Here is a 56,149-nt window from a genome sequence, read left to right on the forward strand (position 1 = left end):
GACCTCGGTCTTCTGGCCCTCCGCCTGGCCGAGGAAGCGGGTGCCGTCGAAGAGCGGACCGGCGCAGCTGAGCGTCTTCGCGCCGGCCCGGACGCCGTTGCCGATTCCGTCGCCGCGTCCGCTGGACACCGCGAGCAGGCGTGGCAGCCGGGGCCAGTCACCGACCCGCTGGAGCTGCTCCTTGAACTCGGTCCGCAGCGGGCTCTCCCTGGGTGTGCCGTTCACGCCGTCCACGTGGCGCCAGAGCATCTGCTGTGCGGCCGGGCTGCTGATCTGCCGCACGAAGGTGTCGTCGTGCGGGGCGAGGTGGTGCGCGAAGGCCTGGAGGCCGATCGGGATCCAGGCACCCCGGTGCGGGCTGTCGAACGACAGATGCACGCCGACCCGGTGGTCCATGCCCTGCGTCTCCATCTTGGCCAGCGCGTAGCGGGTGACCAGTCCGCCCATGCTGAACCCGCCCACGAGCAGCCGGGCGCCGCCCAGTTGCTCCGCGATGGTCCGCAGGACGGCGGCGATCACCGTCTCGGCGTTCCGCGGGATCGACTCGCTGCGCTCGTCGAAGCCGACGAGGACCAGGGTGCGCCCCCGGCGCCGCAGTTCGCTGACGAACGGGAGCCGGCCGTTCTCCAGCCCGTCCCAGAGCCAGTCGAAGTCGGTCGGCCCGAGGTTGAACCCGTCGGCCAGGACGACCGGCCTGCTCACGCCCTGCCGGCCCTGCCCGTAGTACACCCGGGCGGTGCCGCCCGGCAGCTGCCACTGCTCGTCGGCCGAGGGCGCCTGCGCGGTCGGCCGCGCGCCCGCCGGGGTCACCAGTCCGATGGACCCGGCGGCCCGCTTCGCCTTCTCGACCCTGCTGTCTGCCACGGTCATCCCTTTCCACACTGCCGGAAGCACTTCCGCGGAGATCTTCGGCAACTGAAACCGGCATTACGCGCTTAGGTGATGTTTTCACCAACACGCGTTAAATGGTGCGATTTGCTGCCGGGTGGCGTCCTGAAGGGCAGACCGGAGGGCAACTTCCCGCACGGGGGCGGGATTCGGTCATCCGCCGGGCGTACCGGTCCTATGCTGACCGCGTCTTCGGGGGCAAGTGGCGCGGGAGGGATCGTGGCAGCTCTGGAGCCGGGCGATCCGCGCTCCGTCGGGGAGTACCAGCTGCTGAGGCGGCTCGGCGCGGGCGGGATGGGCCGGGTCTACCTGGGGCGCTCGCCGGGTGGCCGGGCCGTCGCGGTCAAGGTCGTGCACGCCGAACTGGTCGCGGGACACCCGGAGTTCCGGTCCCGTTTCCGGCGTGAGGTGGCGGCCGCGCGCAAGGTCAGCGGTGCGTTCACGGCACCGGTCGTGGACGCCGACCCGGACGCCCCGCTGCCGTGGCTGGTCACCAGCTACATCGCCGGACCCTCGTTGCAGGAGGCGGTGGCCGAGCGGGGGCCGCTGCCCGCCGCGGACGTGCTCGCGCTCGCCGCCGGGCTGGCCGAGGCGCTCACCTCCGTCCACGCGGCCGGGCTGGTGCACCGGGACCTCAAGCCGTCGAACGTGCTGCTCGCCGAGGACGGGCCGCGGGTCATCGACTTCGGCATCGCCCGCAGCGTCGAGTCGGTCACCATCACGCGGGCCGGGCTGATGGTCGGCTCGCCCGGGTTCATGTCGCCGGAACAGGTGGCGGGCGGGGAGGTGACCGGCGCGAGCGACGTGTTCGCACTGGGCGCGGTCCTCATGTTCGCGGCCACCGGCGGCAACCCCTTCGGCGCCGGACCGACCCCCGCCCTGCTCTACCGGGTCGTGCACGACGAACCCGACCTCAGCGCCGTCACCGACCCGGCCCTCGCCGGCCTCATCGCCGACTGCCTGGCCAAGGACCCGGACCACCGGCCCACCCCGCGCGAGATCCTGACCCGGATCGCCCCCGCCGCCGACACCACCGCCCTTCTCGCCCGGCCGGCCGCGGACCCCCGGACCGGCCTGGCGGAGCCCCGGACCGGCCTCGCGAACCACGCGCCCGCCCCCGTGCCCGCGCCCGCCGCCACCCGCCCGGTCACCCGGCTGGACCACCCGGCACCGGCGCCGGAGAAGGCGCCGCCGGAAGGTGTGCGCCGCCGCACGCTGCTCGTCTCCGGGGGAGTCCTCGCGGTCGCCGCGCTCGGGGCCGTACCGGTCGCGCACCTCCTTGGCCGGGCCGGGAACAAGAACGCGGTGCGGCGCACCACCGGCGCCGTCTCCGTGCCCTCCCCGCTCGCCGCCTGGCCGCTGGAGGAGACCTCCGGCACGGTCGCCGCCGACGACACGGGCCGTTACGACGCCGTCGCGACCGCGGTCGGCTGGGGCCGGGGCAAGGACGGCTCCGCCCTGTTCGACGGCGTCTCCAGCCAGGTCGTGACGCGCGGGCAGGTGCTGCGCACCGGCAGGGGCCGCAGCTTCACCGTCTCGGCGTGGGTGTGCCTGAACGGCAGACCGGCGTCCTTCGCCACCGCCGTCGCCCAGGACGCGGGGGACGCCAGCGGCTTCTACCTCCAGTACTCGCCCGCCGAGAACCGCTGGGCCTTCGCCCGCCCCGGTCTGCGCGCCCTGTCCTACAGCGTCCCCGAGCCCGGGGCCTGGACCCACCTCGTCGGCGTCTACGAGGGGCCGCGCAACCAGCTCCTGCTGTACGTCGGCGGCACCCAGGAGGCCGGCATCAACGACACCGGCCCCGTCGCGGCCGACGGCCCCCTGACCATCGGCCGCGCCACCGGCCCCGCCGGTCCCACCGACTGGTTCCCCGGCTCGATCAAGCAGGCCCAGGTGTTCCAGCGGGCGCTGACGGCGACCCAGGTGAAGGCGCTGTTCTAGCGGTGCGCGCCGCCAGCCGGTCAGTCGGTGCGTGGATCCTCCGGCTTCAGGGACTTCAGGAACTCCGGGTTGTCGTCCGGTGCGACCCACCGCTCGCGCGGCTGCCGGGTCCGGCCCGCGATCAGCCAGGCCACCGGGCCGACCAGGACCTCGCCGAAGAGCAGGATGACGAACACCCACGCCAGCTTCGGCAGGGCGCGGACCTCGTCCTCGGGGGTGTTCAGGCAGTCCACGAAGGCGTAGATCCACAGCGCGAGGACCAGCAAGTACGGCAGATACCTGAGCATGGCGGCCAGAGTAGCGGGTGGGTGCGGACACCCATCGGCGGCCGGGCGGCATCATGGCTCTCCGCGCGGGGGGAGGGAGATCGGCGGTGGTCGTGGGTGTGAGCGGCCGGCCTCGCGGCAGGCGGACGGCGGCCGCGCTGGCCGTGGCGGGACTGCTGGCCGGTGCCGGGCTGGTGGCCGGGGAACTGGACTCGCCGGTGTTCGGGCTGGCGCAGGGGCCGTTCGCGGAGGATCCGGGGTGCGGCCGGCTGGCCGGCCGGTACCCCGACCGGCTCGCGGGCGCCACGCGGGACAGGGTCACCTTCGCCGGGCTCGCGGTCTGGGGGCACGGGACGGTGGAACTGCGCTGCGGAGTGAACCCGCCGGGACCGACCACGGACGCCTGCGTCAGCGTGGACGGTGTCGACTGGGTGTGGCGCGGGACGGCGGAGGACGGCCGCAGGAAACTGGTCACCTATGGCCGCAGTCCCGCCGTGGAGATCTCGGTCTCCGGCCCCGCGGCGGGTGTGGACACGGTGCTGGTGGACCTGAGCCGCCTGGTGGCGCCGATCCCGGAAGGCGCCAGGTGCCTTGCCGCAGCGCCGCATTAGGGGCGCGGGGAACTGCGCGACGAGCCACGAACCGCCGGCAGCCGCCGTCGCCCGGAACCACCCCGCCCCTCGGGCGCGCTACTCCGCCAGCAGCGGGCGGGTCACGGCGCGGACCTCGGCCTCCGTCAGGGCGCTCAGGTACTTCGCCGCGATCCTCCCGTCCCGGTCGATGAAGAGGGTGAACGGCAGCGCCTGCGGCAGGTACCCCTTCGGCAGCCGGACGAGCTCGCGGCTGCCGGGGTCGTGCAGGCTCGGGTAGGACAGGGCGTGCTGCTCCTGGAACGCGCGCCCGTTGTCCCGCCGCGCGTCCGTGTCCACCCCGAGCACCTGGACCCCCTCGGCCGCCAGGTCCCGCTGCGCCCTGGACAGTTCGGGCGCCTCGGCACGGCAGGGCCCGCACCAGGACGCCCAGACGTTCAGGACGACGACCTTGCCCCGGTAGCCGGCCAGGCTGACCGCCCTGCCGTCCAGACCGCTGCCGCTGAGGTCGGGCGCCGCCTTCCGGTCGGCGGCCGGCACCCGGGTCAGCGGGGAGACGGGCGACGCGCCGGCCTCCCGCGCCGGCGCGCAGGCCACGGCGAGCAGGAACAGGGGAACGAGCAGCGGTAACCGGCGATGACGTCTCACGGCCGACGAGTATGCAGGGGGCGGTGACCGGGCCCCGACCCCGGGTGGCCGATACTGGGGCACATGGCTTACGACGATCTTCGCTCCCTGCTCCGGGCACTGGAGCGCGAGGGAGACCTCAAGCGTGTGAAGGCCGAGGTCGACCCGTATCTGGAGGTCGGGGAGATCGTCGACCGGGTGCAGAAGGCCGGCGGACCGGCGCTGCTCTTCGAGAACGTGAAGGGGTCGGACATGCCCCTCGCGATGAACGTGTTCGGCACCGACCGGCGGCTGCTGAAGGCCCTGGACCTGAAGTCGTACGGCGAGATCTCCGAGAGGATCGGCGGGCTGCTGCGCCCCGAGCTGCCGCACGGCTTCGTCGGGGTGCGCGAGGCGTTCGGGAAGCTCGGCGCGATGACGCACGTGCCGCCGAAGAAGGTGAAGCCCGGGGACGCCCCGGTCCAGGAGACCGTCCTGACCGGCGACGACGTCGACCTCGACCGGCTCCCGGCCCTCTTCACCTGGCCGCAGGACGGCGGCTCCTTCTTCAACCTGGGGCTGACCCACACCAAGGACCCGGAGACCGGCATCCGGAACCTGGGCCTCTACCGGCTCCAGCGCCACGACAAGCGCACCATCGGCATGCACTGGCAGATCCACAAGGACAGCCGCAACCACTACCAGGTGGCGGCACGGAAGGGAGAGCGGCTCCCGGTCGCGATCGCCTTCGGCTGTCCGCCCGCCGTCACCTACGCCTCCACCGCCCCGCTCCCCGGTGACATCGACGAGTACCTGTTCGCCGGGTTCATCGCGGGCAAGCGGATCGAGATGGTCGACTGCAGGACCGTCCCGCTCCAGGTCCCGGCCAACGCCGAGGTCGTCCTGGAGGGCTGGCTGGAACCGGGCGAGATGCTGCCCGAGGGACCGTTCGGCGACCACACCGGCTTCTACACCCCGCAGGAGCCCTTCCCGGCGCTGACCATCGACTGCGTGACGATGCGCAAGCGCCCGCTGCTCCAGTCGATCGTCGTCGGCCGCCCTCCGACGGAGGACGGCCCCCTCGGCCGCGCCACCGAACGCTTCTTCCTGCCCCTTCTGAAGATCATCGTCCCGGACATCGTGGACTACCACCTCCCCGAGGCCGGCGGCTTCCACAACTGCGCGATCGTCTCGATCGACAAGAAGTACCCGAAGCACGCGCAGAAGGTCATGCACGCCGTCTGGGGCGCGCACATGATGTCCCTGACCAAGCTGATCGTGGTCGTCGACTCCGACTGCGACGTCCACGACCTGCACGAGGTCGCCTGGCGGGCCCTCGGCAACACCGACTACGCCCGTGACCTCAGCATCGTGGAAGGCCCCGTCGACCACCTCGACCACGCCTCCTACCAGCAGTTCTGGGGCGGCAAGGCGGGCATCGACGCGACGAGGAAGTGGCCCGAGGAGGGCTACACCAGGGACGGGGGCTGGCCGGAGATGGTCCTGTCGGACCCGGACACGGCCGAACGGGTGACGCGGCGATGGAAGGAATACGGACTGTGAAGGCCACGGCGATGATGGTGCGCGGCAGCGCGGCGGCGGGGCTTCTCCGCCGCGGCGGAGGTGGTCCGGTCGATCGCCGGTGGACGGAGTTCGGCCTGTGAGCGCCTCCGCCGCCGCGGTGCCCCGGCCCGGGAGGGCCCGCGCCTTCCTGCGCCTGGTGATGATCGAGCACTCGGTGTTCGCGCTGCCCTTCGCGTACATCGCCGCGCTGAGCGCGATGTTCGAGCTGGACCGGAACATCCACTGGGGCCGGCTGCTCCTCGTCACGATCTGCATGGTGGGCCTGCGCACCTTCGCCATGGCCGTGAACCGGATCATCGACCGCGAGATCGACGCCCGCAACCCGCGCACCGCCCAGCGCGAGCTGGTCACCGGTGCGATGAGCGTGAAGCACGCCTGGACCGGCGCGCTGATCGCGGTGGCGGTCTTCCTGGGCTCGGCGGCCCTGCTGAACCCGCTGTGCCTGGCACTCGCCCCCATCGCCGTGATCCCGATGGTGGTCTACCCCTACGGCAAGCGGTTCACGAACTTCCCCCAGGCCATCCTCGGCCTCGCCCAGGCCATGGGCCCGATCGGCGGCTGGCTGGCGGTCACCGGCGAGTGGTCCTGGGACGCGGTGATCCTCGGCCTCGCCGTCGGCATCTGGATCGGCGGCTTCGACCTGATCTACGCCTGCCAGGACGTCGAGACCGACCGCGAGATCGGTGTCATGTCGGTCCCGGCCCGCTTCGGCATCCCGGCGGCGGTCTGGGGCGCCCGGGTCTGCCACACGCTGACCACGGCCCTGTTCGTCTGGTACGCGCTCGCCACCGACGCCGGCGCGTTCTTCTGGCTGGGGCTGGTGATCGTGGCGGGCGCCTTCGTGTACGAGCACAACATCGTCCGCCCCCACGACCTGTCCCGGCTCAACCGCGCGTTCTTCTCCACGAACGGTTTCATCGGCATCAGCCTCTTCGTCTGCGCCCTGATCGACCTGCTGATGCGAGGGCTCTCGGTATAGCCCCTTCGAGTGGCGGCGATCGGACGGCCGGTCGCGGGGTCCTCGACGGGCCACGTTGTCCGAGGTCCCCGCCGCGGCGGGGATGATCCGAGGGCGATTCCCGTGAATCCGTTCACGGTCAGGTGCTCCCCGCCTGCGCGGGGATCGTCCCCAGGCTGCGGCCCCGTCCTGAACACGATGGGGCGCGCCGGTACGCTCGTGGTGTGAACGCAGGAGAAACGCAGCGCGTGCCTTGGATCGTGGGGGTGTCCGGGGCGTCCGGAACGCCGTATGCCGCTGCGGTGCTGCGTGCCCTGCTGGACGCCGGGGAGAGCGTCGACCTGGTGGTCAGCCGGGCCTCGCGGCTCACCCTGCTGGACGAGACCGGGATCTCCTTCCGGGACGCGCACTGGACGGAGGACCTGGGGGAATGGCTCGGACGGGGGGCCGACGGCAAGCCGGGGACCTTCCGGACGGACCTCGCGCGGGTGCGGTACTGGAGCGCCGGGGACCTGGCCGCCGGGCCGTCCTCCGGGTCGTACCCGACGAAGGGCATGCTGATCGTGCCGGCGTCCACCGCCGCCGTCGCCGGGGTCGCCCTCGGCCTCTCCAAGGACCTGCTCCAGCGGGCGGCCAGTGTCACCCTGAAGGAGCGCCGGCCCCTCGTCGTCGCCGTCCGCGAGACCCCGCTGAACGGCCAGACCCTGCGCCACCTGGTCACCCTGGACGACCTGGGGGCGGCCGTCGTCCCCACCTCACCCGCCTTCTACGCGGGCGCGACCCACATCCAGGACCTGGTGGACTTCGTCGCCGGGCGGGTGCTGGACGCGGCAGGCGTCGGGCACCGGCTCTACCGCCGCTGGGAAGGGGATCTCGGCGGCGCGAGCAAGTAGCACCACCCGCACCACCTCTCATCTACTTCGGGAATCTTCACCGGAAGGCTTCGATCGCATGGACGCCGTGGACAGGCAGCTCATCCAGGCCCTGAGGGAGAACGGCCGGGCCTCGTACGCTGAGCTGGGCCGTCTCGTCGGACTGTCGGGACCCAGCGTCACCGACCGCATCAACCGGCTGGAGGCGGCCGGGGTCATCACCGGCTATCGCGCCACCGTCGACGCGGCCTCGCTCGGCCTCGGCGTCATCGCCCTCATCGGCATCTCCCTCTCCGACGCGGCCGACCACGAGGACGTGGCCCAGCGGCTGCGGGACCTGCCGGAGATCGAGGACTGCTGGTTCATCGCCGGCGACGACTCCTTCATGCTCAAGGTGCGCTCCACCGACGTGGACGGCCTGGAGAAGACCATCCGGCGGCTGTCCGGGACGAAGGGCGTCTCCCGGACCCGTACCACGATCGTGCTGTCCACGAAGTGGGAGAACCGGGTCGGGGAACTGCCCGAAGAGGTCTAGCCGTACGGTGGGTGGTCGTGTCGTGGTCGTGGTCGTGAGGAAAGGTGTGGGCATGGACGTCGGGCTCAAGCGTGAGCTGGAGGAGAAGGTCAGGGCCGGTGAGCGGCTGACCCGCGAGGACGGCATCGCGCTGTACGAGTCGGACGACCTGGCGTGGCTCGGCGGCCTCGCCCACGAGGTGCGGACGCGGAAGAACGGCGACGTCGTCCACTTCAACGTCAACCGCCACCTCAACATGACGAACGTGTGCACCGCGTCCTGCGCGTACTGCTCGTTCCAGCGCAAGCCGGGCGAGAAGGACGCGTACACGATGCGCATCGAGGAGGCGGTGAAGCTCGCCAGGGCGATGGAGGGCGAGAACCTCACCGAGCTCCACATCGTCAACGGCCTGCACCCGAACCTGCCGTGGCGCTACTACCCGCGGTCGCTGCGCGAGCTGAAGGCGGCCCTCCCGAACGTCTCCCTGAAGGCCTTCACGGCCACCGAGATCCACCACTTCGAGACCATCTCCGGCCTCTCGGCCTCCGAGATCCTCGACGAGCTGATCGACGCGGGCCTGGAGTCCCTGACCGGCGGTGGCGCGGAGATCTTCGACTGGGAGGTCCGCCGGCACATCGTGGACCACCGCACGCACTGGGAGGACTGGTCCCGGATCCACCGCCTGGCACACGAGAAGGGCCTCAGGACGCCCTGCACGATGCTCTACGGCCACATCGAGGAACCGCGGCACCGCGTCGACCACGTCCTGCGGCTGCGTGAACTCCAGGACGAGACGAACGGCTTCCAGGTCTTCATCCCGCTGCGCTACCAGCACGACTTCGTGGACATGAAGGACGGGAAGGTCAGGAACCGGCTCCAGGCCCGGACCCAGATGGCGACGGGCGCGGAGGCCCTCAAGACCTTCGCCGTCTCCCGTCTGCTCTTCGACAACGTCCCGCACGTGAAGGTCTTCTGGGTCATGCACGGCGTGCAGACCGCCCAGCTGGCCCTCCAGCACGGCGCCGACGACATGGACGGGTCGGTGGTCGAGTACAAGATCACCCACGACGCGGACAACTACGGCACGCCGAACAAGCTGACCCGCGAGGACCTCCTCGACCTCATCCGCGACGCGGGCTTCCGCCCGGTGGAACGGAACACGCGCTACGAGATCATCCGCGAGTACGACGGCCCGGACCCGGCCCGCAGGGAGTCGCCGCAGGCGATGCGGGTGTGAGGGGGCCGACGGTGCGTTGCCGGGTGCGGGTGCGTGGGGGCTGTTCGCGCAGTTCCCCGCGCCCCTGAAAGCGTGCGCCCCTTCAGGGGCGCGGGGAACTGCGCGACAAGCCCCCACCGGCCCGCACCCGGCAACGCACCCGGTCCCGTACGGCGAGAGGTCTCTCCACAACCCTCTCCGTAATGGATACGATCCGGCCATGCCCCTTACCTTCACCCTCGACCCCGCCGTCACCCCCGCCCTCCGCGACGGTGTCCTCGGGCTGTGGACGGACGTGTCGAACGCCGGCGGCGCCGTCGGGTTCGTCGCCCCCGTGACCCGCGAGGACATCCGGCCGGAGCTGGTCAGGCACCTGGTCGCGATGGCCGAGGGCCGCCACCGCCTCCTCGTCGGGTACGACGCGGCCGGCGAGGTCGCCGCCACCGCGTTCTTCTCCTTCAACACGCACCGACTGATGAAGCACTGGGTGTGGCTGTACACGGTGATGGTGCACCCGAGGCAGCAGGGCCGGGGACACGGCCGCGACCTGCTCGCGGCCGCCGCCGACGCCGCCCGCGGCTTCGACGGCATCGACGCGATACGGCTCGGCTGCCGCGGCGGCCACGGCCTGGAGGACTTCTACGGCTCCTGCGGATACAAGGAGGTCGGCCGGGTCCCCGCCGCGGTCCGCGTCGCACCCGGCGACGACCGCGACGACATCACCATGCTGCTCCCGCTCACCTGACGGCCGACCGGACCCCGGTGCAAGACCGGCCCGGCGGCGTGCTTCACTGGTCGGTGCCCCTTTTCGTCGTCGGAAGACAGGAATGAGATGCTCCGCTACACGCTGATGCGCCTCGGTATCTTCGCGGGCTGCCTTCTCGTCGTCTGGGGCCTCGTCTACGCCGGCGCGTTCCCGCGTGGCTTCGGCGACTCCAACCTCCTGTGGGTCCTGCTGCTCTCCCTCGTCCTGTCGGCGCCGATCAGCTTCGTCGTGCTGCGCAAGGAGCGGGACCGCGCCTCCGTACAGGTCTCGCAGCGGGTCGACCGGATGAAGGCCAACATCGAGGCCAGCCGCAGCCAGGAGGACGAGGCGGTCGACGAGGCGGCACAGTCCCAGGGGCAGGCCCGGACCTCCTCCTGAGCGGCACCCTGCGCTCCGGCCCCAACTAGGCTTTGCCCCATGGGGACCGTGAAGACCAAGCGGATGCCGCGCGCGGTACGTGAGCAGCAGATGCTGGACGCCGCCGTGCGGACCTTCGGCCAGCGCGGCTACATGGCCGCGTCGATGGACGAGATCGCCGAACTCGCCGGTGTCTCGAAGCCGTTGGTGTACCTGTACCTCAACTCGAAGGAAGACCTGTTCGCGGCGTGCATCCGCCGCGAGGCCGGCGCCCTGACCGAGGCGGTCCGGGCCGGCGTCGACCGTGAACTGCCCGCCGACCGGCAGCTCTGGGACGGACTGCGGGCGTTCTTCACGTACACCGCGGAACATCCCGACGGCTGGTCGGTGCTGCACATCCAGGCCCGCACCCACGGCGAGCGGTTCGCCTCGGAGGTCGCGGCGATGCGCGAGGAGATCGTCGCGTTCGTGACCCAGCTCATCGTCGCCGCCGCCCGCGCGGCGCACCGCGATCCCGACCTGGCGGAGGGCGAGGTGGCGGGCCTCGCCGAGGCCCTGGTGGGCGCCGCCGAGTCCCTCGCCGCCTGGGCCAACGCCACCCCGGGAGTGACGGCACGCCAGGCGGCGGCGACCCTGATGAACTTCTCCTGGGCGGGCCTGGCCAACCTGATGGAGGGCCGGCCGTGGTCCGCGCCGTGACCGGCCCGCCCCGTCGGAGGGAACTCCGTCAGACGGAACTCCAGCGGCGCAGCGCGGGCGCGAGACGTCGGCGGCCCACGTGGTACAGCTTGCCGGCGCCCCGCCCGGCGACCGTGCGGACGGCCTTCCGTACCCGCCCCCGCCCGGCGCCCGGCGACACGGGCAGCGGGCGGCCCTGTTCGTCGAAGCCGTTGTTGCGGAGGATGCCGTCCAGGTAGATGCCGGCGTTCTGCGGTGTGTAGTACGGGCGCAGCGGCGGCAGCGGGTCGGCGGCGCGCAGCTCGGCGATGCGGGTGCGGGCCGCGATGTACGGGTCGGTCTTGCCGATGCCCTGGGCCGCGGCCCATTCCGGGTCGGGCTGCGGAAGCGCGCCGGCGTCGATGTCGTCCCAGGAGGCCAGGCAGCCGGAGTGCACGAAGTAGTGGTTGCCGTGGGCCTCGCGGACCCCGAAGTCGGTGAGGATCGCGGTGGGTATCCGCCGGTGCATCGCCTCCAGCGCGGCCGTCGAGCTCACCGTGACCAGCAGGTCGGTGCGGTCCAGCACCTCGGCCATGTTGCCGTAGACGAGCTGGAGGTTCGCGGGCACGGGTTCCGTGAGGGTCTCGACCAGCTGCTGGTACGGGTCCCGCTCCTCGTGGGTGGTCTGCTCGCCGGGCCGGCTGCGCAGCTTGACCAGCACGAGCCGCTCCGGCTGGAGGCGCGCGTGGGCGGCGGCGCGCTCCAGGAGCCTGAGCCGGGACGCGCGGTCCTTGGGGACCGACGGCTGGGCGGCGAAGGTGACGGTGAACGGCCGGTCGGCGGAGGGCCGGTAGGGGTCGCCGCCGAGGAAGGGCAGGGCGCACTCGACCACCGAGTCCGGGTCGACGTCGACGCTCGCGAAGACGGAACGGAAGCGCTGCGTGTCGTGGCCGGAGTTGGCGAGCACGAGATCCGTGCCGGCGCGGGTCATGAGACCGTCGACCATCTTCTCGTAGACCACGCCGACGTACCCGCTGACCGTGACCGGCCGGTGCAGCCGGCCCGCCCAGGCGATCCCCAGGCTGTGGACGAGCGCCAGCACCGTGCCGCCGAGGACCGCCAGCACGACGATGTCGGCGTTGGCCAGGTCCTCGTCGTCGACCAGGGCGGCGGCGGGCACCTCACGCCGGGTGTCGGGTTCGATGCCGACCTCGGCGAGCTGCCGTTCGGTGGGCGTGGACCGGCCCCGCAGGAAGTACGCGTCCAGCGCGTGCTCGGGGGCGATCTGCCGGGCCACCGACGCGCCCCACTTCCAGCGGGTGTCCGAGTCGGCGATTACTGCGACGCGTCTGGGAGGCATGCTCGGTGCCCTTCGTGCAATGGATCATAAAAGTGAGCAGAGAGTAAGGAACCTTTCTGGGGGCAGCATTAGGGATTCCTGCGCGGATCCTTGGACAGTCTGGGCGTTCCGTGTGAGGACGGCTTCGGCCGCCCCAGTCACCTGCGGATTCGCGGCGGCATGACAGGAGCCGCACAGAAAGAGGAAACGCAGTCTTGGTGATTCCCCGGCAGGTCAGCGGCCGAGGAGAGGGCCGACGCGGCCCTCCACATGCACCCGGTCTCCGCTCCGCAGCTGAAAGCGGCCGTCCGCGGCGGCGTACTCGACCGTCGCGGGCAGCAGTACCGGGGCCCGGAACTCCGCGCGTACCTCGGCCCGCTCCGGCACCCCGTGCGCGGCGAGACACCGGGCCACGGTCCACATGCCGTGCGCGATGGCCCGGGGGAACCCGAAGAGGCGGGCGGTGAGCGGGTGCAGGTGGATCGGGTTGCGGTCCCCGGAGGCGGCCCCGTACCGCCGGCCGACGTCCCCGGCGATCCGCCACTGCTCGACGACGGGCAGCGGCTCGGGCGGTTCGCTCCCGGCCGTCCCGCCGGTGTGCCGCGTGCGATGCCGTGCCAGATAGGTGCTCCGCGACTCCCATACGACGTCCTCGCCGACCCGCACCCCGGTCACGACGGTGGCCTCGGTGCCCCGGCGGTGCGGGCTCAGCCTCTCCACGTGGACGGTCATGTCGTACGTCCCGTCCCCGGGCAGTTCGGCGTACCGCTCGATCGTGATGGAGGTGTGCACCAGCCCCAGCAGCGGCAGCGGGAAGTCCCGCGCGCTCATCAGCCGCATGGCCAGCGGGAAGCCGAGCACCTGCGGATAGGTGACGGGCAGTCCGTCGTCCCCGGTGGCGAACCCGCAGACGCGCTCGTAGGCGGCGACCTTTTCGAGGTCGGGGCGGATGCCGGGGAGGAGGAGACCGGTGCGGGGGAAGTCGGCGTCCGGGGTGGGGTGTCTGAACGGTGACCGCAGTGCGCCGAGGGCGAGCAGGGGCCCGAGGGAGGGGGTGCTGTCGAGGACAATCACGAGGTTCGCCTTTCCGCGCCGGCGGTGGACGGGGCGGGGGCGCGGCCGGGGACGGCGGCTGCGGTGGCGGCGAAGCCCGGACGGCGGTCCGTCATTTCCGTCCCCCATGTCGCCCGATTCCTGACTCTGGAGTAAGGTTACCGTAGGTAAGTCTATGTCACAGCTGTCAAGTACCGGGAAACGGGCCGAACGTGAAGGACCCTCACGTAACCTCCGGGATTGCACAGCCCCGTCCCCGGACGACCTCCGAAAACCCACAAGCCCGCCACAGCGGCCCCGTACGATCTCCAGCCTGAACCGCCGGTAACCCCTTTCCGAGGGCCGGTGCCGGTGAACGCCTCGGTGCGCGAGGCACGTACGTCATGCAGCAAGCAGTTCACCGCTGCACGCCCGAGGAGCCGCCCCGTGTCCACGTCCTCTTATCCGAACGCCGCCCCCGTCTCCCCGGGCGTGGCGATCCAGGCCACGGACTACGACGGCAACCCGATCCTGATCGAGCCCCTCGTCCAGCGGCTGGACGGCGTGGTGCGGGAGGCGTACGTACCGCCGTTCGCGCCGCCGGTCCGGCACGGGTCGCTCGCCGACCTGCCGTTCGAGAACGCCGAGGCGGAGCCGGGTGCCGTGGTGCTCAGCCGCAAGTCCGCCGCGGACGAAGGTCGTTGGGAGCACGTGACGGCGGCCGAGTTCGCCGCGCAGGTGCTGGCGGTGGCGAAGGGCCTGATCGCGGAGGGGCTGATGCCGGGCGACCGGATCGCGATCATGGCCCGCACCACGTACGAGTGGACGCTCCTCGACTTCGGCGCCTGGGCGGCCGGCCTGGTGACCGTGCCGGTCTACCCGACCTCCTCGGTCTTCCAGACCCGCTGGATCATGCACGACTCGGGTGCCGTCGCCCTGGTCACCGAGACCGCCGCGCAGGCCGCCGCGCTCGGCCCCGAACTCGACCGGCTGCCCGACCTCAGGCACCTGTGGGTGATGGAGAAGGGCCACGTGGACCGGCTCGCGGAGGCCGGTGCGCAGGTACCGGAGGCCGAGGTGGGCGTCCGGCGCGGCATGCTGGGCCCCGACACCCTCGCCACCCTCATCTACACCTCGGGCACCACCGGCCGCCCCAAGGGCTGCGCCCTCTCGCACGGCAACTTCTTCGCCGAGGTCGACAACGCGATCGAGCTCCTCTACCCGATCTTCAAGGCGCGCAACGACGAGGAGGTCTCCATCCTCCTCTTCCTGCCCATGTCCCACGTCTTCGGCCGGATGGTGGCGATCGCCTGCGTCCGCGCCGGGGTCCGCCTCGGCCACGCCCCCAGCCTCAAGGCCGAGGACCTGCTCCCGGACCTGGCCGGCTTCCGGCCGACCTGTCTCCTCACCATCCCCTACATGCTGGAGAAGGTCTTCAACACCGCACGGGCGAAGGCGGAGGCGGGCGGCCGGGTCTCGGTCTTCGACCGGGCCACCGGGATCGCCCAGCGCTACGGCGAGGCCCTGGAGGCCAGACAGACCGGCACCGGCGGCGGGCCCGGCCGGGCCCTGAAGACGGCCCGCTCCTTCTACGACCCGCTCGTCTACCGCCGTATCCGCACCGCCATGGGCGGCAAGGTCCGGCACATCATCTGCGGCGGCTCCCCGCTGGGCCGCCGGCTCGCCGCGTTCTACGCCGGGGCGGGCATCGAGATCTACGAGGGCTACGGCCTGACCGAGACCACCGCCGCCGCCACCTGCACCCCGCCCCTCAAACCCCGCCTCGGCACGGTGGGCTGGCCGATGCCCGGCACCAAGGTCCGGATCGCCGCCGACGGGGAGATCCTGATCGCCGGCGACCACGTGCTGCGCGGCTACTGGGACCCGGCGGCCGGCGGGGTCGTCCCGGCCACCCGGGACGGCTGGCTGGCCACCGGCGACCTCGGCGAACTCGACGACGAGGGCTACCTCACCATCACCGGCCGCAAGAAGGAGATGCTGATCACGGCCGGCGGCAAGTCGGTGGCCCCGGCCCCGCTGGAGAACTGGCTGCGCTCGCACCCGCTCATCTCCCAGGTGATGCTGGTCGGCGACGGGCTGCCGTACGTCAGCGCCCTCGTCACCCTGGACCGCGACGGCCTCACGCACTGGCGCCAGATGAACGGCAAGCACCCGGTGCCGCCGGAACTCCTCCTGGACGACATCGAGTTGCGGGCCGTCCTGCAGCGCGCCGTCGACGAGGCCAACAAGCTGGTCTCCCGCCCCGAGTCCATCCGCCGCTTCGAGATGCTCCCCGTCGACTTCACCGAGGAGGCCGGGCACCTGACCCCCTCGATGAAGCTGCGCCGCGAGGTGATCATGAAGGAGTTCGCGACGGAGATCGAGGGCCTGTACGCGAACTGACCGGCGGCCGGCCCGTGCGCAGGGACGGTGGTTTGCGTTAGCCCACGTGGCCTCACCTGCGTGATTCCGTCGCGCCAGGAGGTACACCATGGCTGACGACCGGCAGGGTGCGGCCCACCGATGAAGGAGAAGAACGTGCAGGCGGTCAACTGCCCCTTCGGCTTCAGCAAGTCCCTCGACTTCGACCCGGCCCTGGCCGGCTTCATGACGCGTGACTCCCTCGGCACGATCCGGCTGCCGTACGGCGAGTCGGACGCCTGGCTGGTCACCAGGTTCGAGTCGGTGCAGCAGGTGACCACGGACCCCCGGTTCAGCCGGGCCGAGATCATCGAGCACGACTATCCGCGCCTGACGGCCGAGCCGATCGTCTCCCCCGAGTCGATCAACGTGATGGACCCGCCGCACAGCAGCCGGATCCGGCACCTGGCCACCCAGGCCTTCACCGAGCGCCACGTGGACCGCATGCGGGGCCGGATCACCCTGCTCACGGACCGGCTGCTGGACGAGATGGAGGCCGAGGGCCCGCCCGCCGACCTGGTCCGGCACCTGTCCAACACGCTGCCCCAGCACACCATCCTGGACCTGCTGGGCATCGAGCGCGCCGAGTGGCCGCGGATGGAGGAGGAGGTCCACCGGCTGCTGGTGCTCGGCGCGGGCAACCGGGAGGTCGCCCGCGCGGCCAAGGAGGACCTGACGGCCTACTTCACCGAGCTCGTCGCCGAACGCCGGAACAACCCCGGTACGGACATCATCAGCGTGCTCGCCGAGGCACGGGACGGCGAGGACCAGCTCGACGACCGGGAACTGGCCGTCCTGGCCCTGACCTTCACGCTCAGCGGCCAGGACACGGCGACCTGCCAGATCAGCGACATCGCCTATCTGCTGCTGACCCGCCCGGAGCTCTGGGAGTACGCCCGCGAGCACCGCAAGGACCTGACGGACTTCCTCCACGAACTGCTCCGGTACATCCCCTTCCGCAAGGGCGTGGGCATCCCCCGGGTGGCGCTGGAGGACGTCGAGATGGACGGGGTGGTCATCCGGCGCGGCGACTTCGTGCACGTCTCGTACCTGACGGCCAACCGCGACCCGGAGCGCTACCCGGACCCGCACGAGATCGTGCCCGACCGTTCCGTCGCTCCCCACATGACCTTCGGCTGGGGCGGCCACCGGTGTGTCGCGGTTCCCCTGGCGATGGCCGAACTGGAGGTCGCCGTGGGCCGCCTCCTGGACCGGTTCCCCGACCTCCGCCTCGCGGTACGCCCGGAGGACGTCCGCTGGGACACCGAGACCATCCGCCGCTTCCCCCTGGAACTGCCGGTGGCCTGGTAGGCCGACCCGGTCAGCTGAGGGGCAGGGCCCTCACCCCCGACAGGAGCGGGATCGGGTCGTAGCCGGCCGCGCCGGGACCGCAGACGGGCGCCGTGTCCGCGGTCCCGGAGACGTTCGACCCGGCGGAGTACGAACCGCCTCCGCCGAGGTACTTGGTGTCGTGGTCGGTGTGCTCCGCCGAATAGAACAGGCACTGGTGCACGTTCAGGAACTTCCCCGAGGTGAGGTCCAGGCTCCTGGTGTACGACTCTGAGGGGACGAGTACGTAGTTGCCGTCGCCCGAGCCGCAGACGGCGTCGTTGGGCGGGTCCTGGGTGTCGGAGACGTTGGTCCCCGCCTTGAACCTGTTGTCCTGGCTCCCCCCGACCGTGGTGAAGTAGTCGAAGGCCGACGGCGAGAAGTACGTGCACTGCTGGAGGTTCAGGTAGCGGCCGGACCGCAGGTCCAGAGCGGTGACGCCGGACAGGATGGGGACCGGGGCGAAGTTCCCGTCCCCGGCCCCGCAGGCGGGCGCCGTGTCCTTGGTGTCGGAGACGTTCGTCCCGGCCTTGAAGCGGCCGTCGCTGCTCGGGGTCACGGTGGTGAAGTGGTCGGCGGCCGGGCCCCAGTAGTACATGCACTGCTGGAGGTTCAGATACCGGGCGGGCGCCGCGCCGGCGGCCGGACCGGGCGCGAACGCCCACGCGGTGAGGCCGACGACGGCGGCGAGAAGCCATTTCCTGGTACGCACTCTTGCGGGTCCCTTTGTTCGGAGTCGGGACTCCAGGACAGCACGGTCAGCTGCTGGCAAAAGGTTCCTAAAGCCCTAAACCGACCCTGGGAGTGGTTCCGGAGCGCGCGGCCTCGGCGGGCCTGAGCGAAAGCTCCGCCCAGACCGTCTTGCCCACGGCGCGCTCCGCGACACCCCAGGTCCGCGCCAGCAGCGACACGAGTACCAACCCGCGTCCGCCCTCGGCCTCCGCCTCCGTCACGAACCGCACCGGCCGGTCGTCCCGTGCGTCGCTCACCTCGATACGGAGGATGCGGCCGGCGGCGAGCAGGAGCAGCCGTACCTCGAAGTCCCGGCCGGGGACGCGACCGTGGGTGACCGCGTTCGCGGCGAGTTCCGCGGTGAGCTGCTGGGCCGTGTGGTTCAGGTCGCCGTCATGGGGGTGTCCCCAGACGGCCAGCTGGTGGGCGACGAGCCGCCGGGCCAGCCGGGCGCCGCGCGGGGTGGCGCTCAGCCGCTGGGTCAGTTCGGCGGCGGGGGTGGAGATTTCGGCGTTCACGTGACCGAGCGTGGCCGGTTCTCCGTACCCTGACCAGGGGCGATCGCGCGACTCACGGTAGCCGTACGGGTGTGTCGGGTGAGGAGTACGGGTCGTCGGCCGTGACCACGACGACGTGAGGGCGGAGGCGTACGTGACGGACGTACAGCAGGAGCGGAGGCCGGAGACACCGGCGGAGGCCGAGGGCACGACGGGCCTGTTCAGCGCGCTGGGCAAGCAGCTGAAGCTGCTGCGGGAGCGGAAGGGGCTCACCCAGAAGGAGTTCGGGGCGCTGGTGGGGTACGGGCCGGACGCGATCTCGGCGATGGAGAGGGGGGTGCGGGTCCCCCAGCCGGACATGCTGCTGAAGGCGGACGAGTTGCTGGAGGCCGGGGGTCTGCTGGCGGCGGCGGTCCCGGAGCTGAAGGAGGCGATGAAGAAGGCGCGGACTCGGCATCCCGAGTGGTATCGGAGTTACGCGGGGTTGGAGGCGGAGGCGGTCGAGCTGCACTTCTACGCCAACCAGGGTGTCCCGGGCCTGTTGCAGACCGAGGACTATGCGCGGGCGGTGTTCTCCCGCAGGCGCCCCCTTCTCGATGAGGAGACGATCGAGAGGCGTGTCGCCGACCGGCTCGCCCGCCAGCAGGTCTTCGACAAGTGGCCTGCGCCGATGTGCAGTTATGTGCTTGAGGAGGTCCTGCTGGATCGCCCGATCGGGGGCCGTACGGTCCGCCGGGGGCAACTGGAGCAGTTGCTGCGCATCGGCGGACTGCGGAACGTGGAGATCCAGGTGATGCCGACCGGCATCGAGGATCACCCCAACATGGATGGCGCGTTCAACCTGCTTACCCCTCAGAGGCACCCGCAGGTGGGGTACACGGAAGTGCAGGGGTTTCCGCGGCTGATCACCGACCCCGAGGAGGTCCGGAGGATCGCCGACCGCTATGGGATCATGCGGGCGATGGCTCTCCCGCCCACGGAATCCCGGGCGTTGATCGAGAAGAAGCTGGAGGAGCTGTGAACAGCCAGCAACTCGCTTGGTTCAAATCCAGCTACAGCGACGGCGAGGGCGGCGATTGCGTCGAAGCCGCCTACACCTGGCGCAAGTCGTCGTACAGCGGCGGCGAGGGCGGTGAATGCCTCGAAGTCGGTTACCCCTGGCGCAAGTCCAGCCACAGCGACGGCGAAGGCGGCGAGTGCCTCGAAGTCCGTGCCGCACCCTCCGTCATCCACATCCGTGACTCGAAGTGCGCCGACGCATCCCGCCTCACCCTCTCGCCCTCCTCCTGGTCGGCGTTTCTCAGAGAGGTCGCCGACCCGGGCGCGGCTCCACCCCGCTGACAGCGGGCTCCGCACGGCCCTTGACTTCACAAGACCCTCGCGGGACCTTCCCTCCCCAATCCTCATGTTTGTGTCAGGTCTGGAGGGAACGGTCATGTCGGTGAGCGCGAGACCCACCCGGAGACAGGTGCTGGGCACCACGGCGGCGACGGGGCTCGCCCTCGCCGCCGGGGCGCACGGCGTGGCGGCCGGTGCCGATCTGCCGGTGCTCGGCACGTACGACGTCGTGGTCGTCGGCGCGGGGGCCGCCGGCATGACCGCCGCGCTCACCGCCGCCACGCAGGGGCTCAGCTGCGTGGTGGTGGAGAAGGCGCCGACCTTCGGCGGCTCGGCGGCCCGGTCCGGCTCCGGGATCTGGATCCCCAACAACTCCGTCATCCTGGCCGCCGGGGTGCCCGACACCCCCGCCAAGGCCGCCGCCTACCTCGCCGCGGTGGTCGGCTCCGACGTCCCCGCCGCCCGGCAGCAGGCGTTCCTCGCGCACGGCCCGGCCATGCTGACGCAGGTCATGGCGGCCAGCCCGCTGCGCTTCCGCTGGATGGAGGGGTACAGCGACTACTACCCCGAACTGCCCGGCGGCCTCCCGAACGGCCGCTCCATCGAACCCGCCCAGTTCGACGGCAACCTGCTCGGCGCCGAACTGGCCCACCTGAACCCGCCGTACCTCCAGGTCCCGTCCGGAATGGTCGTGTTCAGCGCCGACTACAAGTGGCTGGCGCTGGCGGCCGTCAGTGTCAAGGGCGCCGCCGTCGCCACCGAGTGCCTGGCCCGCGGGACCCAGGCCGCGCTGCTCGGGCAGACTCCGCTCACCATGGGGCAGTCGCTGGCGGCCGGGCTGCGCAAGGGGCTGCTGGACGCGGGGGTGCCGGTGTGGCTGAACACCCCGCTGACCGGCCTCTACCAGGAGAGCGGGGCCGTGACCGGGGCGGTGGTGACCCAGGGCGGCACCGCCGGGCTGGTGCGGGCCCGGCGCGGGGTGGTCGTCGGGTCCGGCGGCTTCGAGCACAACGCGGCCATGCGGGCGCAGTACCAGCGGCAGCCGATCGGCACCGACTGGACCGTCGGCGCGAAGGAGAACACCGGGGACGGGATCCGGGCCGGGGCGGCGGCCGGCGGCGCGCTCGCGCTGATGGACGACGCCTGGTGGGGCCCGGCGATCCCGCTCCCCGGCGACCCGTACTTCTGCCTCGCCGAACGCACTCTCCCCGGCGGCCTGATGATCAATGCTGCGGGCCGGAGGTTCGTCGACGAGGCGGCCCCCTACAGCGACGTCGTCCACGTCATGTACGACCGGAACCCGACCGACCCCGACATCCCGGCGTGGCTGGTCGTCGACCAGAACTACCGCAACCGGTACCTGTTCCGGGACGTCGCCCCGACCTTCGTGCTCCCCGACGCCTGGTACGCCTCCGGCGCCGTCTGCAAGGCCTGGACCTGGGACGCCCTCGCCGCCGCCGTCGGCGTCCCGGCCGCCGCCCTGCGCACCACCGTCGACCGCTTCAACTCCCTGGCGGCGACCGGGAAGGACACCGACTTCAAGCGCGGCGACAGCGCCTACGACCACTACTACACGGACCCGTCCGTACTCCCCGACTCCTGCCTGGCCCCCCTGTGGCTGCCGCCGTACTACGCCTTCCGGATCGTGCCGGGCGACCTGGGGACGAAGGGCGGACTGGTGACCGACGAACGGGCGCGGGTGCTGCGGGGTGACGGGTCCGTGATCAGCGGGCTGTACGCGGCCGGGAACGCGAGTGCCGCGGTGATGGGGCACAGTTATGCGGGCGCCGGGTCGACCATCGGCCCCGCCATGACGTTCGGGTACATCGCGGCGATGGATCTCGCCGGGGCGTTCCCGGCGTGACCCGCTACCCGGCCACCGGTGAGGCCGCGGGGCGGCGGGCCGCCAGGAGGAAGGCCTGCGGGCTCGTCTCCCCGAGCGCCTCGTCCCGTTCCCGGACCGTCGTGGAGCGGAGGGCGAAGCCCGCGTCCCCAAGCAGCTCCGCCATCCGCTCCGGCCGCCGCCGCAGGAAGTCCAGCGTCACCGGATGCCCCCACGGCTCCTCCAGCCGCCGGGCCACGTCCCCCACCTGGAACGCGAGGAGCAGATGGCCCCCCGGCCGCAGCACCCTCGCGAACTCCCCGAACAGCTCCGGCAGCCGGTCGTCCGGCGTGTGGATGGACGAGTACCAGCACACCACCCCGGCCAAGGCCTCGTCCGGCAGGTCCAGTTCCAGCATCGAGCCCGGCACGAAGCGCAGGTCCGGGTTCTCGCGGCGGGCCACGGCGAGCATCGACTCCGACAGGTCCAGGCCGAACACGGACAGGCCCAGGGCGGCGAGGCGGGCGGTGGTCCGGCCGGGGCCGCAGCCCAGGTCGGCCACCTCGCCGCCGGCGCCGACCAGCTCGGCGTAGGTGGCCAGCAGGGCGCGCTCCAGGGGCCGGTGGGTGAGCTCGGCGCGGAAGTGGTCGGCGTAGTCGTCGGCGATCGTGTCGTAGAAGGTACGGGTGGCGGCGAGGAAGTCGGCGGTCATGCCCGCGGACCCTAACGTCCGGCACTGACAACGCCCGCCCGATGCGGCGGTCGCCGAGCGTGGCGCCGGGTGTGCCGTCGGTGACCGGCGGGGCGGTTCCCCGGTGATCCGGGCAGGGGAGGGGCTTGTGGGTCCGGGCCGCGCATTCGGGGGACGGCTGCGCATCTCGCCGTAAGCGGCGGAAGGGTTAAGGCGGGGCCAAGGGGATAAACCGTCGAACTGAACCCCCGGGGGCCGCCTGGCGTATCGCGGGGGTGTTCCGCACTTCTGCGGGGCGCGGCTGTCCCGCACCACGTTCGTGCTGGTCGTGAAGCACATTCGGGCGGCAGCGCAAAGGCAGGAGCCCCGTCGCCGGATGGCGCGGGGCTCCTTGGGTACTGCACTCAGTCTGCGATCAGACTTGGTTTGTCTGGGATCAGACGGGGGTGACGTTCTCCGCCTGCGGACCCTTCGGGCCCTGCGTGACGTCGAAGCTCACCTGCTGGTTCTCCTCGAGGGAGCGGAACCCGCTGGCGTTGATCGCGGAGTAGTGGACGAAGACGTCGGGGCCGCCGCCTTCCTGGGCGATGAAGCCAAAGCCCTTTTCGGCGTTGAACCACTTCACGGTTCCGGTAGCCATAAGCCCTCCTTGGGCTCAAAAGGGTCGCCCTGCTCCAGAACCTGCAAGTGTGAAAACAAACTAAGTGCCGCACAACTGCATATGTCTGAAAACGACGAGAGCCCGCGGTTACATGCTCCGCAGGCTCTGTACTGCAAGGGAAACCAAACTGCAACTTGCGGCGAGCCTAGCATGTGGGCAGCGGAAAGCAACAGAGGCCAAGATCACGTCACCCGGACGTTTGAATGCCCCCGGGGGTGCGTTGACCGTACGGATGGTCGAGGCACCAAGGGAGGGGGCGGTCCCAGCACGGTACCCCATGGGGTCTAGTCTCGCGATGTGGACAATTCTCGCACCCGGCCGCGCGTCGGCCACATCCAGTTCCTGAACTGCCTGCCCCTCTACTGGGGGCTCGCGAGAACCGGCACCCTCCTCGACTTCGAGCTGACCAAGGACACCCCTGAGAAGCTGAGCGAGCAGCTGGTGCGCGGTGACCTCGACATCGGGCCCATCACCCTCGTCGAGTTCCTGCGCAACGCCGACGACCTGGTCGCCTTCCCGGACATCGCCGTCGGCTGCGACGGCCCCGTGATGTCCTGCGTGATCGTCTCGCAGGTGCCGCTGGACCAGCTGGACGGCCGCCGGGTCGCCCTCGGCTCCACCTCGCGCACCTCGGTCCGGCTGGCCCAGCTGCTGCTCGCCGACCGCTACGGCGTCCGGCCCGACTACTACACCTGCCCGCCCGACCTCAGCCTGATGATGCAGGAGGCGGACGCGGCGGTACTCATCGGCGACGCGGCCCTGCGCGCCAACCTGCTGGACGGCCCGCGCTACGGCCTGGAGGTCCACGACCTCGGCGCGCTGTGGAAGGAGTGGACGGGCCTGCCGTTCGTCTTCGCGGTGTGGGCGGCGCGCCGGGACTACCTGGAGCGCGAACCGCACATCACCCGCGAGGTGCACAGCGCCTTCCTGGACTCCCGCAACCTCTCCCTGGAGGAGGTCGCCAAGGTCGCCGAACAGGCCGCCCGCTGGGAGGCCTTCGACGAGGCGACCCTGGCCCAGTACTTCACCACCCTCGACTTCAGCTTCGGCGCGCCCCAGCTGGCGGCGGTGACGGAGTTCGCCCGCCGGGTGGGCCCGACGACGGGCTTCGCGGCGGACGTGAGGGTCGACCTGCTGAGCGCCCCGTAAGGGGCGCGGGGAACTGCGCGACCAGCCCCCACCGGCCCGCGGCGGACGAACTGCCGGACTCCCGGAGCGAATAGGCTGCGGCTGAACTCTCTGGGGGTGGGGGCGCATGCAGAAGCTCGCGGGTGACGAACCGGCGGCCGTCGGACCGTACCGGCTGCTCGGCCGGCTCGGCTCCGGCGGCATGGGCCGCGTCTATCTCGGCCGTTCGGCCGGCGGCCGCACCGTCGCCGTGAAGATCGTGCACCCGCACCTCGCGCTGGACGAGGAGTTCCGCGCCCGCTTCCGCCGCGAGGTGGCGGCGGCCCGGCGGGTCGGCGGCGCCTGGACGGCCCCCGTCCTGGACGCCGACCCGGACGCGCCCGTGCCCTGGGTCGCCACCGCCTACGCGGCCGGTCCCTCCCTGACCGCCGCCGTGACCGACGGCGGCCCGCTGCCCGCGCACACGGTACGGGCGCTGGGCGCGGGGCTGGCCGAGGCGCTGGCGGCGGTGCACGAACTGGGCCTGGTGCACCGGGACGTGAAGCCGTCGAACGTCCTGCTGACCCTGGACGGCCCGCTGCTCATCGACTTCGGCATCGCGCGGGCCACGGACGGCACCGCCTCGCTGACGTCGTCGGGGGTCTCGATCGGGTCGCCGGGGTACATGTCGCCCGAGCAGATCCTGGGCAAGGGTGTCACGGGCGCCGCGGACGTGTTCTCGCTGGGCGCGGTGCTGGCGTACGCGGCGAACGGGGAGCCGCCGTTCCCGGGCGACTCCTCGGCCGCGCTGCTCTACAAGGTCGTCCACGAGGAGCCGGAACTCGGCTCGCTGAGCGGTGAGTTGCGAGAGGTCGCCGAGGCGTGCCTGGCCAAGGAGGCGGGGCGGCGGCCCGGCCCGGCACAGGTGGCGCGGCGGCTGGCTCCGCAGGGGGCCGCGCGGCTGGTGACGGGCGGGTGGCTGCCGGGGGCGCTGGTGGAGCGGGTGAGCCGGAGCGCGGTGGAGGTGCTGAACCTGGAGGTGACGGAGGCCGCGGGGGTGGGGGCGCCGCCGGGGGCTCCGCCCGAGCCGGGGTCGGGGCCGGGGTCGGGGCCGGTGTCAGGGCCGGTGGAGTTCACTGCCTCGTCCGTGGGCGGGGAGTTCGGTCCGGCGCCCGCGGTGCCGCCCGCGGTCGTGCCGCAGCTGCCGACGGTGCCGCCCACGGCCGTACCGGACCTGCCCGCGGTGCCGCCCACGGTCGTACCGGAGCCGCGGGATGCCGTGCCGTCGGGGCCCGGGAAGCTGTCCGTGAGCGTCGCCGCGACCGCCGTACCGGCGGGGGAGGGCGGGCGTGGGCGCCGGGTGAGCTGCACGGTCGCGCTCGCGGTGGCCGGGGCGCTGGCGGTGGTCACCGTCGGGGTGGGGTTCCTGGTGAAACCGCTCCTCGGGTCCGGAGGCGACGCGGCGAGCAACGACGCGGGCTCCGCAGCCAAGTCGCCGTCGGCGTCCGCGTCGTCCACGTCGCCGGCCTCGTCCGCGTCCGGCGGCGGGGTGATCCCGGCCGCCTACCTCGGCACCTGGCAGGGCACGGCCACCGCCCTGTCCGGCAACCTGCCCATCGGCACCTTCCGGGTCACCGTCGAGCAGGCGGCCGTCGGCAGGGAACTGGGCCGGCTGCGGCAGACCGACCAGCTGGGCGGGGTCTGCACGGACATCCTGACCCTCAGATCGGTGACGGCCGCCAAGCTCGTCGCCTCCTCGACCGGCGCCGAGGGCAACCACGACGGCTGCGACCCCGGCACCAACACGGTCTACCTGACCCCGAGCCACGGCGACCTCGTCTACACGTCGGACAGCTCGGCCGAGGGGAACCCGGTGGCGGTGATGTCGAAGGCGGGGGGCTGAGGACTCCCGGGTCCCCCGGCCTCCCCCGCCACTGCGGGCCGCTACTGCGGGGTCGTCACCGTGACGTGCTCCCCGCTGCCCAGGTGCAGCATGCCCTTGCCGGGCTGGATCGGCCCGCCCACCATGGCCCGGGTGGTCCGGATGCCGATCAGCTCGCCGGAGCCGGACTCCTGCGGGGAGAGCAGGATGCCGCGGCGGGCCTTCTTGGCGTCGACCTGCCAGCCGGAGAAGCCGTCGCAGATCTCGTCCTCGTCACCGGCGATGACGACGGCCAGCCCCTCCTCGGCGCCGCGCTCCACGATCCGCTTGAAGACCCCCTCGGCGTCGCAGTCGTCCAGCACCTCGGCGTCGTCGACGAGCACGACGACCGGATCCGCCGGGGTGGCGGTGTTCACGAGCTCCTCCAGCTCGTCCTCGTCCACGTCCCGCCCGGTGAAGACCTTCAACACGCCTTCCCGGCCCTCTAGTTCCCGCAGCGGCGACTGCCGGGGCGCGGCGACGACGATCCGTACGCCGTTGGCCAGGTAGGAGCGGGCGAAGCCCAACAGGGTCGTGGAGCGCCCGGACTTGGCGGGACCACCGATCACGAAGGCGGGCACGCCCTGCGCCAGGTCGGGTCCGAAGGCGGTCAGTTCGTCGCCGCCGACACCCACCAGGGCCCACAGCGGGGCGGCCGCCGCGGCCGGGTCGCGCATCGCCCAGGCGTCCTCGAAGGAGATCCGGCCGGGCAGCACGTCGACCCGGAACGGCCGCCGGGAACGCGGCACCTGGGCGTCCCGGACGTCCGCCGCCTCACCGATCGCGGCGATCGCCGCGGCCTGCCCCTGACCGGTGGTGTCCGCGGAGAGCAGCGCGAACTGCGTCTCGGCGGCCGTCTCCGCGCGGAAGGCCCGGCCGGGCGGGATCTCCTCGGGCACCTTGCGGGAGTTGATGTCCAGCATGGAGAAGTCGGCACGGTCGGCGAGCCGCAGACCGTACTTGTCCTCGGTGAGGGAGGAGATCCGGCCGGCCAGGATCTGCCGGTCACCGGTGAGGACGAGATGGATGCCGACGCTCGCGCCCTCCCGCATCATCACCATGATCCGGTCGGTGAGGTCACCGTGGTTGATCTCGCCGAGGGTGGGCAGCCAGCCCTCCCAGCGGTCCAGGAGCAGCACGATGTGGGGCAGCCGCTCCGTCTCCGGCACGGCCGCCCGCTGCTCGCCGATGTCCGCGAAACCCCGGTCGGCCAACAGCTCCTGACGCCGGGACAGTTCACCCGTCAGCCGGGCCATGAGCCGTTCCACCCGCTCGGTCTGGTTGCGGCCGACGACGGCACCGCAGTGCGGCAACCGGGCCAGCGCGTTCAGCGCGCCGTTGCCGCAGTCGATGCCGTAGAGGTGCACGTCCGCACAGGAGTTGGTGCGGGCCAGCGAACCGGCGATGGTGCGCAGCACCTGGGACCGTCCGGTGCGCGGGGCACCGGCGACGATCAGATGCCCGAAGGTCGCGAAGTCGACGGCGACCGCACGGCGGGCCTGGTCGGCGGGCAGGTCCTCGACGCCGTAGGCCGCGGCGGGCAGCGTGCCCTGTGCCCGGACGGCCGGTACGTCGTCGAGCAGCAGCATGTCGTCGAGGGCGGGCAGCCACGGCGAGTGCTGGGCCGGGATGGCGAGCGCGGTGTTGGCCTCGCGCACGGCGTCGACGAGCACCTTCAGGTCGGTGATCTCGTCGTCCTCCTTGGTCTCGGACCTCGGCTTGCGCAGCGCGGCCCGCCCGAGGTCCTGCCAGGACAGCGCCCCGGCCCAGGGCGCGAGCGTGGCCGGGTCCGCGGCCCCCGGCCGCCTGCCCCCCACCCGCCCCGACTGGAACGGGACCAGCGAGGCGTGCCCCAGCCGGACGTACGCCCGGCCCGGAGTGCTCTTCGCGATGTGCCCGGCGTCGGGCGCGTCGATGACGTCGGTCGACTCACCGGCGTCGGTCACACGCAGCGCGATCCGGAGGTTGGTGTTGGCGCGGATCTCTGGGGACACGACGCCGGAGGGCCGCTGGGTGGCGAGCAGCAGATGGATGCCGAGCGACCGCCCGCGCTGGGCGATGTTGACGAGTCCCGTGACGAAGTCGGGCAGATCGCGCACCATCGAGGCGAACTCGTCGATGACGATGAGCAGTCGGGGCACCGGCGCCCGGGACGGATCCCTCCTGACCAGGTCCTGGTAGTCCTCGATGTCCTTGGCGTCGGCGGCGGCGAGGATGTGCTCGCGCCGCTTGAGCTCGGCCCCCAGCGACTCCAGGGCCCGCTCCACGAGGTGGGCGTCGAGGTCGGTGACCATGCCCACCGTGTGCGGCAGCTTGACGCAGTCCTTGAACGCCGAGCCGCCCTTGTAGTCGACCAGGACGAAGGTCATGTTCTCCGGGGTGTTCGCCACCGCCAGCGCGGCCACGATGGTCTGGAGCAGCTCGGACTTGCCGGAACCGGTGGTACCGGCGATGAGCCCGTGCGGCCCGTCGCGCCGCAGGTCGATGCCGAACGGGCCGTCGTACGACTCCCCGATGACCGCCGTCGTCGACTGCCCGCCCATCCGCCACCGCGCGGCGATCGCGTCCCGGGTGGGCGGCTCCAGCTGGAGCACGTCGAGCAGCCGGCTGGCGGCGGGCAGTGCGGAGTCCTCGCTCTCGCCGCTGATGTCCCGCAGCGGGGAGAGCGAGCGGGCGAGCCGCCCGCACCAGGCGGCGGAGACGAGGTCGGGCCGTACGTTCAGCTTGCGCAGCGCCCCGCTCTGCTCGACGCGCAGCCGCAACTCCAGCTCCTGCGGCCCCTGTTCCTCGCCGGCGCCGCCGGACCGGGGATGCCAGGCCTGGAAGGAGGGAAAGCCGCCGACGGCCTGCTGGACGACGGGAGTCGCCGGGGCGGCCGCCTCCTTCCCGGCCCGTGGCTCGGCGACCACGACGCCCTGGCACTCGCCGGGCAGGAAGCGCTCCTCCTCGTCGAGGCAGAGGGAGCGGATGGCGACGCCCGGCCCTTCCTTCAGCAGCCGTACGACACCGGGCAGGGACCGCAGCCGCCGCGACCCGTCCCACACCACGACGATGTCCGGGTCGGAGAAGGCGGGCCCGTCGACCTTGCCGCGTCCGCCCTGCTGCAGGGCCTTCTGCCGGCCGTCGAGGAACTGGGTGAGCTCGCCGACGCGGGCGCCGACGGTCTCGGAGTCGGTGCCGATGAGGACGTTCACGTCCTGGCCGCCGCCCGGTCGGGCGTGCGGCAGCCAGCGCACCCAGTCCCAGCGGGCGCCGGCGTCGTTGTCGGTGAGGACGTAGAACTGCACGTCCATGGGGCTGTGCAGGACCGCGGTCTGGGCCACGGCCCAACGCCCCAGCGCATGCGCGGAGTCACCCGGCCCGGCGACCCCGATCACCCCGAGGTCGCGCAGCGAGAGCCCGACCGGGGCGTCCTCGATGTACCAGCGGACCTTGCGCTTGTGCTCGTCCTGCTCGGGGTCGTCCAGCTCGACCTCGGAGGGGACGCGCCCGGTGCCGAACCGGATCAGCAGATGGTCGGCGTCGGTGCGCCGCCGCTCCCAGAGCCGCGTCCGCGGCCCGGTCCCGTACGTCAGCACGGCCGCCGGATCCGGCACCGCGCCCCGCCGCTCGGACCGTTCGGCAACCAGCGCCTCCTGCGCCTCCTCCTCGATCCGCGCCTTGTGCTCCTTGTACTCCTTGAGCTGCTTGGCGTGGGACTTTCGGCCGTGTTTCTTGTCCATGAAGTAGTTGCCGAAGAGCATGACCGGGCTCATCACGGCCATGATCAGGTAGTACCAGCGATGGAACATGAAGACGGAGACGACCGCGCCGACCAGCGGCAGCACCGCCATCAGCCAGGGCAGCGGCCGGGCCTCGTAGTCGCCGGGCGGGTTGGGCAGCGAGAAGTGAGTCTGCCGGTCGGCGGGGCGCAGTCGCGGGGGCCGGTTGTAGTCGAGCCCGGCACCGTCGTCGGACCACTTGAGCGCGGCGTTCGGCGGGGCGTACCCGGTGATCTCCAACAGGGTGTTCCCGAGCCCGAGTTGCCCGCCGAGCGGCCAGTCCCCGTCCCCTTCGAACGCCTCCCCGTCCAACCGCACGTCGGCCATGTGGGTCCGCACTTTGCAGGTGCCGTCGATGGCGATGGTCAAGGTGGCGGCGCGGGCGGGGAGTTCGGGGTCCTCGACGCGGAGGTGGGAGGCGGCTCCGGTGCCGATGTCGTACCGGCCGACACCGAGCCGGTGCACGGCGCCGGCGGCGGGACCGCCGGCGACCCGGAACTCCACGACACCGGTGGGCTCGCCCAGCAGGCACCCGGCGGGGTCGTGCAGGGAGACGACGACGCCGTCCCGCAGGGGCGAGCCGACGACGCTGGCGGCGGGATCGAGGGCGTATCCGTCGACGTAGGCGTGCGGTCCGGCGGTCTGGACGGGGCCGGTGCCCCGGGGGGCGCCGATGGGTATGACCTGGGCCCCGCCCTGGCTCTCGGAATATCCCACCCCGACCTGCCGGGCCAGCTCCCGGGCCACGTCACCGACCGTCGACTCGGGATCCGCGTCGAGCACCACGTCGGCGGTGGCACCGCCGACCGGATCGACGACGGTCAGACTCAGACGCACGTTCGTCCTCCTCGCAGGCCCGGCACATTCGGAGTGACCTTAGCCGGACCATAGCCGGACGGGCTTTCCCGGATGCAACGGGCGCTGCACGGTTCACGATTCCGCCGCACAAGCACCGTGCGGTCGCACGCGTCACCCCCGTAGGATCTTTGCTCGTGCGGACGGTCATGTCATGGCCACGCATCCGCGCGAACGGCGCCACGGGGGAAGGCCCTGCGGCCACAAGAACGGGAGGGGGCCGTCATGGCCAGCAAAGACACGGACCTCACATATGCCGAGATGGAGAAGGTCGCGGGCGACCTGATCAAGGACATGCACGACCTGGAAGACAAGATCAAGAACGTCGAGAAGCGCGTCTCCGCGCTGGTGGAGAACGGCTTCACCACCCAGAAGGCCTCCGGAGCGTACGACGACTCCATGAAGGACTTCACGAAGGGCGCGACGAAGACGATCCAGGGCCTGCACGGCCTCTCGGACTTCCTGAAGAAGGCCAAGGAGGCCTACGAGCAGCTGGACGAGCAGCTGGCGAAGCAGGCCAAGGGTTAGTAAAGTCCTAGGTCGCCGAACGCCCGGGTGCGACGGAGCATGTGATGTCCTCCGTCGCACCCGGCCGTCAGGCGTCAGCGGCCCCGGGCCTCGTCCGGCTGCTGATGGCTCCTCAAGTACCTGTGGAGCTCCCCGCGCCACTCCTCGGTCTCCAGTTTGAGCCACGACCCGTCCTTGAAGCGTAGGAGCACCTTTCCGGTCTCGTGGCCGGGAGGGGGTCGGCGAGGACGGCGTCCCCGACGGGGATCTCGGTGACGACCCGCATGAGGGCGTCCCGGCGGATGGACACGCGCTTGGGCGGAGCGGCCAGCAGGATCCGGTTTCCGGCAAGCGCGACCAGGCGTTGGTGGTGGGAGGAATGTCCGTACCGCTGAAGGAGGAGGCGGCCGGCCGCCCCGTTCCAGTCACCGTCGAAGGTGCGGTCCAGGCCGAGTTCGACGACGGCCTCGTCCCGCCGCTTCTCGTCGCGTTTCCTGGCGCGGTGACGCTCTTGTTCCTCCGTGGTCGACAGCGCGCTTGAGGGCTTCTTCGCCCGCAGCGAGGAGACCGAACAACTTGCCGATGAACAGCAGGGGTCCTGCCAGGGCGAGGCCGAACATGCCGGGCGGCCTGATGAAGGCGGGACGCAGCGGAGCCGATCCTGCGGCCCGGTGCACGTCGGCGGGCGGCTCGGGAATCTTCCCGATCGTGCACCAGGCCGCCGCATCGGGCGTGACGCCGAGTCGGTCCCGTATGGTGCGCTCGGTGCTCGTGGACAAACCCGTTCCAACTTCCGAGTCGTTTGCCGAAGGAATTCTCGCACCGGCGGCGTGGCCCGGCCCGTTCACGTCCGTACTCTTCTCGGGTCGCGGGCGAAGAGCGTGCCAGTCTGTGGACCCTCAGTTCTCCAGGGGCGGCTCGTCGGTTCCGCCACGGCCCTGACCTGCTGAGCCCATAACGCTTTCAGGAGCGGAGAATGACACCGTCCGTAGGATCGCCACCATTCCGTCGCAGAACTCGTTCCAGTATTCGGTGGAAGCCGTGTGAAGCGTGAACACGGCGGTGTAGGGGCCCGTCGAGAACGGGACATGCACCTGAATCTGCCCGGTCAGGAGTTGTTTCTCCGTGTGATCGGCGGTGAGTTCCGGCGAGAGCGTCACCTCGCGCATGGTCACGCAGGAGACCGCTGGGCCGCAGGGGAGATCCATCCAACGTGCGTCGTGGTGCGGATCACGGGACAGGGCGACCAGGATCCCGTGCGCCGCCGTTTCCGGGTCCGAATGATCGGTTTCGACAGCGGCCACGGTGAAGGCGCACTGTGCGACACCGCCGCTGTCGGTGGAGAAGAGACCCAAGGCCGAGTACGAAAGACCGCTCAGCGCCAGTTGTTCGGCCAGGGCGGCATAGAACGGGGCGGCCGGAGTCCACAGCGATTCGTCACCGCGTGAGTAGAGATCTCGTACGAAGGCGTCCGACAGTGTGGCTCGGTCCCCGGGCTTTGCAGCCAGGGGAAGGGTGAAGAAGCTTTCGGGGACGTCGAACGTCAGGGGTGGGACATCCGCTTCGACCGTTATGAGAGGGGTGGGCACTGGTTTCCGCTTCCAATCCGGTTCAGAGGTCGCCCTCTTGGAACGGAACATTTTCGCCGTCGGCGCCCATCAGACAGAAGTCGCTGCTGATTCCGTAGTCGGGATCGATCGTGCTGGTTCTCAGATACTCGGCGAGGAAGTGGCCGCTCGGCCGCCGACTGATCACGAGATCGCCGGGTCCCTTCTGGCGCCCCTGCAAGTCCGCGACGGTCCGCTGCTGCCCCGATGTGAGCGCGTCGTCGGCCACCAGTTCAGGAGTGGTGGCCAGGGGCCGGGTGACATCGTCACGACAGTTTGTGTTCCAGCCTGCGAGGCGACTCCATGATCCGTCGGTGAACACGAGTTTGAAGTCCACCTTGTGCTGGCTGAACCTCATCCGTTTCACGGTGCTGATGTCGGACCGTTCCGTCTCCCACAGGACCTCGTCATGGGGAGCGTTCTCGTCATCCAGCAGTCCGAGGACAAGGATCCTCCGGGTCGTGACCACCAGATGGGTTCGATCCGTGTCGGGACGGCGCCCGGGGTCGAGCTGCCACGGGAGGGTACGGGCTTGGGTCCCGGGAGCCGCCCACATGACGGGGAAGTCCTCGACCTCGTTCTCCGGCTCCTCGGGTTGTCCGAGCCGCGAGACGCTACCTGTGCTGCCCGATCCGGCCAGCGATTCAAGAACGCCGATGGTCGCCACGAGCAGGAAGCGAGCACCGAACTTGCCCCCCTCACGCAGGCGGCTCTCGTTCTTTGTACGAGCGGTGAATTCCGGCCCCGCCGGCCAGCCCGGCAACTCGTTCTGGATGTCCCGTCGTGTCGTGTCCCTGAACCAGCGCATCCCGGATACGGGTGTGGCGACCCCGGTCGCGAAACTCACTCCGCAGCGCGCGAGCAGGGTCTCGTCGGGGTCAGGCTGCCATCTCGTCATCTTCTCGTGCCTCAATGTGCTGTGGCGGACTGCTGGAGGCTGTCTCCCGGATTGGTCGAGTCACCGCTGTGTAGGCCGATGCTGATTCCCTTGGGAAGCACCTTGCCTGCCACGTCGATCCCTCTGCCCAGTCTGCTCAACGGATCGACCGTGAACTTCTCGCCCGCGAGCGCCAGCCCCTTGGTGCCGAGCCACTGGCCTTGGTGATACCCCGCCTCGGCGAGCCCGGCAAGGCGGCTCATCCCACCGCTCTCGTGGGACAGCAGTCCGAGGTTCTTCCCCGCACCGCCCAGGACGATCCGCCTGCCCAACAGGCCGATACCGCCCTCGACCGATTTTGCCATGTCGCCGGTTGCGATCACGTTGAAGGCGCGCTCGATACCGGACACCTTGAATCCACTGCCGAATTCCGCGATCCGCTCGGCTGCTGCTGCCTTGCTGGCGACCTTGGCGCCCTTTCCGAGGAGGCCGATACCCGGCAGCAGTCCCAGTGCGTCCGTGCCCATGGTGAGCCAACTGACGTCAGCACCGCTTGCCTTGGCGACCGAATGTGCCAGCAGAGCCATTCCACTCGTGAGAACGGCCGCAGCACCGAAGATCGCGCCGAGAGGTTCGAAGGGCAGGGTAATGATGGCCAGCACGCCGAGGATCGCGGTGACGTCGCTGAGGACGTCGCCGATTTCCTTGATCAGGTCGGCGTGATCCTTGAGCCAGTCGCCCGTGGCGTCCCACGCGTCTGTGATCCCGTGCCCGAGCTTGTCCCAGAAGCCGGGCTCATCCGGGGCGATGTCACCGGCCTTGTCCAGTTCCTTGCTGACCTGACGGGCGGCCGCCCGGTAGTCCTCCTCCAGCTCGTGGACCTGCCGGATCACCCCGTCCACCGCGCTGGACGCCTTGCCCAGGTCCATGCTGCCGTCGCTGCCGGCCTTGGCCTGGGCGTCTGCTTTGGCGTCGAGTTTCTCCCCGGCGCTCTTCTCCAGCCTGTCCGCCCTGACCTGGAAGTCCTGGAGGTCGTCGGCCCAGCGGTGGAGTGCACGCGAGGCCTTGTCGAAGGAGTCGTGGCTCTTGCGGATGAGCGGGGTGACGTCCTTGCCGATGTAATCGGTGAACGCGATGGCGGTCTTGCCCTTCCAGGCCCCGCACTCGATGCGCTCCAGCTCTCCGAGGGCGGTACCCAGTTCACCGGCGAGCTTGCCGAGTTGCTTGGCGAGGTCCCTGGTGTCCTCCACGCTGCCTGGCGTGGGATCCCAGCCTATGTGGGGGAAGGCAGGCCGTTGCCCAGCCATGTCACTTGCCCTTCTGCTGCGGAGCCTTGAGGGACTCGGCCAGGTCCAGGTCGAGCTTGCCGAAGCTCTCCCCGATCTTGTTGATCATCTTTACGGCACCCTGCGTGTGCTTGCCGAGCTGCTTGATGCCGTAGCCCCAGTCGTCGGCGAAGTCCTGCACGTCTTCGACGAGTTGCCTCTCGCCGACGGCCGAGGCATCCGCGCTGCGGAGCGTGCGGCGGGTGGTCTCCATGCGGTCGCTGATGGACGAGAAGGTCTTCTTCAGGTCCTGGAAGATCGTGTCTTCGAGGCGTAGGTCACTCATGTCGGATTCCGGTCTCCTCAGGCGGCCGGTAGGGCGGACAACGTCGGCTGACCGTACTGATCAGCGGTGGCCCCCCGGGATTTCGTCCTCGGTCGCGTTCTGCACGTGGGTGGACAGGCGGTTGGGGCGGGCCGGCTGCTGGGGTGCTCAGCCGGGCCTTGGAGCCGGTCCAGCAGTTCAACGGTTCACGGCCTGGGCTTCCTGGACTTTGATGTCCTGGGTCGTTCCGAAGGTGCCGTCGGGCAGGTCGCCGCCGGCGCCCCCGGTGCCCGACCAGCTGATCTGCCAGGTGATGGTGGCTTTCAGGTGGTACGTTCCGTCGCCGGACGAACGCAGGTACCTGATGCCGCACGGCGGCGTCTGGTCGGCCTTGCCCTTGGCGTATGGCTCGCCGATCGAGTGGTCGGCGTTCAAGGTGCACACGCCGGAAGCCGGAATGGTCTCGGCGTCACCGGTGCCCGGTTCGAGTTTCAGGGAGACGGGCTTCGCCGTGGTGGTCGCCTGGATGTTGAGGCCGCCGGCGTTGAGTGACGCGGTGACCGAGACCGGCTTGAACTCGGCCTTGTCCAGCCACGCCCAGGTGGCGAGGTTGACCTTGGTGATGTCCGCCGGGGCGAGGGTCACCCTGGTGTCGGGGAGCTGAATCGCGTCGTAGGCGGCTTCGGCCAGGATCTTCGGGGTGACGGCCTGCGGGACTCCCGGGTCCTGGTTGTTCGCCACCCAGAAGGGGAGGTCGCTGCACTCCCAGCTGGCCGGGTCGTCCATGCGGTCGGGGTTCTGGACCGCGACCCACCAGTTCCCCTCGTCGGCCTCGTCCTCGTTGTAGTTCTTGTACTTGCCGTCCTTGTAGATGTCACGGAACTGACCGACCGCGGTCTTGGCGTAGTTGGCCTGGCCGGGGGCGTTGATCGTGTCCGTGTACATCGTCTCGACGTAGTCCTTGAACTCCGCCACCGAACGCGGTTCGTACCAGCACGCGGGCGGGGTCCAGTCGGTCACCGGCTGTACGGCGGTACCGCTGCTCTTCGAGCGCACCGAACCGGAATAGGTCACCCTGGAGACGAGTGTGCCGGCGTTGGAGCTGCCGCTCTGCTTCGTGTTGCCCTGGGAGCCCTCGCTCGGCGGCCAGGTCGCGGACGCGGATCCCGCGGCGATGAGGACAAGAACCCCCGAAAGCAGCCCCGCCACGGCGAATCGGCTGCTGGACGTCATGGCGTGCAAGACTTGCTCCCCCTCTGCGAAGTGAGCTTCGTCGTCTGCCATACGCCTTGCTTGTTCTTTTCCAGCCGCGTCGTGTAGACGACGTACGAGTCGTTGTTCACCGCGGTCTTGATGACCTTGCCCGACTTGCGGACCTTCGCGAACGCCTTGCTCTGGTCCTCGCAGTACACGACTCCGGCCGAGGCGGAGTCGAAGACGTCGATCTTGGCGTTGTAGTAGCGGTTGACGCCTGTGATCGAGTAACCGTCCTTCGCGATGGACTCGACCCAGTCCATGGCGTCCGGCAGTGCGCCACCGCTGTAGTAGAAGCTCAGCGCGGGCAGCTCGGGGTCGCCTTGCGCGATGGCGTAGTTGGTCGCATCGATCCGCCGGGCCACGTCCCCGAGGACCGCGTCCTTGGTCGTGTCGCCGGTCTTCCAGCTCTCGAAGGTGTCGGACAGGTCGCCAGGCAGTGTGATCCTGGGCCTGCCGGCGGCGCTCTCGGTCGGCGACGCGGAGGCTTTCGTACTGCCGCTGTCGGCCCCGGCAATCTTGTCGTTGGCTTTCGAACCCGAGTCCCCGCCTCCGCACGCCGTCAGCAGCAGGGCTGCGGTCGCGGCGAGCGCGGTGGCGGCGGGCATGGTGCGGCGCTTCACTGTGGACTCCCCCGTGAGACAGATGTATGCCAAGGACACAGACGCTATCTGCGAGGCCCCCGGTTCGCCAGCGTGAACTTCCCTGTCGGCTTGGATGGACCGTGGCAAATGGGGCACTGTGAGAAAGGTCCGATTCCCCGCCGCGCCCAAGTGGGCCGGAGGCTGGGCGCATTCGCCGGGTGGGGGCGCCGTGCCGGTTCTGGTGCCGGCGCCGGGAGTCCGTCGAATCGTCGGCCGCTCGTGGGGATGGCGCGGGGATTGTGTGGATTCGGAGCGGGCGGGTGATATGGCCGGCTCGACGGGACCCCTCTTTTGGGCTCCCTTTGCAGTTCGTTGGTTGCAGGGTGAAATCCCTCGACCCACAGTGACCGTGGCCGTCTGCGTCCTGCGGGGCGGTCGGCAGGCAGGCGTTCACGGGGGTCAGTGGTGGCGGAACACGTCAGGGTGTCCACAAGCGAGTTGCGGGAGATCAGCCGGTCTGTCGCGAAGTTGAAGTCCAACTTTGAACATGCGAAGGATCTGGTCGACTCGTACGGCTCCGAGATCGGATCCGGTGATGTGGCCGACGCGCTCGGCGACTTCGCGGACGACTGGAAGAAGAAGCGCCGACAGCTCTGCGACGGGCTGGAGTTTCTCGGGAAGACCGCGGGCGAGGCGGCGAAGGCCTACGACGGGGTCGACCAGCATCTCGCCGACGCGCTGCTCAAGGCTCAGCCGGGGGACAAGTGAGCGATCACGACTTCTCCGGGGTCGACTGGCAGACGGCCCGGTACGACGACAAGGAGTTCGCCCCCGGTGACCCGTACGAGGTCGCCCGGCTCGGCAAGCGGATCTCCGACACCGCCAGGCTGATCGAGGAGCAGGCCGGCAGGCTGAACAACCTCGTCGACGGGAACGGGTGGGACTCCGATGCGGGCAGGGAGTTCACCAGGAGGACCGGCGACACCGTGAAGCTGCTCGGCCAGTCGCATCAGCGGTACGCGGCGGCCGGGGCGGCGCTCGGCTCCTCCGTGCCGTACGAGCCGATCGCCGACCAGGTGCGGGAGAACTGGGCCACCGCTCTCAACCACGCCCAGAACCGGGTTCGTTCCGCTCTGCTGAAGGCCGCGGCCGCGGACGCCGACAGCGGCAACTACCAGAAGCAGATCGATCAGCATCCGTCCGGCGACGACAACCACCCCGACAAACAGAAGCTGAAGCGGCAGAAGGAAGCCTCCGACGGGGAACTCGACGCCGCGAAGCGGGAGATCCGGGCCGCGCTCGACTACCGCGACACGCAGGGCGGGTACGCGGCCAAGGCGATACGGGACGCCATCGACCACGACGGGTTGAAGGACCCCAAGCACCACTGGTGGGACAACTGGAAGGACTGGGTCGCCGACATCGGGCACTGGGCGGGAGCGATCGCCGGCGTGCTCTGTCTTCTCGCGCTGGTGCTGAGCTGGGTCCCTATCCTCGGCGAGGTGCTCGGGGCACTGGCCCTGATCGCCTCCGTGGTCGCCCTCGTCTGCGACACCGTCTCCGCCCTGGACGGCAAGGGCACCTGGCTGGACGTCGCCATCGACGTGGTCGGCGTGCTGTCCTTCGGTGCCGGCCGGGTTCTCGGTACGACCTTCAAGGAGGCGGCCACCGCGGCGCGAGGATCGTCGGCGCTCAGGGAGTTCCTGAACCTGCGGGGACTGGGCGTGGGCGAGAAACTGGCCGGGGAGATCGCCCAGGCGAACTCGGGAGTCAAGGCGGGCAAGATCGCCGAAGCCCTGGCGAAGGGACCGGACAGCGTCCTGCCCAGGATGAAGTCGATCGTCAAGGAGTCCGTCAACTTCAAGGCCTACTTCACCGATATCCGCACGGCCGTCGCCGAACGAGGAGCCGAGGACCCGATCCTCACCAAGGACCTGCCCAAGTGGCGCGGTCTCTCCGACTCGGTGTTCAAGGGCAAGGCGTGGTCGGCCGGCGGCCTGTACGCCGCGAGCCAGGTGCTGCCGCTGGGCACGGGCATCGTGAACCTGGCGCCCTCGGCGGGCTGGGAACCGGCCTTCATCGAACGCAACCAGTTCGACGGCCTCAAGCACACCGCCCCCCTCGGGTCGAGCGGCGTTCCCTTCTACAACTGGAACTGGAAGGTCGCCGGCGGCTGAGGGCGTCCGCGGCACCGAATCACGGCGAGGCCCGCGAGGGCGAGGAGAGAACGAGGAAAGTGGCACTTGGAGACGGTCAGACCGTCGACGAACAGTTCGCCCGGCTCCCGAGAAGCAGACAGCGCGAACTCGAGGAGAAAGGGCTCGGTCTGCCGAGACTGCGCGACATCGCCCTTGAGGAGGGCGGTGAGCTGGCCGTGCGGCACATCCTCGCGGAACACTCCCGGCCCACCAGCCGGTGGGATTTCGACGGCGACCGGCGCGCGGACGAGAACAGGGCGGTGTGGCCGTGGATACGGCTGCTCCTGGCCGCCGTCATCGGCGTGGTCCTGTGCCTGCTCTCCACGTACGTCCTCCGCTCCTCGGCGCTCTTCGTCGGCGCGGCCTGTGGTGCATTCGTGGCCTGGGCGGGGTTCAGGACCCGCAGGTCCCTCGGAGGGCTCGTCGCCTGCGGCCTCGTCGCGGTCGCCTATGTCGCCCTGATCTGGACGGGTTCGTACGCCGCCGACGAGTGGTACCTGCATGTGCGCGGGCAGGAGACCACGGTCACCTACGCCAAGCCCCTGCACGAGCAGGCGTCGCACGGCGTTCGCGTCACGTACTGCCGTGTCACGCTCCCGGACGGTACGGTCCGCAGGGTGTTCTTGAACGACAAGCGGTGTACGGACGAGAACATGGTCGGCACCAGGACTCCTGCGGTGATCGACCCGTCGGACCACTACCGGCCGGTTCTCGGGGACAAGTCCGCCATCGGCGGGACTGCCGCGGCATACGTCTGCCTCGGTGCCGCCGCCGTCCTCGTCCTCGCCCCGGTGAGCGCCGCTGTGATGAGCCGGGCGAACGAGCGGCGGGGCCGGCAGGGCGAGCCAGGCGGCCGGGTGGGCGGGGCGGACGTATGACCGACCGCACCGGATCCCGAGTCGCGACAGCTCCCGTCCCGCCCCCGTCCGACTACCGCCTCGCCGTCCCCGAGGGCTGGGAGCGGATCGTGCTGGACAGTCCGGAGCGCTGGACACACCGCATCGACAAGCTGGTCAAGCGGGGGCTGCGGCGTACGGAGGCCACCCCGCAGCTGGAGGCCGCGCTCGCCGAGCGGATGCGGGCGCAGGCCGAGGCCGCGCAGGCCAACGGCGGCCTGGAGATGTACGTCGTCCAGCAGGTCCCGGGTCAGGTCCCCGTCTCCGCCGGCCTGGTCGTGACCGTCCTGCGGCCGTCACCCGGCTCCGAACCCGGCGACCTCGCCGACATCGCCCGCTCCCTCGCCCTCCGCGCTGCCGGCAGCGACGACGTCACCCTCGTCGACCTCCCGGCGGGCCCCGCCGTACGCCACCGCTACCTCCGCCGGCCCGCACCCGACGACCTCGACGGCAACAAGCTCGCCGCCGCCCACCTGGACGTCTACCTCTCCGTCCCGCACAGCGACCAGCGGCTGCTGCTCTCCTTCTCCACACCGACGGCACCGCCGCTGGAGCCGCTGGTGGAGGCCCTGGTCACGCTGTTCGACTCCGTCGCCCGCACCCTGCAATGGATGGCCTGATGCCCGAGTTCGCCGCCGCCACGGTTCATCTGCGGACGCCGCAGGACGCCGTCGCGCTGCCCGTGCGGACGTCCGTGGACCCGGCGGCCTGGGCCGCGGCGGCCGCCCGCCGGCTCGTCGGCCCGGACGACGACGAACCGAAGCTGCTCGACGCCCTCGCCACCGAACTCCGCGAGGCCGCCGCCGACTCCCGCGAGCGCGGCCCGATCACCGCGCTGTCGTACGTCCCCGAGCCGCGCCTGGGCGAACTCGCCCGGATCGAGCTGTCCGCGCTGGTCGCCGACGACACGTACCCGACCATGACCGTCGACCTGCTCCAGCGGTACCTCGCCGCCCCCACCCCGGTCTCCTACCGCCCGCCCGAGGCCGAGCTCCGTACCCTTCCCGCCGGACCGGCGGTGCGGGTACGGCACGCCTACGTCCAGGACGTCGGACGGGACGGACTGGGCACGGTGACGGAGACCTGCGCGTACGGTATCCGCGCCGACGAGAAGTGGGCGCTCGTCCTGCTCGCGTCCTGGCAGGCGCAGGCCCGCACGGACGCCCTGTGCGAGCTGACCGACGAGCTGGCGGAGACCGTCCGGGTCACGGTCTAGCCGCGTCCTCTTCAGGCCGCCGCCAGGCCGCGAAGCAGGGACTCACCCTCCTGTGACGTCAGACGGCACCAGGAGCCGTCCGTGAAAGTGATCCCGAAGTCCCGTCCGCCGTCGCTGAACGGGCGCCGTCCGATCGCGGCGACCGTGTCCCGGTCCGTCTCCCAGAGGACCTCCTCCCAGGGGTTCCTGGGATCCTTCAGTCCTTCGACGAACAGCAGCCGACGGTCGGTCAGGACCAGCTCCGTCACATCCGTGTCGGGACGGCGGGCCGGGTCCAGTTGCCAGGGCAGCGTGCGGGCGATGGTGCCGGGGGCCGCCCACAGCACCGGGAAGTCCATCTCCTCGTTCTCCGGGTCCTCGCTCCTGCCGAGTCCCTCGGACCGGCCGGGGCTTCCTCCGAGGAGCCCGAAGACGAGGGTGAGCAGGAGGACGAGCACTTCCATCACGCCGTCCCCTACGAACCGTTCGAACCGGGAGCGCGGGCGATACGACGGCCCCGTCGGCCACCCCGCCAACTCTCCTTGGATGTCCCGACGTTCCGGATCCCGGAACCAACGCCGCCCCGCGACCCGCCCCGCGGCCCCGGTCGCGAAGGACACCCGGCCGCGCGTCACGAGCTCCTCGCCCTCAGGAGGCTTCCAGTACTGGCGGTACGACGGCTCGATCACGGTCTGGCGTCCCCCCGCGTCATTCACGGCAGTGAACCTTCACTCGGGCGGGTGATCCTACTATGCAGGCGCCTCCGGTGGCCGCCGTGGCGCCGGCGACCGCTACGGCGCGGGCGGCGTGAACACTTCGTGCAGGCCTCATGGGCGCCTCGTGACGGCCGCGGCTGCGGGCCGTGCCCGAACAAGGAGTTCCGGATTCGCCGCCGCGCAGTCCGGCTCGCATCCGTGTTCCGGTATCCCCAACCACCCCGCGGCACACCGCCGTTGCAGATCGCAACGACGATTTCGGTGAGGTCAAGGAGTCCGGGCGTGCCTTGAGGGGCTTATGTGCGGCTGATACGGTGCGATCGCTTGACACTCACCCCGCGGCCGAGTATTTGGCCGGGTCGGGGTGATTCGTGTGGAGTGTCCGCTTCTGCTGTGCCGGTGGGTATCGCACAGGCGTTGACGGGTTTTCAGAGTTCTTGACAGAGACTGTCTTGGGTGTAACGGGGAGCGGTTGCGTGAAGATCCAGGAGCGTACGGGGGCGGGCGCCGGTCGTTCCGCCGGCCCGGCTCAGCCTTCGGTCGGTGACCGGCTTCCCACCGCGCCGCGCGAGCGCAAGCCCGCGCTCGCCGCACTCGCGGTCCTGCTGATCCTGCTCGGTGCGCTCGGCGCCACCATGCTGGTGCTCCAGGCCGGCGACCGGATCGAGGTCATCAAGGTGACCGCCGACATCCCGGCCGGCGAGTCCGTCACCAGCAGCAACGTGACCTCCGTACTGGTCGCCGCCGACGACGGCATCAACTACGTCAAGTGGTCCCAGCTGGACTCCCTGAAGACCTACAAGGCCAGGTCCACCATCTACAAGGGCACGGTCGTCATCGGCGAGATGTTCGCCAAGGGCGGCAGCAGCCTCCCGGACGGCAAGGCCTCCGTCGGCGTCGCCCTCAAGGAGGGCCAGTACCCGGCGGACATCAAGCCCGGTGACGTCGTCGCCGTCTACAACGTGGGTACGAGCAGCAACTCCGGTTCCGGCAGCACCGGTTCGACCTCCGCCTCCGCCGGCGGACTCATCGTCGGCAACGCCAAGGTCGACACCGAGTCCGACGACAGCGACGCCACCGTGAACACCGGCAACCTCTCGCTCACGCTGCTCGTCGACCAGGGCGACGCCGCCGCCGTGGCGAAGGCCGCGTCCGCCGGCGCGGTCGCCATCGTGCACGTATCCGGCAACGGCAACTAGAAGGCGGCCCCACCCCATGGCGCTCATCGCAATCGCCGCCGACAAGGGTTCCCCCGGCGTCACCACCGCGGCCGTCGCGCTGGCCGCGGTCTGGCCGCGCCGGGTCCTGCTCGCCGAGGCCGACCCGGCCGGCGGCGACCTGGTCTACCGCAGTGCCGCCGCGCACGGCGGACCCCTCAACCCCAACACCGGCATGCTGTCCATAGCCGCCACGGCGAGACGAGGGCTCGTACCGGATCAACTCTGGGATCACGTACAGCCGTTGAGCGGCGGGCTCGAAGTGCTCGTCGGGCTCGGGGTCGCCGAGCACGCCGCCGGACTCGCCGGGCTGTGGCCCACCCTCGGGCACACCTTCGCCGCCCTCGCCGACTCCCCGAACGCGCCCGCCGACGTCATCGCCGACTGCGGCCGGATCAGCGGCGACACCCCGGCCGTCGAGCTCTTCCCGCACGCCGCGCTCGTGCTGCTCGTCGCGCGCACCGAACCCGAGGCCATCGCCCGCGTCCGGGACCGCGCGGCCGTGCTCGCGCAGAAGCTGCACGGCGGCCCGCGCGGCGCCGCCGCCCTCGCCACCCCGCTGATCGGCGTCGTCCTGATCGCCGACCCGGCCGGCTCCGGCAAGCTGGTCAACCAGGTCAACGACATGCTCGTCCACGCCCAGACCGGCGCCCGGGTGGTCGGCACCATCGCCGACGACCCGGCCGGCGCCGACCAGTTGGCCGGCCGCAAGCGCGGGCGCCTCGACAAGTCCCTGCTCATCCGCTCGGCCCGCAAGGTCACCGCCGACCTCCACCAGCAGTACGGCGCCGCCTGGGCCGTACCGACGCAGGCGCCCCATGCGGGGGCCGGCCGATGACCGCTGTCGACCACCAGTTGGTCAAGCGGTTCCGGCAGGACGCCGGCGACCGGATCGCCGAGCAGCGCCGCCAGGACCAGGCGTCCGGCGTGACGCCGATGTCCACCGAGGACGAACGGCAGTACGCCCGCGCGGTCATAGCCCAGATCCTGGAGGAGTACGCCCGCGCGGAGATCAACGCCGGACGCACCCCGCTGGACGCGGAGACCGAGGAGCAGTACGCGGCCGCCGTGCACGCCGCGCTGTTCGGGGTCGGGCGGCTCCAGCCGCTGCTCGACGACCCGGACGTCGAGAACATCGACATCAACGGGTGCGACCAGGTCTTCGTCGGCTACAGCGACGGCCGGGAGGCCGTCGGGGAGCCCGTCGCGGAGACCGACGAGGAACTCGTCGAGCTGATCCAGGTGCTCGGCGCGTACTCCGGTCTGTCGTCCCGTCCCTTCGACTCGGCCAACCCGCAGCTCGACCTGCGGCTGCCCGACGGTTCCCGGCTCTCCGCGGTCATGGACGTCACCCGGCGGCCCGCGCTGTCCATCCGCCGCGCCCGCATGGGCAAGGTCTTCATCTCCGACCTGGTCGGCAACGGCACGCTGACCCCCGAGGTCGCGCACTTCATGGCCTGCGCGGTCCGGGCTCGCAAGAACATCATGATCGCGGGGGCCACCAACGCGGGCAAGACGACCCTGTTGCGCGCCCTCGCCAATGAAATCCCGCCGCACGAACGGCTCATCACCGTCGAGCGCGCGCTGGAGCTCGGGCTCGACACCTTCCACGACCTGCACCCGAACGTCGTCGCGTTCGAGGAGCGGCTGCCCAACTCCGAGGGCCAGGGCACCATTTCGATGGCCGAACTGGTCCGCCGGTCGCTGCGTATGAACCCGTCCCGGGTCATCGTCGGCGAGGTCCTCGGCGACGAGATCGTCACCATGCTCAACGCCATGTCCCAGGGCAACGACGGTTCGCTCTCCACCATCCACGCGAACAGCTCCAGCGAAGTCTTCAACCGCATCTCGACCTACGCGCTCCAGGCCTCCGAGCGGCTGCCCATCGAGGCCAGCCAGATGCTGATCGCGGGCGCGGTGAACTTCGTCGTCTTCATCCAGCGGCGCAACAACTACCAGACCGGCGGCCGCCTCCAGCGCATGGTCACCTCGGTCCGTGAGGTCAACGGCGTGGACGGCCGGGTGCTGTCCAGCGAGGTGTTCGCGGAGGCCCCCGACGGCCGGATCGTCCCGCACGCGCCCATAGCCTGCCTGGAGGACCTGATGGCCTACGGCTACCAGCCGCACGGGGCGTGGGGGTGACGTGACATGAACCTCGACCCTCTCGCCTCCCTGGGCTCCATGGGCGGCCTCTTCTCCGCCTCCGTCCTCTACGCCCTCGGCTGCGGAGTCGCCGTCGGCGGCGGCCTCGCGCTGCTGGTCGTGGCCGTCCGCGGGCTGCCCGCCAAGCCCGACCACGAGAAGCAGAAGGCCGCCGAACGGGCCTCCGAACTCCTCCGGTTCGCCGGCCGGCGCGGCTCGCTGGCCGCCATCGTCGGGCTCGCCGTGCTGCTGCTGACCCGCTGGACGGTGGCCGGCATCGCCGCCGGCGTGCTGGTCTTCTTCTGGGACAAGCTGTTCGGCGGCGCCGCCGAGGAGCGGGCCGCGATGAAGCGCGTGGAGGCGCTCGCCTCCTGGACCGAGTCGCTGCGCGACACCATCGCCGGCGCGGTCGGCCTGGAACAGGCGATTCCGGCTTCGGCCCGCGCCGCCGCCCCCATCCTCCGGCCTCATCTCGACGCGCTCGTCGACCGGTTGCGCGCCCGCACCCCGCTGCCCGACGCGCTCCAGCACCTCGCCGACGAGATCGACGACGCGTCCGCCGACATCATCGTGGCGGCCCTCATCCTCAACGCCCGGCTGCGCGGCCCCGGTCTGCGCCAGGTGCTCGGCGCGCTCGCCAAGTCGGCGCGCGAGGAGGTCGACATGCGCCAGCGCGTGATGGCCCAACGGGCGTCCACCCGGCGCTCGGTGCAGATCGTCGTCGCCGTGTCGGTCGCGTTCGTGCTCGGCCTCGCCGTCTTCAACCGCGACTTCGTGTCGCCGTACGGCACCGCCGTCGGCCAGCTGGTCCTCGCCCTGGTCTGCGGGCTGTTCGCGCTCGGCTTCTGGTGGCTGCGCAAGCTGTCCACCATCGAGACCCCGGAACGGTTCCTGGTCCGCGACCAGTCCTCCGTGCAGTTCGTACGACCGCCCCGCACCGCGCCCGGCCAGCCCGGACAGTCAGGCCAGCCCGGTCAGCCCGGTCAGCAGACGCTGCCCACCGAGGAAGGGGTACGCCGATGAACCTCACGATGCCGATCGTCGTCGGCGTGATCCTGGGGCTGGGCGTCTACGCCCTGATCCGCGCCCTGATGCCGGCCAGGCGCAGCGCGATCGCACAGGTCGCCCGGATCGACGCGATGCGGGCGCGCGGCGCGGCCTACGAGTCCGTGCGGCAGACCAAGGACACCGGCCGGTTCGGCTCGCTGCGCGCCGAAGTCGGCGAGCGGGTCGCCGAGTTCTACCGGCAGCAGGGCTGGGAACAGCGCTCGCTCCGGGCCGACCTCGCCGTGCTCGACCGCGGCTGGGAGAAGTTCCTGGCGACCAAGGTGCTGCTCGCGGCCGCCGGCATGCTCTTCGGGCCGTTCCTGTTCGCCGTCGTCTACACGATGGGCTTCGGCCACAGCCCGGTCGTGCCGGTCTGGCTGGCCCTGGCCTGCTCGGCCCTGTTCTTCTTCCTGCCCGACCTGGAGGTACGACGGGACGCGGCCGAGAAGCGCCGGGACCTCAGGCGGGTCATCGGGGCGTACCTCGACCTGGTGTCGATGAGCCTCGCCGGCGGCCGTGGCCTGCCCGAGGCGCTGATGGCGGCCGCGGAGGTCTCCGACGGCTGGGCCAACCAGCGCATCCGCAACGCCCTCGCCGACGCCCGGATCACCGGCGTCAGCCAGTGGCAGGCGCTGGGCGCGCTCGGTGAGGAACTCGGCGTCGAGGAGCTCAAGGACCTCTCCGCCTCCCTCGCCCTGGTCGCGGACGACGGCGCCAAGGTCCGCGAGTCCCTCGCCTCCCGCGCCGAGACCATGCGCCACCGCGAACTCGCCGAGATCGAGGGCAGCGCGGGCGAGAAGTCCCAGTCGATGCTCGTCGCCCAGCTGCTGCTGTGCGCCGGCTTCCTGGTTTTCCTGATCTTCCCGGCGGCGATGCGGGTGTTCCAGGTGTGAGCGGATGCGACCTGACGCGAGCTGACGTGAGCTGAATCGTGAACCTTCGCCAACTGCTGTTTCGAGAGGACAAGTCATCATGAACACACGGAACTTCAGCACCGGGATCCCGGCGGTGGACTTCCTCGTCACCTTCCTCCAGGGCCGGGTGCAGCGCGCCCGCTCCGGCGAACTCGACCGCGGCGCCTCCGCGGTCGAATGGGTCATCATCTCCGCGGTCGTGGTGGCGATCGTCGGTGTGGTGGCCGCCATCATCAACGCCGCGCTGAGCGACGGCGCCAAGAAGGTCGGCGACTGCATCAAGGGCGCCAACGCGAGCGGGACCTGCTGAGCGGACGTGCGACGACGGGGGCGACGGGGGCGACGGGGATGTCTGTGTGCGTGAGCAGGGGGGTGCGCGGCTGGGTGCGCCGCCGGGCCGCGGCCGCGCGCGGCGACTCGGGGATGACCGCGATCGAGTTCGTGTTCCTCACCCCCGTCCTCTTCTTCATGATCTTCGCGACGGTGCAGTTCGCGCTGTACTTCTTCGCCGACCACGTGGCCCAGGCGGCGGCCCAGGCCGGTGCCCGCAAGGCCCGTGCCACCGCCGACGCGGAACCGGGCGCCTGGCGCGGCGAGGCCCAGGACGTGGTCGACTCCTACATCAGCCAACTCGGGCCGCAGCTGGTCCTGTCGCCCGACGTGAAGATGCTCCAGCCGGAACAGACCACGGTCGGCGTCGAGATCACGGCCCGTATCCCGACGGTGTTCCCGGGCCTCGACCTGACGGTGCACGCACGGTCGGCGGGACCGGTGGAGCGGTTCGTGAAGGATGAGAACTAGATGCCGTCCGTGCAGGAAAGAGCCGGAGCCCGGTACGACGACCGGGGTCTGTCCACCGTCGAGGTCGTCATCCTCGCCCCGGTGATGATCCTGTTCATCCTCGTCCTGGTCGCCTTCGGCCAACTCGTGGACGGGCGGGGCGCGCTGGACGGCGCGGCGCGCGACGCGGCCCGTGCCGGCTCCATCCAGAAGGACCACGCCACGGCCATGTCCGAGGCCCGCAAGGCGGCCGAGGCGGACCTGTCCGACGTCTGCTCGGGGCCGGTCTCCGTCGTCCAGACCAGCGCGGGCTTCGAGTCCGGCACCATCTTCTCGGTCGAGGTGAGCTGCGAGGTGCGGGGCCTGGCCATGCTGGGCCTGGACATCCCGACCACCCTGTCCTCGACGTTCTCCTCGCCCCTCGACCCGTTCCGGAGGGCGGCATGATCCTCGCGGTGCTGCGCACCTGGTGGACCGCCCGCCGGCTCCGTCTCGACGACCGGGGCTCCGGCGCCGGTGCGGTCATCATCTTCGCCCTGGTCTTCCTCACCCTGTCCGCGTTCGTCATCGACGGCGGCCTGTCCATCTCCAAGCGCGAACGGGCCGCCGACATCGCGGAACAGGCGGCCCGTTACGCCGCCCAGGACATCGACAAGGAGAAGCTGTACGAGAACCAGGGCGCGGCGCCGATCAACTTCCAGGACTGCGACGCCCGGGTGAAGACCTTCGCCCGCGAGATGAACATGTCCACCGCCGACGTCGCGGGCACGCACTGTGTCACCGCCGACGCCCAACAGGTCCAGGTCGAGGTCCAGTTGACGTACGAGCCGGTGTTCACGGGCATGTTCTACGGCGGCGCGATCGTGGTGCACGGCGAGGCGACGGCCGAGAACGAGGTCGGCTAGGCGCTCCGCCGGAAGTGCCGCGCTGTGCCGTCTGCCGTCTGCCGTCTGCCGTCTGCCGTCTGCCTTCTGCCTTCTGCCTTCTGCCCTCTGTCGTCCGCGGCGCCGTCGTGGCTGGTCGCGCAGTTCCCCGCGCCCCTGAAGGGGCGCTGGACCCGCTCAGGCGTCGGGGGCGGTCCGGCCCCCGTCTCCGTGGGTACGACCGTGGCCGTGGCCGTGGCCGTGGCCGTGCCGGGGTGGGCAGTCGTCGTCGGGCGGTGTGACCGGATCCGGGTCGGACGGCGCCGGGGCGGGGTCCGTGACGGGCGGCGGGTCCACGGGAGTCGGGTCCACGGGGTCCGACGGCTCCACCGGGGGATCGCTGGGCTGCGTCGGTTCGGTCGGCTGAACCGGGGGAGTGGGGTCCGGGTCCGTGGGCGTGGTGGGTGGCGTCGGATCCGTGGTCACCGGCGGAGTGCCGCCCCCGGTCCGGTCGCCGCCGCCGTCGTCATCGCCGCCGCCGCTCGACGTCGGCGGCTGCGTCGTGGCCTCGGACGGGGACGCGGCCGCCGTCGTACCGGCGTCACCCGTGCCCCGCGGCCGTACCGTCTCCGTCTCCGGCCGTCCGCCGCCCTGCCGGGGCGTCGCCGTCGGCCCGGTGGCGGGTGCGTCCTGCGGGACCGTCGGCTGTACGGCCACCGGGACCTGGGTCACCGGCGCGTCGGCGACCGGTGTCCGCTGGGCGGGGACGGACCGGCCCGGACCGAGTATCAGCACCAGCACCAGCGCCGCCGCGCCGGCCGCCATCGCCCCCGCCGCGACCGCCAGCGGCACCTTCGTACCGCCGACACCGGTGGCCTGTCGTACGCCGTGCAGGAATCCGCTCGCGCCCCCGCCCGCGTGACCGCCCGCCGAGGCCCCGGCGGCGGTCAGGGTCAGCAGGAACCGGCCGGCCGTACCGCCCACCGCGAACACCAGCAGGGCCGGGCCGACGAGGGCGGGGAGCCGGTCGTTGGCGCTCATCAGGGCGGCGAGCCGGGCCCGGCAGTCCTCGCAGGCGTCCACATGGCCGAGCAGCCGGTCGGACTGACGTTCCGTCGCCGCGCCGCGCACGTACGCGGGCATCCGGCTCCAGTGCACCTGGCAGGCGGGGTCGTCCGGGGCTCCGGTCTGGGTGCGCAGGAAGGCCTGCCGCATCCCCTCCCGGGCGCGGTGCAACAGGACGGCGGTGGCACCCTCCTTGGTGCCCAGCTGCGGCCCGATCTGCGCCAGCGGCTGGCCCTCCGCCTCGGCCAGCCAGAGGGCCTTGACCCAGCGTTCGGGCAGCTGGGCCAGTACCCGCACGAGCAGATCGACGGAGGACACGTGCTCGGCGGGGTCGTCGCCGTGGTGGCCGGGCTCGGCCTGCTCGTCGTCGTGGGGGTCGCGGGGCATCTCGCGCGCGGTGCTGCTCGCCGCGTACGCGAGGTGCCGGACGGTCGTCGTCAGGTACGCCGAGACGTTGTCGATCTCGTGCCCCTCGGCCAGCCGTCGCCAGACCCTGAAGTGCGCCTCGGCGACGAGGTCTTCGGCGACCCAGGCGTTCCGGGTGAGGGAGCGCGCGTACGCGACGAGACGCGGCTGCTGTTCCTCGTAGATCCGGGCGTAGGCGGTGCTGCTGATCACTGCAGAGGAACCGTCGTGCATGGCGGAACGCTCCAGTTGCCGGCGCGGGGGCGGGAGAAGGTTTGTCAGAGTAGATGACGAAACTTTCAAGCAAAGTTTCAAGCGCATGGGAAAGTGACACAAGTCACTCAAGTCGCTTGTGTTTCCCGCGTAATGAGCCGGGCGTCAGCCGCTCTCCCTTGTACGACGGCCCACCACCGCACCCCCGGAGACGACCCGTGCCCATCACGCTCGAACAGCCCACCGGCGCCCGCCTGCTCACCGCCGACGAACAGGAGGTGGCGGTCCCCGCGACGCTCCGCTACACCTCGGCCGACCCGCAGTCCGTGCACTTCGTCTTCCCGCCGTGGATCTCCCTGGACGGCGAGGAGGTCACCTGGTCCTTCGCGCGGGCTCTGCTGGAGAAGGGGCTGGCGGGTCCGGCCGCGCTCGGCAACGTACAGGTGCGGCCGTACGGCGACGCCCGCACGGTCGTCGAACTCCGGGCGGCGGAGGGGGTGGCGGCGATCAGCTTCCCGACCTCCGCCCTCTCCCGCTTCCTGCTGTCCTCGCTGCGGGTCGGCGGATGACGGATTGTGCGGGGCGCGTGGAGGGGGCGTGTGCGGATCGGGTGGTGATAACTCCGGCCAATGGGGGATGGGTTGGTGAAACCGGTTAATTCGGGCGGTCGTTCGTCGTTCCACCCCTTCGACGCTGTCGGTGCCAGTCAATAGGATCGTCAAGGGGACCTCGGCTGGCTCGGTGTGCCCCCGGCCCACTCCTTCCGCACACGACCCCGGGACACCCGCCATGGCGCGACGCAGCACATCAGGCTCGACGGGAGGACCGGCGGGGACCGGTCCCTCGGGTCCGCGGAACCGGACCCCGCAGCCGGTGCGGTTGCGTCGGCGCACGTTCGGGGACGTCCTCAAGGCGTTCCTCGCCTTCGTGGTGCTGCTCGTCCTCGTCGTCGGTGTCCCCGGCGCCCTCGCCGTGTCCGTCGGCTGGCCGCTGCCGCACAGCGCGCCCAAGATGGAATGGCTGTCGCAGCCGATCGGCGTCGACGTGTTCCTGAACACCCTGACCGTCGTCGTGTGGCTGGCCTGGGCCCAGTTCACGGCCTGCGTGCTGGTCGAGGTCAAGGCCGCCGTCTCCGGAGTCGGCCTGCCCGGCCGGGTTCCCGGGTCCGGTCCCAGCCAGCTGCTCGCCCGCCAGCTCGTCGCCGCACTGCTGCTCGTCGGCGCCACCGCCGCCAGCTTCACCCCGGGCCTCTCCCAGCTCGGCCACAGCCTGGAGGGCAACCAACGGGGCACGGTGGCCACCGCCCAGGCGACCCCCGGCATCCTCGTCCAGCAGCAGGAGCAGGCCAAGAGCACCGCCGCCGCCCTCGCCGAGCAGGCGAGCCATGCCGCCGCCCAGGCCGAACAGGGCTCCGCCACCACGCACGGCGCGACGAAGTACTACCGGATCCAGCCGCCCGAGGGCCGCCACCACGACTCCCTGTGGGAGATAGCGCAACGCCACCTCGGCGACGGCCGCCGGTACAAGGAGATCTACGAGCTCAACAAGGACCGCACCCAGCCCGACGGCTCCCGGCTCTCCGAGGCCAGCCTCATCCGGCCCGGCTGGATCATGGAGATGCCCGGCGACGCGCACGGCGGCGAACTCGTCGAGAACCCCGACGCGCACGTCTCCCCGGAGGTCCGGCAGCAGGTCGGCGACTACGCGAGGACCGGCGACCACGCCCAGCGGCGGGGCGGTGGACAGCACGCGGGCGAGGACGGCGCCACCGCGCAGATCACCGTGCCGAGCCGGCGCCCGGCCGGCGGCGACGACGCCGGCACCCCCGCAGCACATGCGACCCCCGCCCACGCCTCCTCGTCCACCTCCACCTCCACCTCCACCTCCACCTCCTCCTCTTCTTCCTCCTCCTTCGGTCTGTCCGAGGCCCTGCTCGGTGCGCCCCTGCTCGCCGCCGGTCTGCTCGCCGCCCTCGGCCGCCGGCGCCGGCAGACCCTGTGGCAGTCGGCGCTCGGAGCCGTCGGCGGCCACCGCGGTATGGAACCGCCGACCCCGACCGGCGACGCCCAGGACGTCCAGGACGCGCTGCTGGTCGGCGCCGACCCGGAGGGCGTACGACTGCTGGACCGGTCGCTCCGCGGCCTCGCCGCCGCCCTCACCGCCGAGTCCCGCTCGCTCCCCGTCGTCTACGCGGCCTGGCTCAGCCACGGCGACCTGCATCTGCAACTCGCCCAGCCGGCCGGGAAACCCCCGGCGCCCTGGACGCTCGGCCAGGACCAGACGTTCTGGACGCTGTCCCGCGCGGACGCCGAGCACTACGAGGACACCGACGCCGCGGCCCCGTACCCCGGTCTGGTCAGCCTCGGCACCATGGACGACTCGCGGCTGCTGCTCAACCTGGAGGCCGTCCCCGGCATCGTCTCGCTGAGCGGCCGGGAGGCCGACCGGGCGGCCGTGTTCGCCTCCGTGGCCGCCGAACTCGCCACCAACGGCTGGTCGGACCGGATGACCATCACCCTGGTCGGCTTCGGCGCGGACCTCACCCCGCTCGCCCCCAACCGGCTGCGCCATCTCGACGACGTGGAGGCGCTGTTCGAGACGATGGAGGCGGAGACCCGGCAGCGGCGCGGCGCGCTGGGCGCCGCCGACCACCAGTCGGTCCTCACCGGCCGGACCGGGCCCGCCCAGCACACCCGCTGGGCGCCGAACCTGGTCCTCCTCGCCACCCAGCCGTCCGCCGAGGACGCGCTGCGCCTGGCCGAACTCGCCGCGGATGCCGGCCGGCTGGGCATCGGCTACCTGGTCGGCAGCGAGAGCGACGACCTGCCCGGCGCCGCCTGGGCGATGGAGATCACCCCGGACGGCAGGCTCCTCGCCCCGCTCCTCGGCCTCGAACTCCAGGCCCAGCTGCTGCCCGCGGTCCAGCAGCGCGCGGTCGTCGAACTCTTCGTGGAGGCCGACCCCGAGCGCGACCCGGACGGGCCCACCACCACCCCGCCGTTCCTCGTCGACATCAGCGAACAGGGCCGTCCCGCGGTGTACGCGCGGCTCGTCGGACCGTACGAGATCATCGGCCTGGACACCCCCGACGGCGAGCGCAGCCCCCTCCTCCACGAGGCCCTCGCCCTTCTCCTCCTGCACCGCGAGGGCGTGCACCCGCGCGTGCTGTCGTCCGCGCTGTGGCCGCGGGGTGTGCCGGACGACGTCCGTGACGCCCTTCTGGAGCGGCTGCGCGGCTGGCTCGGCACCGACCCCGACGGCAGCGCCCGGCTGGGCGCCGACGCGGCCGGCCGTCTCACGCTCGCCAAGTCGGTGGTCTCCGACCTGGACGTCCTGCGCTCCCTCTACCACGAGGCCACCCAGGGCAGGGGAGTCGAGAGCCGGGCGGTCCGCGGCCGCCTCCTCACCGACGCGCTCGTCCTGGTGCGCGGTCCGCTGCTCGCCGACCGCGCGGAGGGCCGCTACCGCTGGCTCACCCACGAGATCATCGACGCCCAGCTGCCGCTCCTCGTCGCCGACATCGGCCTCGCGCTGTCCGCGTTCCACCTGGAGAAGGACCGTGCGGAGAAGGCGATCGAGGCGCTCGGCGCGGCCCTGAGGACCGCCCCGGCGGACGAGCGCCTCTGGAACGAGCTGCTGCGGGCCACGCACGCCACCGGCGACCCGGACCGGCTGCGCGCCCTCGCCGCCGACCTCGTCGCCCGCAGTGGCGCGCGCGGTCTGCCCCCGCGCACCGAGGCACTCCTCGACGAACTCCTGCCGACCTGGCGCGACAGCGCCGCCGCGACCGGATGACCGCCCTGGAGCTGGCCCTCCCGGCCGCCGCGGCCGTGTGGGGCGCGACGACCGGCGCCCTGCTGCCCCGCGCCGCGTACCGCTTCTCGGTCCCGGCGGGGGAGGACTGGCGGACGACCTGCCCCGTCGGTCACCCCGTCCAAGGCTGGCTGGGCCGCACCCCGTGCCACACCTGCGCGACCACCGCACCCCCCACCCACGAACCCGCGGCCGCCCCCACCGACGAACCTGCCCCCGCCGATGAACCCGCGGCCGCCGACGGCGTGGACGCCCCACAGGGGCCACCCGCACCCGACGACGAAAGCCGCACGGGTGGTGCGGGTGGGAACACCAAAACCGCAACCACCCACCCACCCGCACCCGCACCCGCACCCGCCCCCGGCCCCACCCCCGCCCCCCTCGCCCTCGCCACCGCACTGATCTGCGCAACCCTCGCCCTCACCACCGGCACCCGCCCCGAACTCGCCGTCTGGCTGCTCCTCACCCCCGTCGGCGTACTCCTCGCCGTCGTCGACTTCCGCGTCCAGCGCCTCCCCGACCCCCTCACCCTCCCCTTCGCCGCCACGGCCCTCGCCCTCCTCGGCGTGGCCGCCCTGCTCCCCGAGCACGCCGGCGACTGGCTCACCTCCCTCTACGCGGCCCTCGCCCTCGGCGCCGCCTACTTCGTCCTCTTCCTCGTCAACCCCGGCGGCATGGGCTTCGGCGACGTCAAGCTGGCCCTCGGCGTCGGCGCCGCCCTCGGCTGGTACGGCTGGCCCACCGTGCTGCTCGGCACCTTCGCCGGCTTCCTGCTCGGCGCCCTCTACGGCGGTGCGCTCGTCGCCGTACGGCGGGCCGGACGCAAGACGGCGATCGCGTTCGGGCCGTTCCTGATCGCGGGCGCGTTCGCCGGGCTGCTGGTGGGGGCGTACACGGCCTGAGGTCGGGCCGTCCGAAGCGCTGGCGTAGGCTGGTTCGGTCCGTCCACGAGCCATTACGAAAGGGACGCGCCCGGTGACCGAGAAGGCCGACCTTCAGTCCGTCCTCGACCGTGCCGCTGCCGGTGGGCGGATCACCCCGGAAGAGGCGCTGGACCTCTACCGCGACGCCCCGCTGCACGCGCTGGGCGCCGCCGCCGACGCCGTACGCCGCCGCAGGTACGCGGGTACCGAGCACATCGCGACGTACATCATCGAGCGGAACATCAACTACACGAACGTGTGCGTCACGGCGTGCAAGTTCTGCGCCTTCTACGCGGCCCCCAAGGACACCGCCAAGGGCTGGACCCGCGACCTCGACGACATCCTGCGCCGCTGCGCGGAGACGGTCGAGCTGGGCGGCACGCAGATCATGTTCCAGGGCGGCCACCACCCGGACTACGGCGTCGAGTACTACGAGAAGCACTTCAAGGCGATCAAGGACGCGTTCCCGCAGCTGGTGATCCACTCCCTGGGCGCCTCCGAGGTCGAGCACATGGCCCGGATCTCCGGCGTCTCCGTCGAGGAGGCCATCACCCGCATCCACGAGGCCGGTCTGGACTCCTTCGCCGGCGCCGGCGCGGAACTGCTCCCCGAGCGCCCCCGC

55 protein-coding genes (2 of these 55 only partly in view) are annotated in these 56,149 nt (G+C 71.3%); 37 read left to right on the plus strand and 18 right to left on the minus strand.

The window, feature by feature from the left end:
- Positions 1-864, minus strand: partial view of an esterase/lipase family protein gene (locus IEZ11_RS31985; protein ID WP_189266430.1) — the 5' portion only. It extends 351 nt beyond the left edge of the window; 864 of the gene's 1,215 nt are visible here — the first part of the coding sequence; it begins with the start codon at positions 862-864; its stop codon lies beyond the left edge, outside the window.
- A 243-nt stretch (positions 865-1,107) separates the two neighbouring features.
- Here IEZ11_RS31985 and IEZ11_RS31990 point away from each other — a divergent pair, with 243 nt between their 5' ends.
- Positions 1,108-2,829, plus strand: coding sequence for a protein kinase domain-containing protein (locus IEZ11_RS31990; protein ID WP_189266431.1), 1,722 nt, complete (start codon positions 1,108-1,110; stop codon positions 2,827-2,829).
- 20 nt (positions 2,830-2,849) lie between these two features.
- Here the strand turns inward: IEZ11_RS31990 and IEZ11_RS31995 are convergent, their stop codons facing one another.
- Positions 2,850-3,116, minus strand: coding sequence for a PLD nuclease N-terminal domain-containing protein (locus IEZ11_RS31995; protein ID WP_189266432.1), 267 nt, complete (start codon positions 3,114-3,116; stop codon positions 2,850-2,852).
- An 86-nt stretch (positions 3,117-3,202) separates the two neighbouring features.
- Between IEZ11_RS31995 and IEZ11_RS32000 the strand changes: the two genes are divergently transcribed.
- Entirely contained in the window at positions 3,203-3,706 is a 504-nt protein-coding gene (locus IEZ11_RS32000) for a DUF3515 family protein (protein WP_229713485.1), read from the plus strand.
- Between the two features lie 78 nt (positions 3,707-3,784).
- On the opposite strand, the gene IEZ11_RS32005 is transcribed toward IEZ11_RS32000, so the two are convergent.
- Positions 3,785-4,333, minus strand: a complete 549-nt coding sequence (locus tag IEZ11_RS32005; RefSeq protein ID WP_229713486.1) for a TlpA family protein disulfide reductase — start codon at positions 4,331-4,333, stop codon at positions 3,785-3,787.
- Between the two features lie 63 nt (positions 4,334-4,396).
- Between IEZ11_RS32005 and IEZ11_RS32010 the strand changes: the two genes are divergently transcribed.
- The 8 genes from IEZ11_RS32010 to IEZ11_RS32045 all read left to right on the plus strand — a co-directional run bounded on the left by IEZ11_RS32010 (position 4,397) and on the right by IEZ11_RS32045 (position 11,257).
- Positions 4,397-5,854, plus strand: coding sequence for a menaquinone biosynthesis decarboxylase (locus IEZ11_RS32010; protein WP_189266433.1), 1,458 nt, complete (start codon positions 4,397-4,399; stop codon positions 5,852-5,854).
- A 97-nt stretch (positions 5,855-5,951) separates the two neighbouring features.
- Positions 5,952-6,854 (plus strand): menaquinone biosynthesis prenyltransferase MqnP, encoded by a 903-nt coding sequence (gene mqnP / locus IEZ11_RS32015; protein WP_189266434.1) that lies wholly within the window; start codon positions 5,952-5,954, stop codon positions 6,852-6,854.
- A 227-nt stretch (positions 6,855-7,081) separates the two neighbouring features.
- Positions 7,082-7,726, plus strand: coding sequence for a UbiX family flavin prenyltransferase (locus tag IEZ11_RS32020; RefSeq protein ID WP_189266435.1), 645 nt, complete (start codon positions 7,082-7,084; stop codon positions 7,724-7,726).
- A 58-nt stretch (positions 7,727-7,784) separates the two neighbouring features.
- Positions 7,785-8,240: an Lrp/AsnC family transcriptional regulator gene (locus IEZ11_RS32025; protein WP_132787112.1), complete on the plus strand. Its 456-nt coding sequence runs from the start codon at positions 7,785-7,787 to the stop codon at positions 8,238-8,240.
- Positions 8,241-8,292: 52 nt separating this feature from the next.
- Entirely contained in the window at positions 8,293-9,456 is a 1,164-nt protein-coding gene (gene mqnE / locus IEZ11_RS32030; RefSeq protein WP_189266436.1) for an aminofutalosine synthase MqnE, read from the plus strand.
- Between the two features lie 199 nt (positions 9,457-9,655).
- Positions 9,656-10,180: a GNAT family N-acetyltransferase gene (locus tag IEZ11_RS32035; protein WP_189266437.1), complete on the plus strand. Its 525-nt coding sequence runs from the start codon at positions 9,656-9,658 to the stop codon at positions 10,178-10,180.
- An 87-nt stretch (positions 10,181-10,267) separates the two neighbouring features.
- On the plus strand, positions 10,268-10,579 hold the full coding sequence (locus IEZ11_RS32040; protein ID WP_189266438.1) for a DUF4229 domain-containing protein: 312 nt from the start codon (positions 10,268-10,270) through the stop codon (positions 10,577-10,579).
- Between the two features lie 39 nt (positions 10,580-10,618).
- Positions 10,619-11,257 (plus strand): TetR/AcrR family transcriptional regulator, encoded by a 639-nt coding sequence (locus IEZ11_RS32045; RefSeq protein WP_189266439.1) that lies wholly within the window; start codon positions 10,619-10,621, stop codon positions 11,255-11,257.
- 28 nt (positions 11,258-11,285) lie between these two features.
- On the opposite strand, the gene IEZ11_RS32050 is transcribed toward IEZ11_RS32045, so the two are convergent.
- On the minus strand, positions 11,286-12,575 hold the full coding sequence (locus tag IEZ11_RS32050; protein WP_189266440.1) for a DUF6716 putative glycosyltransferase: 1,290 nt from the start codon (positions 12,573-12,575) through the stop codon (positions 11,286-11,288).
- Between the two features lie 213 nt (positions 12,576-12,788).
- Positions 12,789-13,628, minus strand: coding sequence for a MaoC/PaaZ C-terminal domain-containing protein (locus tag IEZ11_RS32055; RefSeq protein WP_229713487.1), 840 nt, complete (start codon positions 13,626-13,628; stop codon positions 12,789-12,791).
- A 456-nt stretch (positions 13,629-14,084) separates the two neighbouring features.
- Here IEZ11_RS32055 and IEZ11_RS32060 point away from each other — a divergent pair, with 456 nt between their 5' ends.
- Together IEZ11_RS32060 and IEZ11_RS32065 are read left to right on the plus strand one after the other, a co-directional pair.
- Positions 14,085-15,989, plus strand: a complete 1,905-nt coding sequence (locus tag IEZ11_RS32060; RefSeq protein ID WP_373295005.1) for an AMP-dependent synthetase/ligase — start codon at positions 14,085-14,087, stop codon at positions 15,987-15,989.
- Between the two features lie 120 nt (positions 15,990-16,109).
- Positions 16,110-17,318, plus strand: a complete 1,209-nt coding sequence (locus IEZ11_RS32065; protein WP_189266442.1) for a cytochrome P450 — start codon at positions 16,110-16,112, stop codon at positions 17,316-17,318.
- Between the two features lie 10 nt (positions 17,319-17,328).
- On the opposite strand, the gene IEZ11_RS32070 is transcribed toward IEZ11_RS32065, so the two are convergent.
- Both IEZ11_RS32070 and IEZ11_RS32075 read right to left on the minus strand, forming a co-directional pair.
- Entirely contained in the window at positions 17,329-18,048 is a 720-nt protein-coding gene (locus IEZ11_RS32070; RefSeq protein ID WP_189266443.1) for a hypothetical protein, read from the minus strand.
- Between the two features lie 67 nt (positions 18,049-18,115).
- A complete protein-coding gene (locus tag IEZ11_RS32075; protein WP_189266444.1) occupies positions 18,116-18,586 on the minus strand; it encodes an ATP-binding protein in 471 nt (156 codons plus the stop codon).
- 133 nt (positions 18,587-18,719) lie between these two features.
- On the opposite strand from IEZ11_RS32075, the gene IEZ11_RS32080 reads away from it, so the two are divergent.
- From IEZ11_RS32080 to kstD, 3 genes are all read left to right on the plus strand, one after another.
- The gene (locus IEZ11_RS32080) at positions 18,720-19,586 is read left to right on the plus strand and encodes a helix-turn-helix domain-containing protein (protein WP_189266445.1); all 867 of its coding nucleotides are present in this window, start codon (positions 18,720-18,722) and stop codon (positions 19,584-19,586) included.
- Positions 19,583-19,906: a DUF397 domain-containing protein gene (locus IEZ11_RS32085; RefSeq protein WP_189266446.1), complete on the plus strand. Its 324-nt coding sequence runs from the start codon at positions 19,583-19,585 to the stop codon at positions 19,904-19,906. Before IEZ11_RS32080 ends, IEZ11_RS32085 begins: the two co-directional genes overlap by 4 nt.
- Before the next feature lie 94 nt (positions 19,907-20,000).
- A complete protein-coding gene (kstD, locus tag IEZ11_RS32090) occupies positions 20,001-21,767 on the plus strand; it encodes a 3-oxosteroid 1-dehydrogenase (protein ID WP_189266447.1) in 1,767 nt (588 codons plus the stop codon).
- Between the two features lie 4 nt (positions 21,768-21,771).
- Here the strand turns inward: kstD and IEZ11_RS32095 are convergent, their stop codons facing one another.
- Together IEZ11_RS32095 and IEZ11_RS32100 are read right to left on the minus strand one after the other, a co-directional pair.
- Positions 21,772-22,437: a class I SAM-dependent methyltransferase gene (locus IEZ11_RS32095; protein ID WP_189266448.1), complete on the minus strand. Its 666-nt coding sequence runs from the start codon at positions 22,435-22,437 to the stop codon at positions 21,772-21,774.
- Between the two features lie 415 nt (positions 22,438-22,852).
- Positions 22,853-23,056 carry a cold-shock protein gene (locus tag IEZ11_RS32100; protein WP_003992177.1) on the minus strand — a complete coding sequence of 68 codons (204 nt, stop codon included), beginning with the start codon at positions 23,054-23,056 and terminating at the stop codon, positions 22,853-22,855.
- 318 nt (positions 23,057-23,374) lie between these two features.
- On the opposite strand from IEZ11_RS32100, the gene IEZ11_RS32105 reads away from it, so the two are divergent.
- Both IEZ11_RS32105 and IEZ11_RS32110 read left to right on the plus strand, forming a co-directional pair.
- Complete coding sequence (locus IEZ11_RS32105; protein ID WP_189266449.1) at positions 23,375-24,226, plus strand: menaquinone biosynthetic enzyme MqnA/MqnD family protein; 852 nt, start codon at positions 23,375-23,377, stop codon at positions 24,224-24,226.
- A gap of 106 nt (positions 24,227-24,332) precedes the next feature.
- Positions 24,333-26,087, plus strand: coding sequence for a serine/threonine-protein kinase (locus tag IEZ11_RS32110; RefSeq protein WP_189266450.1), 1,755 nt, complete (start codon positions 24,333-24,335; stop codon positions 26,085-26,087).
- Positions 26,088-26,128: 41 nt separating this feature from the next.
- Here IEZ11_RS32110 and IEZ11_RS32115 read toward each other — a convergent pair whose 3' ends face one another.
- Complete coding sequence (locus IEZ11_RS32115; protein ID WP_189266451.1) at positions 26,129-30,703, minus strand: FtsK/SpoIIIE domain-containing protein; 4,575 nt, start codon at positions 30,701-30,703, stop codon at positions 26,129-26,131.
- 243 nt (positions 30,704-30,946) lie between these two features.
- Between IEZ11_RS32115 and IEZ11_RS32120 the strand changes: the two genes are divergently transcribed.
- Together IEZ11_RS32120 and IEZ11_RS32125 are read left to right on the plus strand one after the other, a co-directional pair.
- Positions 30,947-31,249, plus strand: coding sequence for a WXG100 family type VII secretion target (locus IEZ11_RS32120; protein WP_189266452.1), 303 nt, complete (start codon positions 30,947-30,949; stop codon positions 31,247-31,249).
- A 358-nt stretch (positions 31,250-31,607) separates the two neighbouring features.
- Positions 31,608-31,769 carry a hypothetical protein gene (locus IEZ11_RS32125; protein ID WP_189266453.1) on the plus strand — a complete coding sequence of 54 codons (162 nt, stop codon included), beginning with the start codon at positions 31,608-31,610 and terminating at the stop codon, positions 31,767-31,769.
- A 358-nt stretch (positions 31,770-32,127) separates the two neighbouring features.
- Here IEZ11_RS32125 and IEZ11_RS32130 read toward each other — a convergent pair whose 3' ends face one another.
- The 6 genes from IEZ11_RS32130 to IEZ11_RS32155 all read right to left on the minus strand — a co-directional run bounded on the left by IEZ11_RS32130 (position 32,128) and on the right by IEZ11_RS32155 (position 37,179).
- Positions 32,128-32,817: a hypothetical protein gene (locus IEZ11_RS32130; protein WP_189266454.1), complete on the minus strand. Its 690-nt coding sequence runs from the start codon at positions 32,815-32,817 to the stop codon at positions 32,128-32,130.
- 22 nt (positions 32,818-32,839) lie between these two features.
- Complete coding sequence (locus IEZ11_RS32135; RefSeq protein WP_189266455.1) at positions 32,840-33,733, minus strand: hypothetical protein; 894 nt, start codon at positions 33,731-33,733, stop codon at positions 32,840-32,842.
- 11 nt (positions 33,734-33,744) lie between these two features.
- Complete coding sequence (locus IEZ11_RS32140) at positions 33,745-34,962, minus strand: enoyl-CoA hydratase/isomerase family protein (RefSeq protein WP_308426522.1); 1,218 nt, start codon at positions 34,960-34,962, stop codon at positions 33,745-33,747.
- 58 nt (positions 34,963-35,020) lie between these two features.
- On the minus strand, positions 35,021-35,323 hold the full coding sequence (locus tag IEZ11_RS32145; protein WP_189266457.1) for a hypothetical protein: 303 nt from the start codon (positions 35,321-35,323) through the stop codon (positions 35,021-35,023).
- 177 nt (positions 35,324-35,500) lie between these two features.
- Complete coding sequence (locus tag IEZ11_RS32150; protein WP_229713488.1) at positions 35,501-36,535, minus strand: hypothetical protein; 1,035 nt, start codon at positions 36,533-36,535, stop codon at positions 35,501-35,503.
- Positions 36,532-37,179 carry a hypothetical protein gene (locus IEZ11_RS32155; protein ID WP_229713489.1) on the minus strand — a complete coding sequence of 216 codons (648 nt, stop codon included), beginning with the start codon at positions 37,177-37,179 and terminating at the stop codon, positions 36,532-36,534. The genes IEZ11_RS32150 and IEZ11_RS32155 overlap by 4 nt, the downstream gene beginning before the upstream one ends.
- 426 nt (positions 37,180-37,605) lie before the next feature.
- On the opposite strand from IEZ11_RS32155, the gene IEZ11_RS32160 reads away from it, so the two are divergent.
- Genes IEZ11_RS32160 through IEZ11_RS32180 form a run of 5 tightly spaced genes read left to right on the plus strand, consistent with a single transcriptional unit; the run spans position 37,606 to position 41,450 of the window.
- Positions 37,606-37,908, plus strand: coding sequence for a WXG100 family type VII secretion target (locus IEZ11_RS32160; RefSeq protein WP_189266458.1), 303 nt, complete (start codon positions 37,606-37,608; stop codon positions 37,906-37,908).
- A complete protein-coding gene (locus IEZ11_RS32165; RefSeq protein WP_189266459.1) occupies positions 37,905-39,317 on the plus strand; it encodes a hypothetical protein in 1,413 nt (470 codons plus the stop codon). The genes IEZ11_RS32160 and IEZ11_RS32165 overlap by 4 nt, the downstream gene beginning before the upstream one ends.
- 59 nt (positions 39,318-39,376) lie before the next feature.
- The gene (locus IEZ11_RS32170; protein WP_189266460.1) at positions 39,377-40,216 is read left to right on the plus strand and encodes a hypothetical protein; all 840 of its coding nucleotides are present in this window, start codon (positions 39,377-39,379) and stop codon (positions 40,214-40,216) included.
- A complete protein-coding gene (locus IEZ11_RS32175) occupies positions 40,213-40,854 on the plus strand; it encodes a hypothetical protein (RefSeq protein WP_189266461.1) in 642 nt (213 codons plus the stop codon). The genes IEZ11_RS32170 and IEZ11_RS32175 overlap by 4 nt, the downstream gene beginning before the upstream one ends.
- Positions 40,854-41,450, plus strand: coding sequence for a hypothetical protein (locus IEZ11_RS32180; protein ID WP_189266462.1), 597 nt, complete (start codon positions 40,854-40,856; stop codon positions 41,448-41,450). Before IEZ11_RS32175 ends, IEZ11_RS32180 begins: the two co-directional genes overlap by 1 nt.
- Before the next feature lie 11 nt (positions 41,451-41,461).
- Here the strand turns inward: IEZ11_RS32180 and IEZ11_RS32185 are convergent, their stop codons facing one another.
- Positions 41,462-42,145 (minus strand): hypothetical protein, encoded by a 684-nt coding sequence (locus tag IEZ11_RS32185; RefSeq protein ID WP_189266463.1) that lies wholly within the window; start codon positions 42,143-42,145, stop codon positions 41,462-41,464.
- 476 nt (positions 42,146-42,621) lie between these two features.
- On the opposite strand from IEZ11_RS32185, the gene IEZ11_RS32190 reads away from it, so the two are divergent.
- The 9 genes from IEZ11_RS32190 to IEZ11_RS32230 all read left to right on the plus strand — a co-directional run bounded on the left by IEZ11_RS32190 (position 42,622) and on the right by IEZ11_RS32230 (position 49,150).
- A complete protein-coding gene (locus tag IEZ11_RS32190; protein ID WP_189266464.1) occupies positions 42,622-43,344 on the plus strand; it encodes a hypothetical protein in 723 nt (240 codons plus the stop codon).
- 16 nt (positions 43,345-43,360) lie between these two features.
- Complete coding sequence (locus tag IEZ11_RS32195; protein ID WP_189266465.1) at positions 43,361-44,200, plus strand: hypothetical protein; 840 nt, start codon at positions 43,361-43,363, stop codon at positions 44,198-44,200.
- Positions 44,197-45,504 (plus strand): TadA family conjugal transfer-associated ATPase, encoded by a 1,308-nt coding sequence (locus IEZ11_RS32200; RefSeq protein ID WP_189266466.1) that lies wholly within the window; start codon positions 44,197-44,199, stop codon positions 45,502-45,504. Before IEZ11_RS32195 ends, IEZ11_RS32200 begins: the two co-directional genes overlap by 4 nt.
- A gap of 39 nt (positions 45,505-45,543) precedes the next feature.
- Positions 45,544-46,527, plus strand: coding sequence for a type II secretion system F family protein (locus IEZ11_RS32205; RefSeq protein WP_189266530.1), 984 nt, complete (start codon positions 45,544-45,546; stop codon positions 46,525-46,527).
- Positions 46,524-47,444 (plus strand): type II secretion system F family protein, encoded by a 921-nt coding sequence (locus IEZ11_RS32210; protein ID WP_189266467.1) that lies wholly within the window; start codon positions 46,524-46,526, stop codon positions 47,442-47,444. Before IEZ11_RS32205 ends, IEZ11_RS32210 begins: the two co-directional genes overlap by 4 nt.
- Before the next feature lie 79 nt (positions 47,445-47,523).
- Positions 47,524-47,775 carry a hypothetical protein gene (locus IEZ11_RS32215; protein ID WP_189266468.1) on the plus strand — a complete coding sequence of 84 codons (252 nt, stop codon included), beginning with the start codon at positions 47,524-47,526 and terminating at the stop codon, positions 47,773-47,775.
- A 113-nt stretch (positions 47,776-47,888) separates the two neighbouring features.
- Positions 47,889-48,266, plus strand: coding sequence for a TadE family protein (locus IEZ11_RS32220; protein ID WP_373295006.1), 378 nt, complete (start codon positions 47,889-47,891; stop codon positions 48,264-48,266).
- The gene (locus IEZ11_RS32225; RefSeq protein WP_189266470.1) at positions 48,267-48,692 is read left to right on the plus strand and encodes a TadE/TadG family type IV pilus assembly protein; all 426 of its coding nucleotides are present in this window, start codon (positions 48,267-48,269) and stop codon (positions 48,690-48,692) included.
- A complete protein-coding gene (locus IEZ11_RS32230) occupies positions 48,689-49,150 on the plus strand; it encodes a TadE/TadG family type IV pilus assembly protein (RefSeq protein ID WP_189266471.1) in 462 nt (153 codons plus the stop codon). Before IEZ11_RS32225 ends, IEZ11_RS32230 begins: the two co-directional genes overlap by 4 nt.
- A 156-nt stretch (positions 49,151-49,306) precedes the next feature.
- Here the strand turns inward: IEZ11_RS32230 and IEZ11_RS32235 are convergent, their stop codons facing one another.
- Positions 49,307-50,812 carry a sigma-70 family RNA polymerase sigma factor gene (locus tag IEZ11_RS32235; protein WP_189266472.1) on the minus strand — a complete coding sequence of 502 codons (1,506 nt, stop codon included), beginning with the start codon at positions 50,810-50,812 and terminating at the stop codon, positions 49,307-49,309.
- A 197-nt stretch (positions 50,813-51,009) separates the two neighbouring features.
- Between IEZ11_RS32235 and IEZ11_RS32240 the strand changes: the two genes are divergently transcribed.
- The 4 genes from IEZ11_RS32240 to mqnC all read left to right on the plus strand — a co-directional run.
- Positions 51,010-51,360 (plus strand): SsgA family sporulation/cell division regulator, encoded by a 351-nt coding sequence (locus IEZ11_RS32240; RefSeq protein WP_189266473.1) that lies wholly within the window; start codon positions 51,010-51,012, stop codon positions 51,358-51,360.
- 220 nt (positions 51,361-51,580) lie between these two features.
- Positions 51,581-54,586, plus strand: a complete 3,006-nt coding sequence (locus tag IEZ11_RS32245) for a bacterial transcriptional activator domain-containing protein (RefSeq protein ID WP_189266474.1) — start codon at positions 51,581-51,583, stop codon at positions 54,584-54,586.
- Positions 54,583-55,506, plus strand: a complete 924-nt coding sequence (locus IEZ11_RS32250; RefSeq protein ID WP_189266475.1) for a prepilin peptidase — start codon at positions 54,583-54,585, stop codon at positions 55,504-55,506. The genes IEZ11_RS32245 and IEZ11_RS32250 overlap by 4 nt, the downstream gene beginning before the upstream one ends.
- Positions 55,507-55,579: 73 nt before the next feature.
- Positions 55,580-56,149, plus strand: partial view of a cyclic dehypoxanthinyl futalosine synthase gene (gene mqnC, locus IEZ11_RS32255; RefSeq protein ID WP_189266476.1) — the 5' portion only. Its footprint extends 630 nt past the window's final position; the window shows 570 of its 1,200 coding nt (coding positions 1-570); the start codon lies at positions 55,580-55,582; the stop codon falls past the right edge of the window.

Origin of the sequence: Streptomyces fuscichromogenes (assembly GCF_014645815.1) — a bacterium.
GTDB classification, from domain to species: domain Bacteria; phylum Actinomycetota; class Actinomycetes; order Streptomycetales; family Streptomycetaceae; genus Streptomyces; species Streptomyces fuscichromogenes.

Excerpts from the sequence above, each read along its gene's own strand:
- IEZ11_RS31995 (WP_189266432.1), bottom strand. The coding sequence starts at position 3,116 with ATGCTCAGGTATCTGCCGTACTTGCTGGTCCTCGCGCTGTGGATCTAC.
- IEZ11_RS32010 (WP_189266433.1), top strand. The coding sequence starts at position 4,397 with ATGGCTTACGACGATCTTCGCTCCCTGCTCCGGGCACTGGAGCGCGAG.
- IEZ11_RS32025 (WP_132787112.1), top strand. The coding sequence starts at position 7,785 with ATGGACGCCGTGGACAGGCAGCTCATCCAGGCCCTGAGGGAGAACGGC.
- mqnE (WP_189266436.1), top strand. The coding sequence starts at position 8,293 with ATGGACGTCGGGCTCAAGCGTGAGCTGGAGGAGAAGGTCAGGGCCGGT.
- IEZ11_RS32035 (WP_189266437.1), top strand. The coding sequence starts at position 9,656 with ATGCCCCTTACCTTCACCCTCGACCCCGCCGTCACCCCCGCCCTCCGC.
- IEZ11_RS32040 (WP_189266438.1), top strand. The coding sequence starts at position 10,268 with ATGCTCCGCTACACGCTGATGCGCCTCGGTATCTTCGCGGGCTGCCTT.
- IEZ11_RS32045 (WP_189266439.1), top strand. The coding sequence starts at position 10,619 with ATGGGGACCGTGAAGACCAAGCGGATGCCGCGCGCGGTACGTGAGCAG.
- IEZ11_RS32050 (WP_189266440.1), bottom strand. The coding sequence starts at position 12,575 with ATGCCTCCCAGACGCGTCGCAGTAATCGCCGACTCGGACACCCGCTGG.
- IEZ11_RS32065 (WP_189266442.1), top strand. The coding sequence starts at position 16,110 with ATGAAGGAGAAGAACGTGCAGGCGGTCAACTGCCCCTTCGGCTTCAGC.
- kstD (WP_189266447.1), top strand. The coding sequence starts at position 20,001 with ATGTCGGTGAGCGCGAGACCCACCCGGAGACAGGTGCTGGGCACCACG.
- IEZ11_RS32095 (WP_189266448.1), bottom strand. The coding sequence starts at position 22,437 with ATGACCGCCGACTTCCTCGCCGCCACCCGTACCTTCTACGACACGATC.
- IEZ11_RS32100 (WP_003992177.1), bottom strand. The coding sequence starts at position 23,056 with ATGGCTACCGGAACCGTGAAGTGGTTCAACGCCGAAAAGGGCTTTGGC.
- IEZ11_RS32110 (WP_189266450.1), top strand. The coding sequence starts at position 24,333 with ATGCAGAAGCTCGCGGGTGACGAACCGGCGGCCGTCGGACCGTACCGG.
- IEZ11_RS32120 (WP_189266452.1), top strand. The coding sequence starts at position 30,947 with ATGGCCAGCAAAGACACGGACCTCACATATGCCGAGATGGAGAAGGTC.
- IEZ11_RS32125 (WP_189266453.1), top strand. The coding sequence starts at position 31,608 with ATGTCCGTACCGCTGAAGGAGGAGGCGGCCGGCCGCCCCGTTCCAGTC.
- IEZ11_RS32135 (WP_189266455.1), bottom strand. The coding sequence starts at position 33,733 with ATGACGAGATGGCAGCCTGACCCCGACGAGACCCTGCTCGCGCGCTGC.
- IEZ11_RS32145 (WP_189266457.1), bottom strand. The coding sequence starts at position 35,323 with ATGAGTGACCTACGCCTCGAAGACACGATCTTCCAGGACCTGAAGAAG.
- IEZ11_RS32150 (WP_229713488.1), bottom strand. The coding sequence starts at position 36,535 with ATGACGTCCAGCAGCCGATTCGCCGTGGCGGGGCTGCTTTCGGGGGTT.
- IEZ11_RS32175 (WP_189266461.1), top strand. The coding sequence starts at position 40,213 with ATGACCGACCGCACCGGATCCCGAGTCGCGACAGCTCCCGTCCCGCCC.
- IEZ11_RS32180 (WP_189266462.1), top strand. The coding sequence starts at position 40,854 with ATGCCCGAGTTCGCCGCCGCCACGGTTCATCTGCGGACGCCGCAGGAC.
- IEZ11_RS32195 (WP_189266465.1), top strand. The coding sequence starts at position 43,361 with ATGGCGCTCATCGCAATCGCCGCCGACAAGGGTTCCCCCGGCGTCACC.
- IEZ11_RS32200 (WP_189266466.1), top strand. The coding sequence starts at position 44,197 with ATGACCGCTGTCGACCACCAGTTGGTCAAGCGGTTCCGGCAGGACGCC.
- IEZ11_RS32205 (WP_189266530.1), top strand. The coding sequence starts at position 45,544 with ATGGGCGGCCTCTTCTCCGCCTCCGTCCTCTACGCCCTCGGCTGCGGA.
- IEZ11_RS32210 (WP_189266467.1), top strand. The coding sequence starts at position 46,524 with ATGAACCTCACGATGCCGATCGTCGTCGGCGTGATCCTGGGGCTGGGC.
- IEZ11_RS32215 (WP_189266468.1), top strand. The coding sequence starts at position 47,524 with ATGAACACACGGAACTTCAGCACCGGGATCCCGGCGGTGGACTTCCTC.
- IEZ11_RS32220 (WP_373295006.1), top strand. The coding sequence starts at position 47,889 with ATGACCGCGATCGAGTTCGTGTTCCTCACCCCCGTCCTCTTCTTCATG.
- IEZ11_RS32225 (WP_189266470.1), top strand. The coding sequence starts at position 48,267 with ATGCCGTCCGTGCAGGAAAGAGCCGGAGCCCGGTACGACGACCGGGGT.
- IEZ11_RS32230 (WP_189266471.1), top strand. The coding sequence starts at position 48,689 with ATGATCCTCGCGGTGCTGCGCACCTGGTGGACCGCCCGCCGGCTCCGT.
- IEZ11_RS32235 (WP_189266472.1), bottom strand. The coding sequence starts at position 50,812 with ATGCACGACGGTTCCTCTGCAGTGATCAGCAGCACCGCCTACGCCCGG.
- IEZ11_RS32245 (WP_189266474.1), top strand. The coding sequence starts at position 51,581 with ATGGCGCGACGCAGCACATCAGGCTCGACGGGAGGACCGGCGGGGACC.
- IEZ11_RS32250 (WP_189266475.1), top strand. The coding sequence starts at position 54,583 with ATGACCGCCCTGGAGCTGGCCCTCCCGGCCGCCGCGGCCGTGTGGGGC.